The organism is Bacillus sp. MMSF_3328, from assembly GCF_030733525.1.
Classification (GTDB): domain Bacteria; phylum Bacillota; class Bacilli; order Bacillales; family Cytobacillaceae; genus Bacillus_AB; species Bacillus_AB infantis.
The window spans coordinates 115,343-173,013 of the sequence record NZ_JASHIV010000005.1 but is presented as its reverse complement, the minus strand read 5'-3'; the positions used below and the strand labels follow the sequence as shown (position 1 = coordinate 173,013).

58 protein-coding genes (2 of these 58 running past the window's edge) are annotated in these 57,671 nt (G+C 47.3%); all 58 read left to right on the top strand.

Annotated features, from left to right (window positions below; all coding sequences use genetic code 11):
* A protein-coding gene (locus RBB45_RS11535) for a hypothetical protein (protein ID WP_224950203.1) crosses the window boundary here: on the top strand, positions 1–2,088 show its 3' portion. Its footprint begins 279 nt before the window's first position; the window shows 2,088 of its 2,367 coding nt (coding positions 280–2,367); its start codon lies beyond the left edge, outside the window; the stop codon is at positions 2,086–2,088.
* Positions 2,088–3,023 carry an ABC transporter ATP-binding protein gene (locus RBB45_RS11530; RefSeq protein WP_101547477.1) on the top strand — a complete coding sequence of 312 codons (936 nt, stop codon included), beginning with the start codon at positions 2,088–2,090 and terminating at the stop codon, positions 3,021–3,023. The genes RBB45_RS11535 and RBB45_RS11530 overlap by 1 nt, the downstream gene beginning before the upstream one ends.
* On the top strand, positions 3,020–3,859 hold the full coding sequence (locus RBB45_RS11525; RefSeq protein ID WP_009795939.1) for an ABC transporter permease: 840 nt from the start codon (positions 3,020–3,022) through the stop codon (positions 3,857–3,859). The genes RBB45_RS11530 and RBB45_RS11525 overlap by 4 nt, the downstream gene beginning before the upstream one ends.
* Positions 3,860–3,872: 13 nt before the next feature.
* Positions 3,873–5,408 carry a hypothetical protein gene (locus RBB45_RS11520; RefSeq protein ID WP_224950205.1) on the top strand — a complete coding sequence of 512 codons (1,536 nt, stop codon included), beginning with the start codon at positions 3,873–3,875 and terminating at the stop codon, positions 5,406–5,408.
* 5 nt (positions 5,409–5,413) lie between these two features.
* A complete protein-coding gene (locus RBB45_RS11515) occupies positions 5,414–6,430 on the top strand; it encodes an AAA family ATPase (protein WP_009795937.1) in 1,017 nt (338 codons plus the stop codon).
* Positions 6,423–7,289 (top strand): DUF58 domain-containing protein, encoded by an 867-nt coding sequence (locus RBB45_RS11510; protein ID WP_022543709.1) that lies wholly within the window; start codon positions 6,423–6,425, stop codon positions 7,287–7,289. Before RBB45_RS11515 ends, RBB45_RS11510 begins: the two co-directional genes overlap by 8 nt.
* An 11-nt stretch (positions 7,290–7,300) precedes the next feature.
* The gene (locus RBB45_RS11505) at positions 7,301–9,067 is read left to right on the top strand and encodes a vWA domain-containing protein (RefSeq protein WP_101547479.1); all 1,767 of its coding nucleotides are present in this window, start codon (positions 7,301–7,303) and stop codon (positions 9,065–9,067) included.
* Positions 9,051–11,813: a VWA domain-containing protein gene (locus RBB45_RS11500; protein ID WP_224950206.1), complete on the top strand. Its 2,763-nt coding sequence runs from the start codon at positions 9,051–9,053 to the stop codon at positions 11,811–11,813. The genes RBB45_RS11505 and RBB45_RS11500 overlap by 17 nt, the downstream gene beginning before the upstream one ends.
* 108 nt (positions 11,814–11,921) lie before the next feature.
* The gene (locus tag RBB45_RS11495; RefSeq protein ID WP_009795933.1) at positions 11,922–12,254 is read left to right on the top strand and encodes a putative DNA-binding protein; all 333 of its coding nucleotides are present in this window, start codon (positions 11,922–11,924) and stop codon (positions 12,252–12,254) included.
* A gap of 12 nt (positions 12,255–12,266) precedes the next feature.
* The gene (ffh, locus tag RBB45_RS11490) at positions 12,267–13,616 is read left to right on the top strand and encodes a signal recognition particle protein (RefSeq protein WP_009795932.1); all 1,350 of its coding nucleotides are present in this window, start codon (positions 12,267–12,269) and stop codon (positions 13,614–13,616) included.
* A 169-nt stretch (positions 13,617–13,785) separates the two neighbouring features.
* Complete coding sequence (gene rpsP / locus RBB45_RS11485; protein ID WP_009795931.1) at positions 13,786–14,058, top strand: 30S ribosomal protein S16; 273 nt, start codon at positions 13,786–13,788, stop codon at positions 14,056–14,058.
* Between the two features lie 11 nt (positions 14,059–14,069).
* Complete coding sequence (locus RBB45_RS11480; protein WP_009795930.1) at positions 14,070–14,300, top strand: KH domain-containing protein; 231 nt, start codon at positions 14,070–14,072, stop codon at positions 14,298–14,300.
* Positions 14,301–14,416: 116 nt separating this feature from the next.
* On the top strand, positions 14,417–14,803 hold the full coding sequence (locus tag RBB45_RS11475; protein ID WP_009795929.1) for a YlqD family protein: 387 nt from the start codon (positions 14,417–14,419) through the stop codon (positions 14,801–14,803).
* Positions 14,804–14,818: 15 nt separating this feature from the next.
* Positions 14,819–15,337, top strand: a complete 519-nt coding sequence (gene rimM / locus RBB45_RS11470; protein ID WP_022543710.1) for a ribosome maturation factor RimM — start codon at positions 14,819–14,821, stop codon at positions 15,335–15,337.
* Complete coding sequence (gene trmD, locus RBB45_RS11465) at positions 15,334–16,083, top strand: tRNA (guanosine(37)-N1)-methyltransferase TrmD (protein WP_094767475.1); 750 nt, start codon at positions 15,334–15,336, stop codon at positions 16,081–16,083. Before rimM ends, trmD begins: the two co-directional genes overlap by 4 nt.
* 129 nt (positions 16,084–16,212) lie before the next feature.
* Positions 16,213–16,557 carry a 50S ribosomal protein L19 gene (rplS, locus tag RBB45_RS11460; RefSeq protein ID WP_009795926.1) on the top strand — a complete coding sequence of 115 codons (345 nt, stop codon included), beginning with the start codon at positions 16,213–16,215 and terminating at the stop codon, positions 16,555–16,557.
* Between the two features lie 377 nt (positions 16,558–16,934).
* Entirely contained in the window at positions 16,935–17,486 is a 552-nt protein-coding gene (lepB, locus tag RBB45_RS11455) for a signal peptidase I (protein WP_009795924.1), read from the top strand.
* Between the two features lie 30 nt (positions 17,487–17,516).
* The gene (gene ylqF / locus RBB45_RS11450; RefSeq protein ID WP_224950209.1) at positions 17,517–18,389 is read left to right on the top strand and encodes a ribosome biogenesis GTPase YlqF; all 873 of its coding nucleotides are present in this window, start codon (positions 17,517–17,519) and stop codon (positions 18,387–18,389) included.
* A 162-nt stretch (positions 18,390–18,551) separates the two neighbouring features.
* Positions 18,552–19,319 (top strand): ribonuclease HII, encoded by a 768-nt coding sequence (locus RBB45_RS11445; RefSeq protein ID WP_101547482.1) that lies wholly within the window; start codon positions 18,552–18,554, stop codon positions 19,317–19,319.
* A gap of 12 nt (positions 19,320–19,331) precedes the next feature.
* Entirely contained in the window at positions 19,332–21,209 is a 1,878-nt protein-coding gene (locus RBB45_RS11440; RefSeq protein ID WP_306009594.1) for a hypothetical protein, read from the top strand.
* Positions 21,206–21,505, top strand: coding sequence for an EscU/YscU/HrcU family type III secretion system export apparatus switch protein (locus RBB45_RS11435; protein WP_101547484.1), 300 nt, complete (start codon positions 21,206–21,208; stop codon positions 21,503–21,505). Before RBB45_RS11440 ends, RBB45_RS11435 begins: the two co-directional genes overlap by 4 nt.
* A 326-nt stretch (positions 21,506–21,831) precedes the next feature.
* The gene (sucC, locus tag RBB45_RS11430) at positions 21,832–22,992 is read left to right on the top strand and encodes an ADP-forming succinate--CoA ligase subunit beta (protein ID WP_009795918.1); all 1,161 of its coding nucleotides are present in this window, start codon (positions 21,832–21,834) and stop codon (positions 22,990–22,992) included.
* 16 nt (positions 22,993–23,008) lie between these two features.
* Positions 23,009–23,911, top strand: a complete 903-nt coding sequence (gene sucD / locus RBB45_RS11425) for a succinate--CoA ligase subunit alpha (RefSeq protein WP_009795917.1) — start codon at positions 23,009–23,011, stop codon at positions 23,909–23,911.
* A gap of 96 nt (positions 23,912–24,007) precedes the next feature.
* On the top strand, positions 24,008–24,853 hold the full coding sequence (gene dprA, locus RBB45_RS11420; RefSeq protein ID WP_224950215.1) for a DNA-processing protein DprA: 846 nt from the start codon (positions 24,008–24,010) through the stop codon (positions 24,851–24,853).
* Positions 24,854–25,310: 457 nt separating this feature from the next.
* Positions 25,311–27,386 (top strand): type I DNA topoisomerase, encoded by a 2,076-nt coding sequence (topA, locus tag RBB45_RS11415; RefSeq protein ID WP_009795914.1) that lies wholly within the window; start codon positions 25,311–25,313, stop codon positions 27,384–27,386.
* A 231-nt stretch (positions 27,387–27,617) separates the two neighbouring features.
* Positions 27,618–28,925, top strand: coding sequence for an FADH(2)-oxidizing methylenetetrahydrofolate--tRNA-(uracil(54)-C(5))-methyltransferase TrmFO (gene trmFO / locus RBB45_RS11410; RefSeq protein ID WP_009795913.1), 1,308 nt, complete (start codon positions 27,618–27,620; stop codon positions 28,923–28,925).
* 62 nt (positions 28,926–28,987) lie between these two features.
* A complete protein-coding gene (gene xerC, locus RBB45_RS11405; protein ID WP_101547486.1) occupies positions 28,988–29,890 on the top strand; it encodes a tyrosine recombinase XerC in 903 nt (300 codons plus the stop codon).
* A gap of 22 nt (positions 29,891–29,912) precedes the next feature.
* Positions 29,913–30,455 (top strand): ATP-dependent protease subunit HslV, encoded by a 543-nt coding sequence (gene hslV, locus RBB45_RS11400; protein ID WP_009795911.1) that lies wholly within the window; start codon positions 29,913–29,915, stop codon positions 30,453–30,455.
* Positions 30,456–30,566: 111 nt separating this feature from the next.
* Entirely contained in the window at positions 30,567–31,970 is a 1,404-nt protein-coding gene (gene hslU, locus RBB45_RS11395; protein ID WP_224950217.1) for an ATP-dependent protease ATPase subunit HslU, read from the top strand.
* A gap of 116 nt (positions 31,971–32,086) precedes the next feature.
* Positions 32,087–32,866, top strand: coding sequence for a GTP-sensing pleiotropic transcriptional regulator CodY (codY, locus tag RBB45_RS11390; protein ID WP_009795909.1), 780 nt, complete (start codon positions 32,087–32,089; stop codon positions 32,864–32,866).
* Positions 32,867–33,349: 483 nt separating this feature from the next.
* A complete protein-coding gene (gene flgB, locus RBB45_RS11385; protein ID WP_022543712.1) occupies positions 33,350–33,748 on the top strand; it encodes a flagellar basal body rod protein FlgB in 399 nt (132 codons plus the stop codon).
* A gap of 2 nt (positions 33,749–33,750) precedes the next feature.
* Positions 33,751–34,200 (top strand): flagellar basal body rod protein FlgC, encoded by a 450-nt coding sequence (flgC, locus tag RBB45_RS11380; RefSeq protein WP_009795906.1) that lies wholly within the window; start codon positions 33,751–33,753, stop codon positions 34,198–34,200.
* 49 nt (positions 34,201–34,249) lie between these two features.
* Entirely contained in the window at positions 34,250–34,522 is a 273-nt protein-coding gene (gene fliE, locus RBB45_RS11375; RefSeq protein WP_473829076.1) for a flagellar hook-basal body complex protein FliE, read from the top strand.
* Positions 34,523–34,599: 77 nt separating this feature from the next.
* A complete protein-coding gene (gene fliF, locus RBB45_RS11370; RefSeq protein ID WP_129611780.1) occupies positions 34,600–36,186 on the top strand; it encodes a flagellar basal-body MS-ring/collar protein FliF in 1,587 nt (528 codons plus the stop codon).
* A 12-nt stretch (positions 36,187–36,198) separates the two neighbouring features.
* Positions 36,199–37,215 carry a flagellar motor switch protein FliG gene (gene fliG / locus RBB45_RS11365; RefSeq protein WP_009795903.1) on the top strand — a complete coding sequence of 339 codons (1,017 nt, stop codon included), beginning with the start codon at positions 36,199–36,201 and terminating at the stop codon, positions 37,213–37,215.
* Complete coding sequence (fliH, locus tag RBB45_RS11360) at positions 37,199–37,969, top strand: flagellar assembly protein FliH (protein WP_009795902.1); 771 nt, start codon at positions 37,199–37,201, stop codon at positions 37,967–37,969. The genes fliG and fliH overlap by 17 nt, the downstream gene beginning before the upstream one ends.
* Positions 37,966–39,282, top strand: coding sequence for a flagellar protein export ATPase FliI (fliI, locus tag RBB45_RS11355; RefSeq protein WP_148950254.1), 1,317 nt, complete (start codon positions 37,966–37,968; stop codon positions 39,280–39,282). Before fliH ends, fliI begins: the two co-directional genes overlap by 4 nt.
* A gap of 3 nt (positions 39,283–39,285) precedes the next feature.
* Complete coding sequence (gene fliJ / locus RBB45_RS11350) at positions 39,286–39,741, top strand: flagellar export protein FliJ (RefSeq protein ID WP_009795900.1); 456 nt, start codon at positions 39,286–39,288, stop codon at positions 39,739–39,741.
* The gene (locus RBB45_RS11345; RefSeq protein WP_224950219.1) at positions 39,738–40,343 is read left to right on the top strand and encodes a MotE family protein; all 606 of its coding nucleotides are present in this window, start codon (positions 39,738–39,740) and stop codon (positions 40,341–40,343) included. The genes fliJ and RBB45_RS11345 overlap by 4 nt, the downstream gene beginning before the upstream one ends.
* Positions 40,344–40,373: 30 nt before the next feature.
* Complete coding sequence (locus RBB45_RS11340) at positions 40,374–41,636, top strand: flagellar hook-length control protein FliK (RefSeq protein ID WP_224950221.1); 1,263 nt, start codon at positions 40,374–40,376, stop codon at positions 41,634–41,636.
* Between the two features lie 8 nt (positions 41,637–41,644).
* Positions 41,645–42,280 (top strand): flagellar hook assembly protein FlgD, encoded by a 636-nt coding sequence (flgD, locus tag RBB45_RS11335; RefSeq protein WP_224950223.1) that lies wholly within the window; start codon positions 41,645–41,647, stop codon positions 42,278–42,280.
* Between the two features lie 16 nt (positions 42,281–42,296).
* A complete protein-coding gene (locus tag RBB45_RS11330; RefSeq protein ID WP_009795896.1) occupies positions 42,297–42,683 on the top strand; it encodes a TIGR02530 family flagellar biosynthesis protein in 387 nt (128 codons plus the stop codon).
* A gap of 81 nt (positions 42,684–42,764) precedes the next feature.
* Positions 42,765–43,565: a flagellar basal body rod protein FlgG gene (gene flgG / locus RBB45_RS11325; RefSeq protein WP_224950264.1), complete on the top strand. Its 801-nt coding sequence runs from the start codon at positions 42,765–42,767 to the stop codon at positions 43,563–43,565.
* Positions 43,566–43,613: 48 nt separating this feature from the next.
* Positions 43,614–43,835 carry a flagellar FlbD family protein gene (locus tag RBB45_RS11320; RefSeq protein WP_009795894.1) on the top strand — a complete coding sequence of 74 codons (222 nt, stop codon included), beginning with the start codon at positions 43,614–43,616 and terminating at the stop codon, positions 43,833–43,835.
* On the top strand, positions 43,825–44,253 hold the full coding sequence (fliL, locus tag RBB45_RS11315) for a flagellar basal body-associated protein FliL (protein ID WP_009795893.1): 429 nt from the start codon (positions 43,825–43,827) through the stop codon (positions 44,251–44,253). The genes RBB45_RS11320 and fliL overlap by 11 nt, the downstream gene beginning before the upstream one ends.
* A gap of 44 nt (positions 44,254–44,297) precedes the next feature.
* Entirely contained in the window at positions 44,298–45,296 is a 999-nt protein-coding gene (fliM, locus tag RBB45_RS11310) for a flagellar motor switch protein FliM (RefSeq protein WP_009795892.1), read from the top strand.
* Positions 45,286–46,512: a flagellar motor switch phosphatase FliY gene (fliY, locus tag RBB45_RS11305; RefSeq protein ID WP_148950256.1), complete on the top strand. Its 1,227-nt coding sequence runs from the start codon at positions 45,286–45,288 to the stop codon at positions 46,510–46,512. The genes fliM and fliY overlap by 11 nt, the downstream gene beginning before the upstream one ends.
* Before the next feature lie 21 nt (positions 46,513–46,533).
* Positions 46,534–46,896 carry a response regulator gene (locus RBB45_RS11300; RefSeq protein ID WP_009795890.1) on the top strand — a complete coding sequence of 121 codons (363 nt, stop codon included), beginning with the start codon at positions 46,534–46,536 and terminating at the stop codon, positions 46,894–46,896.
* 28 nt (positions 46,897–46,924) lie between these two features.
* Complete coding sequence (locus RBB45_RS11295; protein ID WP_129611774.1) at positions 46,925–47,614, top strand: flagellar biosynthetic protein FliO; 690 nt, start codon at positions 46,925–46,927, stop codon at positions 47,612–47,614.
* On the top strand, positions 47,611–48,276 hold the full coding sequence (gene fliP / locus RBB45_RS11290) for a flagellar type III secretion system pore protein FliP (RefSeq protein WP_009795888.1): 666 nt from the start codon (positions 47,611–47,613) through the stop codon (positions 48,274–48,276). Before RBB45_RS11295 ends, fliP begins: the two co-directional genes overlap by 4 nt.
* A gap of 12 nt (positions 48,277–48,288) precedes the next feature.
* Entirely contained in the window at positions 48,289–48,558 is a 270-nt protein-coding gene (gene fliQ / locus RBB45_RS11285) for a flagellar biosynthesis protein FliQ (RefSeq protein WP_009795887.1), read from the top strand.
* A 4-nt stretch (positions 48,559–48,562) separates the two neighbouring features.
* A complete protein-coding gene (gene fliR / locus RBB45_RS11280) occupies positions 48,563–49,345 on the top strand; it encodes a flagellar biosynthetic protein FliR (protein ID WP_009795886.1) in 783 nt (260 codons plus the stop codon).
* A complete protein-coding gene (flhB, locus tag RBB45_RS11275; RefSeq protein WP_009795885.1) occupies positions 49,342–50,424 on the top strand; it encodes a flagellar biosynthesis protein FlhB in 1,083 nt (360 codons plus the stop codon). The genes fliR and flhB overlap by 4 nt, the downstream gene beginning before the upstream one ends.
* Before the next feature lie 242 nt (positions 50,425–50,666).
* Entirely contained in the window at positions 50,667–52,703 is a 2,037-nt protein-coding gene (gene flhA, locus RBB45_RS11270) for a flagellar biosynthesis protein FlhA (protein WP_009795884.1), read from the top strand.
* Entirely contained in the window at positions 52,700–53,845 is a 1,146-nt protein-coding gene (flhF, locus tag RBB45_RS11265) for a flagellar biosynthesis GTPase FlhF (protein WP_009795883.1), read from the top strand. Before flhA ends, flhF begins: the two co-directional genes overlap by 4 nt.
* Positions 53,838–54,710: a MinD/ParA family protein gene (locus tag RBB45_RS11260; RefSeq protein ID WP_009795882.1), complete on the top strand. Its 873-nt coding sequence runs from the start codon at positions 53,838–53,840 to the stop codon at positions 54,708–54,710. Before flhF ends, RBB45_RS11260 begins: the two co-directional genes overlap by 8 nt.
* Positions 54,711–55,802 (top strand): protein-glutamate methylesterase/protein-glutamine glutaminase, encoded by a 1,092-nt coding sequence (locus RBB45_RS11255; RefSeq protein WP_009795881.1) that lies wholly within the window; start codon positions 54,711–54,713, stop codon positions 55,800–55,802.
* Positions 55,803–55,822: 20 nt separating this feature from the next.
* A protein-coding gene (locus tag RBB45_RS11250) for a chemotaxis protein CheA (protein WP_306009593.1) crosses the window boundary here: on the top strand, positions 55,823–57,671 show its 5' portion. It continues 176 nt past the right edge of the window; only the first 1,849 of its 2,025 coding nucleotides appear in the window; it begins with the start codon at positions 55,823–55,825; its stop codon lies off the right edge, out of view.

Below are 57,671 nucleotides of genomic sequence, written 5' to 3'. Positions count from 1 at the left end.
ACCTTTCACATAACAATACCGGGCAATTCGGAGGACCACCCATCATCATATCAGAACCTCCCTGCCATCCACCTTTATAAAGGGAGCTGGAAGGACGGGAATAAAGTCAAGTTCTCCGGCGACACGAAGCTGAAGGCGAAATACATAGAAGGCGGAGAAATGACAATGGGCATCCTGAGCGAGGACTATGACCGGCTCAAGGAGCTGAGGATCCTTCCCTCTGCAGCGGTAGAGACACTTGAGCTGAAAAAAGAACAGCTGCCTGAAGAAGGGCTCGGGCTTGAAATGCTCGACTATCTCCTGCTCGACGAATTTGCTGTTTCCGACCTGACAGAGGCCCAGCAAAATGCCATTAAGGATTGGGTTGGGAATGGTGGAATACTGATTGCCGGTGCAGCTCCTGATGCAGGCCAATCCCTGGGTGCCCTCTATACTCTTCTGCCGATGAAGCCGGATAAAGAAGGGAAGTCTTCTGCCTCCTTTCTTGCGGATAAAGGAGAGAATGAGCCTCCTTTCAAGGAGCTGCCTATGTTTTACGGCCCTGTCGAAAATCAGGCGGAAATCCTCTCGCTTAGTGGGAATGTCCCTGCAGCAGTGAAAGCTGACTATGGAAGCGGCACAATCCTGCAGACTGCCTTTTCACTCGGCGATGAGCCGCTGTCTTCCTGGACTGGCTACAGCAGGTGGTTTGGCGGGATTCTGCAGTCAGTCCCTGCACCATCTGCCGCAGGAAGCCAGTATGGACCGGATATTTATGATCCGCTGACCTATGAATTTGCTGAAGCGAATGAATATTTCCCTGCTTCCAGCTTTTCAATTGGTCAGCTCTTGCTGCTGCTCATCGGCTATATAATCGTCATTGTCCCGATCCTTTATTTTATTTTGAAGAAGCGGGACAAACGCGAACATGCCTGGTGGATCATCCCTTCTTTGGCTGTGCTGATGTCAGTGGCCATTTTTGGCATCGGGGCAAAAGACAGGCTTGGACAGCCTCAGGTCAATCAACTGGGCGTCTATAAAGCAGTGAACAGCCAGCTTATCGGTATTCAGGCGGCAACCCTGCTTTCAAACACAAGCGGTGAATATGCATTTTCTGTTCCCCGCGGGGAATTCAATGCGATTCCCAGCACTTTGAACAGAGCGGGGACAGATCATTCCGGCGGCGGTGTCATTGAACAGAGCCGCAAGGAAACGAGGATTGTTTTTAATGCAGTAGAGTATTGGTCATCCAGGACCATATTCGGCAAATCGCAAAAAGAAAAGGAAGGCGGCCTGGAGGCTGATCTGACGCTTAAGGACAAACGGCTGTCAGGCACTGTGACAAATAGCTTTCCATATGATTTTGAGGAGCTGTATATATGGACCGGCTCGAATAAGATCAATGTCGGCAGCCTGAAAAAAGGTGAAACACTGAAAGTCGACGAAAAAGTGAAGAATGACTTTCTCACCGCCCCGTATATGTCGGGCGCCGGCTATGGCTATCCGGGGCCGAACCAGGATCTGGATCTCATGAAGAAAGAAAGGCTTGAATATGCTGCATCTGCCTTCCTTTTCTCAGGGAGCGGGACTGCTGAAGGCCCGATGCTGGCCGGACTTACGAAGGACAGTGTCATTGAGGCGGATCTTCTGTCCAAAAAAGAAAAAGTTTCGGGCCTGAATCTCATCTTTGAACCATTTGAAGCGAAGGTTGATTTTACAGGCGAGTTTTCCCTGTCCAATGAGGTGCTTGATACCGAGCTTGAGGCGGTGCAGGGCATGGTTTACGAAAAGAACGTCAATGGCAGCAAAGATCAAATGATGGCTGATGATGGGGAATATCAGTTCATTGCATCTCTGCCTGCACAAGTGAAAGGAAAATCCCTGGCATTCAGTGAGCTGTCCGTATCGACGAAGGCCAAATTTGCTGAATATGCAGTCCTGAACCATGAATCTGGCGAAATGGAGCCGTTCGAATCAAAGCTCACTATCCAGGAAGATATCGGACGCTATATTGGCAAAGATGGAAAAGTGGTTGTCCGCATTATCAAGACATCGAAGGACCCTCAAATCACGATGCCGAAAATAACGATTAAAGGGGAGGCATCCTAATGATAGAGATTATTGATTTAACAAAGAGATATGGTAAATTTACAGCCCTGAACAGCTTGAACCTCCAAATAGAAAAAGGTTCGGTCTTCGGGTTTGTCGGCCAGAACGGCGCAGGCAAATCGACCACCTTCTCTATTCTGGCGACACTGTTGGCGCCTACATCTGGAACCGCCTATGTAAATGGCTATAATGTCGCTGACGAGCCGAAGATGGTTCGCCGGCAAATCGGCTATATGCCAGATTTTTTTGGTGTTTATGATCAGCTGAAGGCAGAAGAGTATCTCCATTTTTACGGTGCCAGCTATGGGATCGATTTTAAGGAAAGGGAAAAGCTTATTCCCCAGCTCCTGGACCTGGTCAACCTTGAGCACAAACGCGATTCTTACGTTGACCTGCTCTCAAGGGGAATGAAACAGAGGCTCTGTCTGGCAAGGAGCCTCATCCATGACCCGGAAGTCCTTATCCTCGATGAACCTGCATCAGGGCTCGACCCGCGGGCGCGCGTGGAAATGAGGGAGATATTGAAGGAGCTGAAGGACATGGGCAAGACCATTCTTATTTCTTCACATATCCTCCCGGAGCTTGCAGAAATGTGCGACACGATCGGGATCATCGATCAAGGGATGCTGGTAGCAGAAGGGTCAGTCACAGAAATACAGGCAAAACTGCGCGGAGAGAAACTGATCATGGTCAAAGTCCTTAAGGATGTGCACAAAGCCTTTACATTCTTTGAGGACACTCCCGGTGTGAGCGGGCTAAGACCCGGGGAAGGTGAAAATTTACTCCAGTTTGTCTACAAAGGGGATGATGCCGGCCAGATTGCTCTGCTGAAAAACGCGATAGAAGCCGGTCTTTCAATTGCAAGCTTTGCAGAAGCGGAAACCGACCTTGAAGATGTATTCATGGAAATTACGAAAGGAGTGGAACTTTCATGAAAAATTTTGCCGTAAATCCCGTCCTGAATAAAGAAATAAAACTGCGGTTCCGCTCGTTCAAGAGCTTTCTCGGCGTATTATTTTATCTCCTGGCATTAGGAGTTATTATATTGGGTTTCATTTTTATTAATATGATGTCGAACAGCCAGGGGTATTTCAAGCCTGACCAGAGCAGGGAGATGTTCATTGTCCTGTCCTTTCTGCAGCTTGCCCTGATATTGTTCATTACACCCGGGCTGACAGCAGGGGTCATCAGCAGTGAAAGAGAGAGGCAGACCCTTAATATCATGCTGACGACGACACAGAGCTCCGCGAGCATCATCATCAGCAAGCTCGTATCTGCTATTTCCTTCCTGCTCCTGCTTATCATAGCCAGCCTTCCGCTTTACAGCATCGTATTCCTGTTTGGAGGGGTATCTCCTGGACAGGTGGCCCTGACACTCGGATTCTACATCTTTACGATCATGGTTTACGGCAGCCTTGGGGTATTGTTTTCAACGCTGATCCGGAAAACAGTCGTTTCTATGGTTACAACCTATGGGGCCACACTTTTTCTGGTCGGTGGAACGGCATTTCTGACGATGATTCTGATGCAGTTAGGGAATATGAATCCAAATGTGCAGACAGACAGCCCGTTTGCTTATTTTACCGCCATGCTGAATCCTGCCATGGTCCTTCTCGGCATTTTTACACCTGACTTTCTGAGGGAGCTTGCTAATGAGACAGGAATCGAATTTCCGCTCTGGATCGCCCACCTGATCGCAAGCTCGGTGATTTTTGTGCTGGCGCTGCTGATCAGCATAAGAAAGCTCAGGCCAAATATGAAAAAGGGATAGGAGTTGTCAGCGTATGGCCAAACAAAACAGGGAGCAGTTCTTAAATCTGCTGAAGCCTGTCCGGCGCCAGCTTCTCTTTGCAGCTGCAATGAAGGAGCTTCAGCTTCTCCTTTTTTACGGAGGTGCCTCCATACTTATCGTCCTGCTTTTGGCCCGGACGGTGGTCATCACGGATCTGCCGGTATATCTTTTTGCAGCTGCTCTTGCGTCTCTATCTTTTTCTTTCTGGAGGTTCTGGATCCGGAAGCCGGGCTTTCGGGAGGCAGCTGCCGTTTACAACCGCTTTGTACCTGATGACAGGGTGCTTACGGCATACTCACTATTGAACAGCGAAGGGCTAATGGAGCTGCTGCAGCTTGAAGAGGCCTTAGCTTATATGAAGAGGGACCAGGCATCTGTCCTGAAACGCAAAAAGCAGTTCTTCTACCCTAAATGGTTCCTCGGAGCGCTGGCTGTTCTTCTCGCAGTTTCAGCCGCCGCTTTTCTTCCCAGCACGAAAATGGAAAGAGCAAGCCAGCTTGACGAAGAAAAAGAAATTGTAGAATCCGCTGAAAAACAGCTCAATGAAAAAGCAGAGAAAGAGAAGAATCCGGAAACAAGGAAGCTGATAGAGGAAACGGCAGAAGAAATCAGCAAGCTTGACTCTGCCGCAGAGGCTTTGAAAGAGCTTGAAAAAAAGAATAAGTCGCTGGAGCTGCAGAAAATGAAGGAGCAGGAAAGGCAAAGGAAGCTAGAAAGAACTAAAAGCCGGCTTGATAATGCCGGCTTAAGCTCCCTTGCGGCTGCACTGGATAACAAAGACCTGAACAAAGCGATGGATGAGCTGAAGGAACTGCAGAAAAATCTGGAGGAACTTTCAGATAAGCAAAAAGAAGCTCTCCAGGAGCTGGCTCAAAAGGACGGGCCTTTGACAGATGAAGAGCTCGATAAGCTGGCACAGCAGCTGGAGCAAGCCTTAAACTCCTCCGATGCATTGTCCAGGCTCGCTGCCGCACAGCAGGCTGTCGGCCAGGCAGGGACAAAACTCCACAGCCAAATGTCTGCTAATGGAATGAATCCGGGACAGCTGGCTCTCTCAGGATCCACCGGACAGCCCGCCCCCGGGCAGAGTCCTGGCCAGAGCACAGGCACGGGCGCCCAGCAGCCTGGCAAAGGAAACGCCGGGAATGGATCCGGAAGCGGCTCAGGCACCGGCTCAGGTTCAGGTTCAGGTTCAGGCTCAGGCTCAAGCGGATCGGGTTCATCCTCAGGCGGAATGGGATCAGGTGCCGGACTTGGCCAAGGCTCGAGGGAGCTCCTGACTGTGCCGGAAAGGATTACGGGCCAGGTGAATACGGAAACTGATTCAGGCCAATTAGGCGATGGAGGGCCGGCCGGACAAAGCGAGGGAGCCGGGCCCATCCTGCGGGGGAGCGCCAGGCCGTACAGCGAAGTCTATGAATCTTATGAAAGATCTTACCGGGAAAGCTCTGAGCGCTACAAGCTGCCTGATGAACTGGCAGAAATCGTAAAGAACTATTTTACAAATATAGATCCTGATGGAGAGTGAGAAATATGGCGTCAATTGAAGAGAAAGCAAACCAATTTAAAGAAGCAGCCGCTATCCTGGATAAAGTGAAGGAAGAAATCAGGTCATTTATCGTCGGGCAGGAGGACGTGATCGATCAGGTGCTGTGGAGCATCATCGCCGGCGGCCATGTACTGCTTGAAGGCCTCCCCGGCATGGGGAAGACCATGCTGGTCAAGACAATATCGGAAAGCATGGATCTGAAGTTTTCGCGGATCCAGTTCACTCCTGACCTCATGCCATCCGATATAACAGGAACCATGCTTCTGCAGCCTGACGGGAGCGGGAAGCAAGCTTTTGTTTTTCATGAAGGGCCTTTATTTGGAAACATCATTCTCGCAGATGAAATCAACCGTGCGACGCCGAAAACACAAAGTTCGCTGCTGGAAGCGATGGGGGAAAAAACAGTCACAATCATGGGTGAGACAAAAATGATGGACCGCCCATTCTTTGTTCTGGCTACCCAGAACCCGATTGATATGGAAGGGACCTATCCGCTTCCTGAAGCACAGCTGGACAGGTTCATATGCAAAATTCAGGTCTCATACCCGACGAAGGAAGAATTGAAAGAGATCGTATTAAGGACGACAGGGACCCGGACTGCCTCCGTTCAAAAAGCAGCTGCAAAAAAAGATGTATTGGAGATCCAGGCTTTGGCGAAGGAGATTCTGGTCAGTGAAGAAATGATTGATGCAGCTGTATCGATCATTTCAGCCACACATCCAGAGTCGCCGGATGCAACGGGGATGGTCAGGCAGTACATCCAGTTCGGGAGCGGCCCAAGGGGACTGCAGAGCCTGATCATGATGGCGAAAGCAAGGGCAATGTCACAGGGGAGATACCATGTTTCCATGGGAGATTTAAGGAAGGCAGCGCTCCCGGTGCTCCGCCACCGCCTCATCGTAAACTTTGAAGCTGACAGCAGCGGCATTTCGGCAGATGAAATCATCCGGGATCTGGTCGAATCCAGAAATCCTGCCAGGGATGGCCGTCAGCATGCATAAAGGAGGCGGACTTCTTTCAAGGCTGCAGAAAAAGCGCCTGCAGGTCAAAACGAAGAAGCGCGGCGCCCATAAAGGGACAAGGCAGTCCAGCGGCTTTGGTTCTTCTCTTGAATTTTCCGATTTCAGGCTCTATCAGCCGGGAGACGATGTCAGGCAAATCGACTGGAATGTTTTCGGTCGCACCCAAAAGCATTATATAAAGCGGTTCCTCGATGAACAGGAGATTTCAGCTGCTGTTTATCTGGACACATCCTCTTCCATGCAAAGCATTGACCAAAAATGGAAGCTGGCTAAAGAATTGGCCGCCTCACTCTGCTATATCGCCCTTTCAGGTGGAGACAGGCTCTATTTCGCCTCTTTGCCCTCTGGAAGTAAAGCCTCTCTCAGAAGAAAAGGAGCCAATTACAGCAAGCAGGTATATGCAGAAATCCTCCAGCTGGAAGGTGCCGGAATCAATGAGGGTTATTCAGACCATTTAAGCCGTGCCCTGCAAAAAAACCAGCAGCTGTCCATCCTCATTACCGACACTATGGAGCCGCTCAGCGTTCTTGAGTCTGCAATGAAAAGGATAGGGGCCATGAAGCAGGATTTCTGGCTGCTGCAGATTCTGGCTAAGGAGGAAGCCGAGCCGAATTACAGTGGAGATATCAGGCTGATTGACAGCGAATGCAGTACTTCTGTTAATGTCAGTATGAATCCCGTGATTGTTGATGGATATAAGAAGAGGCTGGAAGAGCATGGCAGGCAGCTTGAGGCGGCCTGCAGGAAATATGGGGGGCAGTTTGTACCGATTACAGCTGACACAGACATCCAGACCATTTTATTGCGCATCCTGCCTGGTAAAGGCATGTTGAATTGAGGTGAAACACGATGCTCTTTTTTGGCCCGATCTATTTTTTATTAGGCTTTTTTATCATCGCCTTTATATTATTCTACTTTTTCCGGAAGCAGTTTGATGAGAAAATCATTCCTTCCAATATGCTTTGGGTGGAGGCAGTGAATGAGTGGCAGGCATCGCCCTGGCTGAAGAAGCTTCAGCAGAATCTATTATTCTGGCTGCAGCTTCTCGCCCTGCTGCTGCTGCTGTTCGCGCTGGTCCGGCCTTACTGGTTAGGAGAAGAATTAAAGGGGAGCCGCTTGATATTTGTTGTCGATCCCTCTGCATCCATGCTTGCTGAAAGAGATGGTGAACCGGTCTTTGAGAAGGCAAGGGAGAAGATGCTTTCGCTTGCCGGCAGCATGGCCGGCCAGGAGGTTACTCTGATAAGAGCCGGGGAGAATCCGGAGATCCTCCTGTCGGGGGAAAAGGAGAAAGCTGCTGTTAAAAAGTCAATCAATGCTCTTGAAATTACTTATGAGCATGAAAACATGACTAAAGCGCTGCAGCTGGCCAATTCTTTGGCAGATGCAGAGAATTCAGCTATATACATATTTTCTGATGGATTTGAAAAAGAAGCAGCCGCGGCCCTGGATGAAGGAAATTATACAGAAGTCCATAATTTCGGAAAAGAAGGGCAGAATCTTGCGCTTTTATCTTTTGGTGTTGTCCGGGAAGGCGAGGGGATTGCCGGAGGGGCTTCCGTTGAGAACCAGTCAGCGGAGGAGGCCGCTTTTTCCTTCCGGATACTATATGAGGGCCAGGTGCTCTTTGAACAGGAAGTGGAGATTGAAGGAAACGGGCAAACTGTAGTCCAGATTCCCGGACTCCCCGAGCATCCGTATTATAAGGCAGAAATAAAGGCGGATGATGCTTATCAAGCCGACAATGAGCTGACAGCGATCTATAATGAGCCGAGCCAAAAGGTGATTGCCGTTGGCAGCATCAGTCCATTTGTGCTGAAAGGCTTTGAAACATGGGGTGCTGAACTGGTTCAGGCCGATCCTTCAACAGCTGCAGCCGGGGAAGAAGGCATATACCTTGCAGATGCCGGCAGCCTTGAAGCCGCAGAGGGAAGGCCTGTAATCATCTTCAATGCGGAAACGGGAAGGGAAAAGCTGGAAGAACTACCGGAGGCCGCGGATGATCCGATTCTTGAACATGTGGGGGCCGAGAGTATTTTCATTGATTCCTCGTACGAGCCGCTTAAAGGTGATTGGGAAACCCTCCTGCAGTCAGGCGGGCGCCCTCTGATCCAGAAGGGAACACAGAATGGGACTCCGGCTTTGCTGATCAATTTCGCTTTGGAAGATTCTGATTGGCCATTGCAGCCCGGTTTTCCGGTCTTCTTGTATAATGCCTATCAATGGCTGGCTGCCCAGTCAGATTTTCTTGGCTATTTTTCACCAGGGGAAGAGAAGTGGCTCAATGCAGGGGCTGGCTCTGGTTCACTGGATATTTACAATGATGTAAACGAAAATCTATATTCACTGGATCTGGCAAAGGAAAACTTTGCTGCTCCCTATAAGCCGGGAGTCTACCAGGCTGCCGCAGGGGAAGAACATTATTTTTTCTCTGTCCTGCTTGATGACAGGGAAAAAGCTGCCAGGCATGCCTCTTCCTTTACAATGAATGATAAAAGTGCTTCAAATGGCTATGAGGAAAAAGAGCAGGACGGACTTTGGTTTTGGCTCGCATTATTCGCTTTCATCCTGATAGCAGCAGAATGGGAGGTGTTCAGGCGTGGGAATAGAATTTAAACATCCTTTTATGCTTTTGCTCATCATTCCTTCCCTGCTCCTGGTATTCTTGTACATCAAGACAGCAAAGGGCAGGGGAAATAGGAAGGGAGCAGCTGTGATGAGGGCCATCGTGTTCATTCTGCTTGCCTTTGCGCTGGCTGTCCCTTCAATCAGACTGCCTGCTCCGGGAAAAACGGTGGTTTTCATCGCCGACCGCTCTGCCAGTGTGCAGGGCAGGGAAGGAGAGCTGCTGGATTTCATCGATGCCGGAATTCAGTCCAAAGGAAAGGAAGATTCATATGCCGTGATCTCGGCTGGAGAAACAGCTGCTGCTGAAAGCTCTCTGGCCAGTATGAAGGGGGAGTTCCGGGAGTTCAGTACTGACACCGGGAAGGGTGAAACGAATCTCGAGGCAGGCATTCAGCTGGCTTCGACTCTCATGCCGGAGGAAAACCCTGGGCGGATTGTCCTTTTATCAGACGGAAGGGAAACGGCCGGAAGCAGCCGTGAAGCGGCAAAGCTTTTGAAGAACCGGGGGATAGAGCTTGATTATGTCCTGCTGGACAGCAGCAGGAAAGAGGACATGTCCATTTCCAGCCTGGAAGTCCCTCCGGCCTTATATGAAGGTGAAGAAGCATCCATTACAATGGCGATAGACAGCAATTCTTCAAAAGAAGCTGATTTAAGGCTTTCTGTAAACAGCCGGGAAGTCCTGAAAGAGAGTATCACGGTTAAAGAAGGAAAAAATGTCTATACCTTCAAGCACAAAATCGATGAAACAGGCTTATCCGCAATCAAGGCTGAAATTTCCGCTGAAGGGGATGGATTCATAGAAAACAATAGCCTTCAGTCTGCTGTCAATATTAAAGGGACTCCCAAGGTTTTGATCGTAGAGCAGGAAAAAAGCCAGCTTGAAAACATACTGGACGGGTCAGGACTTCTGGCGGATTCCATCGTGCCGGAAAAACTGCCTACCTCACTTTCCGGGTTTCTTCCCTATCAGTCCATCATTTTCAATAATATACCGGCAACGGTGGTTTCCGAGAATCAGATGATGCTTATCGAAAAGGCTGTAAAGGAATTTGGCTCAGGATTCATTATGGCGGGGGGAGAGAACAGTTTTGGTCTTGGCGGCTATTTCAAAACGCCGATTGAAAAGCTGCTGCCTGTCAACATGGATATTAAAGGGAAGAAGGAAATGCCCTCCCTCGGCCTTATGATTGTAATGGACCGTTCTGGAAGCATGGCAGGGAGCAAGCTGGAACTGGCAAAAGAGGCGGCAGCAAGATCAGTTGAACTCTTGCGAGAGAAAGATACTTTGGGATTCATAGCATTTGATGACCGGCCGTGGGTCATCGTGGAAACCGGACCGCTTGAAGATAAAAAGGACGCGGTGGACAAAATTGGCTCAGTCACTCCCGGGGGAGGCACGGAGATCTTTACTTCCCTCGAAAAAGCATACGAAGAGCTGGAGAACCTTAAGCTCCAGCGGAAGCATATCATCCTCCTGACAGACGGGCAGTCTGCCAGGAGCACTGATTATGAAAGCATGATAGAGACGGGGAAAGAAAACAATATTACTCTATCGACTGTGGCGCTTGGAAGCGATGCCGACCGGAATCTGCTGGAAGAGCTGGCTGGGCTTGGTACCGGGCGCTTCTACGATGTCACGGATTCATCGGTGATTCCGAGCATTTTATCAAGGGAAACTGTTATGGCGACGAGAACATATATCGAAGACAATCCTTTTTATCCATCTTTGCGGCCGTATCCGGAATGGGGCGATTTTTTTGCAGGCGGCGTTCCGCAGATGAATGCCTATATTGCTTCTGAAGCCAAACAGGGTGCAGAGGTCCCCCTTCTCAGTGAGAAAGAGGATCCGATCCTGGCTCAATGGCAGTATGGCATCGGCCATACGATCGCCTTTACTTCGGATATAAGCGGAAAATGGTCGGGGGACTGGGCCCGCTGGGAAAAATGGCCGCAGTTCATCAATAAACTCGCCAGCATTTCACTTCCAAAATATGAGAGCGAAGCTTACAGCCTTTCAGTCCGAAGAGAAAACGAAGAAACTGCCGTTTTGCTTGAAGGAAACAGCAAGGCTGCCCTCCCTGCAGAAATAGCAGTTATTTCAGATAGCGGGGAAAAAATTGATGCAAGCACTAAACTGGCAGCTCCCGGCAAGTACGAAATTAAAATGCCTTCAGAGCCTGGCATGTTTTATGTCAATATCAGCCAGCAAAGCCTGTCGGGAGAAACAAGGACCTATAAAACCGGCTTTACTCTCCCGTATTCAGAAGAATATTTGATGCAAAAAGAAAATGAAGGACTCCTTAAGGAAATCTCTGCCTTGACGGGAGGAGAGCGGCTCGAAGCAGGCAAGGAGGCATTCCGCCCGCTGAAGGCAGGAAGTTTTGAAAAGGCATCAATCAGTGAATGGCTGCTTCTTGCTGCATTCCTCCTCTTCTTTGCGGAGATAGCGGCCAGGAGGTTCGGGCTCAGGCTGATTCCGGACAGACGAAGGACCAGGAAGGCTGCAGCGGCCGGTGGAAGCCGGCCATTAGAGAAAACAGCTGCCAAAGTTCGGGCGGCCGACCGGCAGAAAGGCGTCCGGGTTCCGGAGTCCCGCGCTCAGGTAGCAGAGCCCGCCGCGCGGCAGGGTGAGGTCCGGAAACCAAAAGGACGCTCCGGAGCAAGCATCAGTCCGGATGAGCGGGAAGAGAGAATGAAACGCCTGCTGGAAGCCAAAAAGAGGAAACGCTGACAAAGGCCGAAGAAGCGGCGCCGGGCCCGGATTTCCTTGACACAGTTTGGGGTTCTGTGTAAACTGTTTTATTGTAAAGGCTTTTCACTTAACAAGGGGGAATGAGCTATGCTGGAGAAGACGACGAGGATGAACTATCTGTATGACTTTTATCAGTCGTTGTTGACGCCGAAGCAGCGGAGCTATATGTCCCTGTATTATCTGGATGATTATTCGCTCGGTGAGATTGCCGAGGAATATGACGTCAGCCGGCAGGCAGTGTACGATAACATCAAGCGTACCGAAGCAATGCTGGAGGAATATGAAGAAAAGCTGCTGTTATTTCATAAATTTCAACAGCGCAGCAAACTTATTCGCGAAATGAGAACTTTTCTTGAAGAAGGCAGTCCTTCCCATCAATTTCTGATGGAAGCAGTGGCTGAGCTAGAGAAATTAGATTAGGAGGCGGCATATATGGCATTTGAAGGATTAGCCGACCGACTGCAAAATACGATACAGAAGATCCGCGGCAAAGGGAAAGTATCCGAGGCGGACGTCAAAGAGATGATGCGCGAAGTGCGCCTGGCCCTTTTGGAAGCAGACGTCAACTTTAAGGTTGTCAAAGAGTTTGTGAAAAAGGTCAGCGAGCGTTCAATCGGCCAGGAAGTGCTGAAGAGCCTGACGCCGGGCCAGCAGGTTATAAAGGTTGTTAAAGAGGAGCTTACCGAACTGATGGGCGGGGAGCAGAGCAAAGTGGCGGTATCCAATCGCCCGCCGACCGTGATCATGATGGTCGGGCTCCAGGGTGCCGGTAAAACGACCACCACAGGGAAGCTTGCGAACCTGCTCCGTAAAAAGCATAACCGCAATCCGCTGCTGGTGGCTGCGGACATCTACCGTCCGGCTGCCATCAAACAGCTTGAAACGCTCGGCAAACAGATCAATATGCCTGTATTCTCTCTCGGCGACCAGGTCTCGCCTGTTGAGATAGCCAGGCAGGCCATCGCCAAGGCGAAGGAAGACCACCATGATTATGTGCTGATCGATACGGCAGGGCGCCTTCATGTGGATGAAGCCCTCATGGATGAGCTCAAACAGATCAAGGAGCTTTCCAAGCCGGATGAGATCTTCCTTGTCGTAGATGCAATGACAGGGCAGGATGCAGTGAATGTCGCCCAGAGCTTCAACGAGCAGCTGGGGCTGACAGGCGTTGTCCTGACAAAGCTTGACGGCGATACACGGGGGGGAGCTGCGCTTTCCATCCGTTCTGTTACCAGCACGCCGATCAAATTCGTCGGACTCGGGGAAAAGATGGATGCAATTGAAGCCTTCCATCCGGAAAGAATGGCGTCCCGGATACTCGGCATGGGAGATGTCCTCACCCTGATCGAGAAGGCTCAATCCAATGTTGATGAAGAAAAGGCAAAAGAGCTCGAAAAGAAAATGCGGACTGCTTCCTTTACCTTTGATGACTTCCTTGACCAGCTTGGCCAGGTCCGCAATATGGGGCCGCTGGATGAAATTCTGAAAATGATGCCCGGCGCCAACAAAATCAAGGGGCTTAATAATATGCAGATCGATGAAAAGCAGATCGCGCATGTCGAGGCCATCATCAAATCGATGACAAAGGAAGAGAAAACGCATCCGGAAATCATCAACGCGAACCGCCGGAAGAGGATTGCGAAGGGCAGCGGCAGGACCGTACCCGAAGTGAACCGTCTTCTCAAGCAGTTCGAGGATATGAAAAAAATGATGAAGCAGATGACAGGAATGCAGCAAAAGGGGAAAAAGAAAGGCTTCAAGCTGCCTTTCAATCCGTTTTGATTTTTGTCCCTCTGCACCTGGAAAGCATGTCCCGGCATGCTCAAAAGCACGGCTGAAAAGCCGCGGGAATCAAGTTTTTATAACATGTAAAGAAAAAACACTTTACAAACCATTTATCTATTGATATTATACTATCTTGTGTGAAACTATTCGGAGGTGCTTATTTAACATGGCAGTAAAAATTCGCTTAAAACGTATGGGAGCTAAAAAATCCCCTTTCTATCGTATTGTAGTAGCAGATTCTCGTTCTCCTCGTGACGGACGTTTCATTGAAACAGTTGGAACTTACAATCCAGTTGCACAGCCTGCTAAGGTTGAAATCAACGAAGAGCTTGCTCTTAAATGGATGAACGATGGCGCTAAGCCTTCTGACACAGTACGCAACCTGTTCTCTAAAGAAGGCATTATGGAGAAATTCCATAACGCTAAGAACGGCAAGTAATTCTGCGCGTGATGAAAGAGCTTATCGAAACGATCGTTAAGCCCCTGGTTGATTTTCCCGATGATGTCCGGGTGGATGTCCGGGAAGATGACCACCGCGTTACCTATCAGCTTTCTGTCAACAAGAGTGACATGGGGAAAGTGATCGGGAAGCAAGGGCGCGTCGCTAAATCGATACGGACTGTTGTGTATGCAGCAGGATCATCACAGCAAAAAAGAATTTTCTTGGAAATAACTGAATGAACCTTCCCGAGGCATGGCCGGAGGAATTAGAAAAGGAGGGGGATCCCCTCCTTTTTTTACCATTCAGAAGCTTTTAGAAGTTGGTTCGGTACCAGGACGCTGAAGGAGGCTTAAGGGTGAAAATACTTCAAACCGCCACAGTTAAACAGATCTTAACCGAAAAAAGCAAAAGGAAGCTTCTTGAAACCTATATGGAAAGAAAAACACAGCTTTTGAAAGAATGTGAACAGCTTCGCTTTGAAGCGAGAAAGATAGAGAAATCGAAAAAGTTCCAGCAGGCAGGCCTGACTGCCAATTTTGAAAAAGAAACAGACAGGCGGAAAGAAAAGATCAAGCTGCTGGAGTTTCAAATAGAACAACTACATATGCTACCATTAGGCAGTGAACTGAAGGAAAAAGAAGTTCAGGCTGTCGTGGAGATCGGCATTGGCGACACCTGGGATGAGGTATCCGCAAACAAAACCATCATCATTGAAGATGGAGTCGTTAAAGAAATTCGCTAGAGGTGATCGGCAAAGATGGAAAAGTGGTTCAATGTAGGGAAGATTGTCAATACACACGGTGTCAGGGGCGAAGTAAGGGTCGTATCCCGCACCGATTTTCCGGAAGAGCGCTATAAGGCAGGCAGCCATTTATTCTTATTCCAGGCAGGTTCGAAGGAACCGGTGAAGCTGACTGTAAAAACACACAGACAGCATAAATCGTTTGATCTGCTTACTTTTGAAGGCCTGGACAGCCTGAATGAGGCGGAAAAGCTTAAAGGCGCAATATTGAAGGTCTCTGAAGACCAGCTGGGGCAGCTGGAGGAAAATGAGTATTATTTCCATGAAATCCTCGGCTGTACCGTGAAAACAATTGATGAAGAAGAAATAGGGGAAATAACGGAAATCCTGACCCCTGGCGCCAACGATGTGTGGGTGGTCAGCAAAAAGGGGCAGAAAGATATACTGATCCCTTATATTGAAGATGTTGTCAAAAAAGTGGATGTGAAAGAAAAAGTCATCATCATTGAACCGATGGAAGGCTTGCTGTCATGATGAAGATCGATGTACTTACTCTGTTTCCCGAGATGTTCGGCGGTGTTTTCGGCCATAGCATCCTGAAGAAGGCAGAAGAAAATAACGCTGTCAGCTACAATGTAGTCAATTTCAGGGACTATGCCGACAATAAGCATAAAACGGTTGATGATTATCCATACGGCGGGGGAGCCGGCATGGTGCTGAAGCCCCAGCCGATATTTGACGCGGTTGCTGACTTAAAGGTGAAGGCAGGCGGCGGAGAGCCGAGAGTCGTCCTCCTATGCCCCCAGGGAGAGCGCTATACCCAGAAAAAGGCGGAGGAGCTTTCTTCCCTCGATCATTTGATTTTTGTGTGCGGCCATTATGAAGGCTACGATGAACGGATAAGGGAGCATCTTGTGACAGATGAGATCTCTATCGGAGACTTCGTGCTTACCGGAGGGGAGCTTGGGGCCATGGTGCTGATTGACAGCATCGTCCGCCTTCTCCCGGGTGTCCTCGGAAATGAGGAGTCTCATATGAAAGATTCGTTCAGCACCGGATTTCTGGAGCATCCGCATTATACAAGGCCCGCGGACTTCAGGGGGATGAAAGTGCCTGATATCCTGACCTCAGGCAACCACCGCCTTGTTGATGAGTGGAGGATGAAAGAGTCTCTGAAAAGGACCTATCTCCGCCGCCCGGATCTCTTTGAAGGGGCAGAGCTGACAAAAGAGCAGGTCCGCCTTCTCGAAGAAATAAAAAAAGAGCATAATAGCTATTGATGACAGGCATTGTTTATGTTATGATAGTTTTTGTGGCTTGGGCTGAGTGATCGGCCGGGTCTTATAACGATGTTCCGCTGCAATAAAGAAAGTCTGTGCAAGAGCATCTGTTGGAAGGAGTTGAAAACGATGCATAAATTAATCGAAGAAATTACAAAAGAACAGCTTCGCGCTGATGTTCCTGCGTTCCGTCCTGGTGATACTGTACGTGTACACGTTAAAGTTATCGAGGGTACCCGCGAACGTGTTCAGGTGTATGAAGGTGTTGTAATTAAGCGTCGTGGTGGTGGAATCAGCGAAACTTTTACAGTACGTAAAGTTTCTTACGGTGTAGGCGTTGAGCGTACATTCCCTGTACACACACCAAAAATTGCGAAGCTTGAAGTTATGCGCCGCGGTAAAGTACGCCGTGCGAAACTTTACTACCTGCGTAACCTGCGCGGTAAAAAAGCTCGTATCAAAGAAATCCGATAAAAGTAAAGCGGCGGTGCGCTCTGCACCGCCAATTGCGAAGAAGGAGCTTGTATATCAAGCTCCTTTTTCACATAAAAGCGTTAAGTATGACGTGCTAATCAGCCGGATCCGGCCTTGGCCAAACTCGGCGCCAGCCGGGTTTTTTCATTTGGCTTTTTTCACCCGATCTCCTTTTGCAGCTGCACTTGCCTGGCTTCCGGATTTTTTCAGGGCTCTGGAGGTGCAGGGGCTTAAATGGCAGAAAATAGGCCAATACTAGGAATTATACATCCCATCGTGTTTATTGAAGTGAAATAATGTAAATGTAAAGAATGAATCATGCAGATAATCAGTAGGACGCTGGATATATCTTTTAGCAGAGATTGGTGGGAACTAACATGGGAAAGAGCAAAAGTGAATTCTGGGAATGGACAAAGGCGCTGATCATCGCTGTGCTCCTTGCGGCTGTCATCCGCTATTTCTTATTCGCCCCGATTGTGGTGGATGGACTGTCGATGATGCCGACGCTCCACGATACGGACAGGATGATCGTGAATAAGTTCTCGTATAAGATTGGCGACCCAAAGAGATTTGACATCATCGTCTTTCATGCCCCGGAAAACAAGGACTACATAAAAAGGGTAATCGGCCTGCCGGGTGACAGGATCGAATACAAAGATGATATCTTATATGTAAATGGCGAAGCGGTCGAGGAGCCGTATCTTGATGAATACAAGAAAGAGGTCATCGACGGGCCGCTGACAGAGCCTTTTACACTTGAAGATAAAATCGGGCAGGAGACCGTGCCGGAGGGCCATCTCTTCGTAATGGGCGATAACCGGCGCTACAGCAAGGACAGCCGCCATATCGGCACCATCCCGATGGAAAAGGTGCTTGGGGATACAAATATCATTTATTGGCCCCTTGAGGACTTCCGCATCGTAAAATAGCAATTATTCTAGTCAGAAAGGGTGGCAGCCTTGACAATACAATGGTTTCCAGGGCATATGGCAAAAGCCCGCAGGCAGGTCACAGAAAAGCTGAAGCTTGTTGATATTATTTTTGAACTTGTCGACGCGCGCCTGCCGCAGTCTTCAAGAAATCCAATGATCGACGAGATCATCCAGCATAAACCGAGGCTTGTGCTGCTCAATAAGGCCGATATGGCTGATAAAGAAGCCACAAAGGCCTGGATCCGCTATTTTAGCGATAGAGGGATCAAAGCGCTTGCCATTAATTCACAGGCAGGGTTCGGCATGAAGGATATCTCCTCTGCAGCACAGGAAATATTGAAGGAAAAGTTTGACCGTATGAGAGCCAAAGGTGTAAAGCCAAGGGCGATCAGGGGAATGATCGTAGGAATCCCGAATGTCGGCAAGTCAACGCTCATCAACCGCCTTGCAAAGAAAAATATTGCCAAAACAGGCAATATGCCCGGGGTGACGAAAGCACAGCAGTGGATAAAGGCCGGCAAGGAAATGGAACTCCTGGATACACCGGGGATTTTATGGCCGAAATTTGAAGACCAGGAAGTGGGCCTCAAGCTGGCTCTTTCCGGAGCGATAAAGGATACCATTTTAAATCTTCATGACATCGCCATTTATGCACTGAAGTTTCTTGAAAAACACTATCCTGGAAGGCTGCTGGAAAGATACAGCCTTGAAGAATTCCCTGAGGAAGCAGTAGAAGCCTTCGATAAAATCGGAAGGCTGAGAGGCTGCTTAATGGGCGGGGGCGAAGTCGATTATGATAAAGTCGCAGAGCTGATCATCCGGGAAATCCGGACAGAAAAGCTTGGCCCTTTATCATTTGAACATCCGTCAGATTTTGCAGCAGGCGAACCTGCAGAGTAAATCGGCTTTTTTTGTCCGCAATACCGTTTTAAAATGGTAAAATAAAATAGCAGCAATAAATAAAGGCCTCTGCATGGGGCCTTTATTTTTTGATATATATCCGGAAGGGCCCGGCAGGATGACTGGCCCTTCCTTCTACATAATGGCATAAGGGTGGATGGAATGAAACAGCTTACAATCAGTGAAATCAGCGTGAAGCTGAAGGATCTGAAAGACGACAACGACCCATTTTTTGGGGAGCTCAAATCTGATGGACGCAAAGGGGTGCAGCAGCTGCTTGCGAGATGGGACAGGCAAAGGGCCGAGGAGGCCAGGCTTTACGGCCGGTACCAGGAAATGACTGTATTTGAGCGGAGGCTGAAGAAAAGCGGCTGGACAATGATTGCAGGCACGGATGAAGCCGGCAGGGGGCCGCTGGCCGGCCCTGTCATCGCAGCAGCAGTCATACTGCCGGAGGGATTTTATCTTCCTGGCCTTGATGACTCCAAGAAGCTGTCTGAAGCAAAAAGGGACGAGTTTTACAAAGAAATCATGTCCGGCGCCTCTGCTGTCGGAATCGGCCGCATCAGCGCAGGGGAAATCGACCGGATTAATATCCTTCAAGCTTCAAAGAAAGCAATGCTCCTGGCCTTGGCAGATATGGGCAGTACGCCGGATTATTTACTGACAGATGCGGTTGATCTGGATGTTCCCTATCAGGCAGAGGCAGTCATAAAAGGCGACAGCAAAAGTGTGACGATTGCTGCTGCCTCTGTGATAGCCAAGGTAACGAGGGACCGGTATATGAGGGAACTTGACGAGCAGTATCCTCACTACGGCTTCGGCCGGAATATGGGCTACGGCACCCGGCAGCATCTTGAGGCAATTGAAAAGCACGGGATCATCAATGAACATCGAAAAAGCTTTGCCCCGATCAAGGGCATGTATTAGAGGTGAAGAGGAATGGATCCGCTGAATATTGTCGGTTCAATACTGCAGAACAGAAACAGCGGCGGTCCTAAGCCGCTTGCCTTGAACCCCGGGCAAATCGTAAGCGCAAAGGTCATTAAGCTTCATCCCAATCAGACCGCAGAGGTCTTGATTGGAGGGCAGAAGGTGATAGCGCAGCTTGAAACAGCATTGTCGGTAAATGAGCGGTACTGGCTGCAGGTCCTGCCGGGAGATGGGGCCCCGCGGCTGAGGCTTCTTCCTGGTGCTGAAGCACAAAAGGGAATGAACGCCGAAGAAGTATTGCTTAATAAGCTGGCACTTGCAGCCGCCAAGACGAATATTGATATGGTTTCTTTTTTGGTAAAAGAGCAGCTGCCGATTACAAAAGAGGGCTTGTCCGCGATTGCAGAATGGCTCGGCGGCAGCCGGCCTTCACAGAATCAGCTTGAAGCAATCAAGCAGGCCCTGGTAAGGCAGCTGCCGGTTTCAGGCAGGGTTTTGGATTCTTTGATGGCTGCACAGGGAGGAAAGCCCATCCAAGCCCTTCTCACAGAGCTTGTGGACCTGCTGGATCAGTCTGGTGTGGGCACTTCGGGGAAAGCGCTTCTTCATATGGCGGCAGATCTTGGGGCTTCATTAAAGATGAAGCAGGGGGAAGAATCACTCTCGTTCTTAGTGAAAGAATGGCTGGGAAGCCAGGACGGGAAGCGTGCCGAAGGGGCCAGGCACCTGCTGGAAGCAGCCGGCGCCCTGCCAAAAGGGCTGAAGGAGGCCGACCTTCTTCAGCGGATTCTTGTTTCCAGTGGACAGGCTGGGAGGCCTGCAGGATCCCTGGAAGACCTCTTAAAGGCTTTTGCCGGCAGATTGCAGGGGAATATGCATAGATCCTCTAACGAGTCAGGAGAAGGGATGGAGGGGGCAAAAACTGCACAGAACGCCTCTATGTCGAATTCGGATGCAGATATCGATCCTGCAGGCCGCCCAGCTTCGGCTGCCCTGCAGCCGGAACGAACTGCAGAAGCATGGAAGGGCCAGCTTTTTTCAGCGCTTGCCGGCAGAGATATGAAGCCGGCAGAAGCCATTCAGCTTCTGCGGATTTTGCATCCGCAAATGCCTGAGTTTGAAAAGGTGTCCGAAAGCATCAAGCTATTAAGTGAAAGCGATCCAGAAGGGCAGGGAGAAAAAAGCATGGACGCCAGGCAGGTACTGCTTGGCGAAATCTCGGCAAAATCAGCCGCGGCTGCCGCAGCCGGGGACGGGCTGCTGCAGTCCAGGCTAACGCACATACTGAAAAGCCTGGGCTATTCCCACGATCATGCAGTGCTCAGCTTCCTCTCGGGCGGGGATGACAGCGGCTTGAAGAATGAATCACTTAAAATGATGCTATTGCAGTTTCTGAAGGAAGGTCCTCCCATTCAGCACAAAGAGGCTGCGGAGCAATTGCTGAATAAATTGACGGGACACCAGCTATTGGCTCAAGAAACAGGACCGCTGCAGCAGTATATATTCCAGCTGCCTGTCCCGCTGTGGAACAGGACAGCGGAAATGACCATGCAATGGAGCGGAAGGAAGCTGGCCGATGGGAGAATCGATCCTGCCTATTGCCGCGTCATCTTCTACCTGGACTTGGACCATTTAAAGGAAACGATAGTCGATGTCCAGGTCCAGAACAGAATCGTGCAGATCAAGGTCTTTAACGGGGACAGACGCATCAGGGAATGGGCGGCCCCTTTTACAGACGGATTGAAAAAAGGGCTGGAAGGGCTGGATTACAGGCTTTCTTCCATTGTCTTCGAGAAAGGCAGCGGTTTCCAGCCGCAAACAAAAGGGATGGCGTACCGGCCATTGTCCGACTCAGGGAAATACAGCGGAGTTGATATAAAAATATGAAACAGCAGGAACCGAAGATCAGGAAGGAAGCCGTCGCCCTATCCTATAGGGACGGACATGAAGCACCTAAGGTTAAGGCCAAAGGAAAGGGACTGACAGCCGAGAATATCCTCGAAAAAGCGAAAGAGCATAATATTCCCATTCAGGAAGACGCGTCACTGGTTGAATTGCTCGGAAAGCTGAACATAGATGAAAATATCCCGGAGGAGCTGTATCAGGCAGTGGCAGAAATTTTCGCCTTTGTTTATAAAGCCGACCGCCGGGCAGGAGAGCACAGCAGGGGACAGGGATTATAGCCTGTCCTTATTCGTATTCGGCAGCAGAGCTCTTTTGAGGAAAGAGCGCTTTCCAAAGTCATATTTTCTCACTTGGAAAGCCGCGGCCAGGACCTGCTCCCGAACGGTAACTGATCATCCTTTCTTAAATATATTTCTATGCTGAAAAAACAATTTTTGAAAATAAAAAATGAAAACGCTTTACTTTACAGGGTTTTTTATAGATTTAAATTTTAAAATTTTTAAAGAAATATAATATTTTAATCATAATTGTAGACAAGGGTGTGCTCATTTTATAAAATGAAAGCGCAGTCTATTTTTTGAAGAGTTTGATAGGAGGATGGGAAATGAATATTCATGAGTACCAGGGAAAAGAAGTCCTCAGAAAATACGGGGTAACGGTTCCGAATGGAAAGGTCGCTTTTACAGTTGAAGAAGCAGTAGAAGCAGCTAAAGAACTTGGCACAGAGGTAGTTGTAGTTAAAGCGCAGATCCATGCCGGCGGACGCGGAAAAGCGGGCGGCGTCAAGGTTGCGAAAAACCTCGATGAAGTACGTACATATGCATCTGAAATCCTGGGGAAAACACTGGTCACGCACCAGACAGGCCCTGAAGGGAAAGAAGTGAAGCGCCTCCTGATTGAAGAAGGCTGTGATATCCAGAAAGAATATTATGTCGGCCTTGTGCTTGACCGTGCAACTTCCCGTGTCGTGCTGATGGCGTCTGAAGAAGGCGGCACAGAAATCGAAGAAGTTGCTGAAAAAACACCAGAAAAGATTTTCAAGGAAGAAATCGATCCGGTCATTGGCCTGACAGCTTTCCAGGCGCGCCGCATCGCTTTCAATATCAATATCCCGGGCAAGCTTGTCAACCAGGCAGCAAAGTTCATGCTCGCGCTTTATAATGCCTATATTGAGAAGGACTGCTCTATTGCAGAAATCAATCCGCTTGTTGTCACTGGCGACGGCAAGGTAATGGCACTTGATGCAAAGCTTAATTTTGATTCAAATGCCCTGTACCGCCAAAAAGATATTCTTGAGTACCGTGATTTGGAAGAAGAAGATCCAAAAGAAATCGAAGCTTCAAAATATGACCTAAGCTACATCTCCCTTGACGGAAACATCGGATGCATGGTCAACGGTGCCGGCCTGGCAATGGCGACAATGGATATTGTCAAGCATTACGGCGGCGACCCTGCCAACTTCCTTGATGTTGGGGGCGGTGCAACAGCAGAGAAAGTAACGGAAGCATTCAAAATTATCCTTTCTGATCCGAATGTAAAAGGAATCTTTGTCAATATCTTTGGCGGAATCATGAAATGCGACGTCATTGCAGAAGGCGTTGTAGAGGCTGCAAAGCAGGTTGGCCTGAAAGTGCCGCTTGTTGTACGCCTTGAAGGCACGAACGTAGACCTTGGCAAAAAGATTCTCGCAGAATCCGATATTGATATTATCGCAGCGGATTCCATGAGTGACGGGGCAGAAAAAATCGTTTCACTAGTAGGTTAAGAAAGGGGAATTTGACGTGAGTGTATTCATTAATAAAGATACAAAAGTAATAGTTCAAGGGATAACAGGTTCAACTGCCCTTTTCCATACAAAGCAGATGCTGGAATACGGCACACAAATCGTCGGGGGCACAACTCCAGGCAAGGGCGGCATGGAAGTGGAAGGAGTACCTGTATTCAATACAGTTCAGGAAGCTGTCAAAGAAACAGGCGCAACCGCTTCTGTCATTTATGTTCCTGCTGCTTTTGCTGCAGATGCCATCCTTGAGGCGGTAGATGCAGAGCTTGACCTGGCCATCTGTATTACAGAGCATATCCCTGTTCTTGATATGGTTAAAGTGAAACGTTATATGGAAGGCAAGAAGACCCGCCTGGTAGGTCCTAACTGCCCTGGCGTCATCACGCCTGATGAGTGCAAAATCGGGATCATGCCAGGATATATCCATACAAAAGGGCATGTCGGCGTAGTGTCCCGCTCCGGTACATTGACGTATGAAGCTGTCCACCAGCTCACACAGGCTGGAATCGGCCAGTCCACTGCAGTTGGAATCGGCGGAGACCCTGTCAACGGAACAAACTTCATCGATGTATTAAAAGCTTTCAATGAAGATCCGGAAACCAAAGCGGTCATCATGATCGGTGAAATCGGCGGAACGGCTGAAGAAGAAGCAGCAGAGTGGGTAAAAGCTAACATGACAAAGCCTGTTGTCGGCTTTATCGGCGGCCGTACTGCACCTCCAGGGAAGCGCATGGGCCATGCCGGCGCCATCATCTCAGGCGGTAAAGGTACTGCTGACGAAAAAATCCGTGTGATGAATGAATGCGGAATCCAGGTTGCTGATACTCCATCCGTAATGGGTGAAACTTTGATTAAGGTCCTGAAAGAAAAAGGCCTTTTCGACGAATGCAAAACGCACTAAACCTATAAATCAGACTTTCCGGTCCCCTTGCCTCAAGGGGACTATTTCTCCTTCTTTTAACTCCCTCTCTAAAAAATCCTATCAGGAGGTCCGCAAATGGACGAATTCAAGCTGAAATTTATCTCCCTCCATCACAAAAGCTCCTGGAGCAGCATTTATCATTTCCTAAAGAAAGATCCCCACATGAAAACCTCCCTGTCAGCAGCTTTCTCTGAACCCGATCGTAAACTCTTTTTCCCGACTAACAGCAGCCTGGAGACAACGATAGAGAAAATCAGACAATACGAGAAAAACGGCATTCACTGCATTACAATCTTTGACCCTGAATATCCACCGCTTCTTAAGGAAATTTATCAGCCTCCCTGGGTGCTATACGCAAAAGGAGACATCAGCTTTTTGCATCTGGATCCCAAGCTTGCGGTTGTAGGCTCCAGGCAGATAACAGGATACGGCAGGAGCGCAATAAAAAAAGTATTTCCGGGCTTGGTGGGAAAGGGAGTGACCATCGTAAGCGGCCTTGCAGCCGGAGTGGATGCCGAGGCGCATGAAACAGCCATTTCGCTCGGCGGCCGGACGATCGGTGTCATTGCTGGAGGCCTTAATCATATTTACCCAAAATCCAATGAACGGCTGGCAAGAAGAATGATGGAAAATCATCTTGTCATTTCTGAATATCCGCCTGATGCACGGCCTGACAGATGGCAGTTCCCAATGAGGAACAGAATCATCAGCGGGCTTTCCCAGGGGACCTTTATAATAGAAGCAAAAAGCAAGAGCGGATCGCTGATTACGGCAAATTATGCGGTCAATGAAGGCAGGGATGTGTTTGCCCTGCCAGGCAGCATATTCAGCCCGGCTTCCGCAGGCACGAATGAATTGATCCAGCAGGGCGCAAAGCTGATTGCAGATGCCAGTGAGATACTTGAAGAACTTAATTTTTAAGGAAATCCCGTTAGGCAGAACAAAGATTTTCTTAAAAAAGGCATAAAAGTATGCATTTGAATTGTATAATTCATCACAGTGCATTTTTGCTGAAAATAGTCTGAAATTAGAAAATTTATGTCAAAAAGGTTGAAATTATTTAAAATCTGTTATACATTGTGCAACAGACGCAATGTAAAGGCTGCAAAACAGGCTGTAACCGTTTGCTTGTCGAGCCGGCCATGTTTTGCCATCCATACATGATGCTATCAGAGATTTGACAACCCATAGCAGCATGGACAATAATAATGGAATATTTCACCCCCTGCCGGATTGCAGGATGAAAAATATTTAAAAATGGATTCTGCAGCTGCCGTGCTTCTGCAGACTATCAAACAAAAAATAAAATAAAATCAGCGCCGCCCGCCCGCAAATGACAGCAGGCGGCCAATCTTATCCCTCTTAAGGAGGATGTTTAATGGCAGATTATTTAGTGATCGTTGAGTCGCCTGCCAAGGCGAAGACGATTGAAAGATACTTGGGAAAAAAATATAAAGTAAGAGCATCGATGGGGCATATAAGAGATCTCCCTAAAAGCCAGATGGGCGTTGATGTGGAAAACCGCTTTGAACCAAAATACATCACGATACGCGGCAAGGGCCCTGTGTTGAAAGAACTTAAAACAGCTGCAAAGAAAGCCAAGAAAATCTATCTCGCAGCTGACCCCGATCGCGAAGGGGAAGCCATTGCCTGGCATTTGGCGCACAGCCTGGACATGGATGTCCATTCTGACTGCCGTGTGGTTTTCAATGAAATCACAAAGGATGCCATCAAAGAATCATTTAAAACTCCGCGGCCGATTAATATGGATCTTGTGGATGCCCAGCAGGCGCGCAGGATCCTGGACAGGCTCGTCGGCTATAATATAAGCCCTTTATTATGGAAGAAAGTAAAAAAAGGATTGAGCGCCGGAAGGGTGCAGTCAGTGGCAGTCCGGCTGATCATCGACCGGGAAAAGGAAATCAAGGAATTTATCCCTGAAGAATACTGGTCAATTGATGGTGAATTCCTGAAAGGAAAGTCCGTGTTCGAAGCGTCCTTCTACAGTGCGCAGGGACAGAAGACGGACTTAAAATCAGAACAGGATGTAAAAGAGATCCTCGGAATGATGAAGGGGAACAAGTTCACTGTTGCTTCCGTCTCGAAGAAGGAACGGAAACGGAATCCAGCTGCTCCCTTCACAACATCTTCCCTTCAGCAGGAGGCAGCCAGGAAATTAAACTTCAGGGCTAAGAAAACAATGATGCTTGCCCAGCAGCTGTATGAGGGAATTGATCTTGGTTCAGAAGGGACGGTCGGTCTCATCACCTATATGAGAACAGACTCGACCCGGATCTCTGAAATCGCACAGACCGAGGCGGCAGGCTATATCACAGAGTCTTATGGCAAGGACTATCTCCCTGGGGAGAAAAAGAAAGAAACCAAGAAATCCAATGCACAGGATGCGCACGAAGCCATCAGGCCGACAAGCACCCTGCGGGAGCCGGCAAGTCTTAAAGAGTTTTTATCAAGAGACCAGCTCCGTCTGTATAAACTGATATGGGAACGTTTTGTGGCAAGCCAGATGGCATCCGCAATTATGGATACAATGAGTGTGGATCTGAAGAACGGGGAAGTTGTCTTCCGGGCCACCGGCTCAAAAGTGAAGTTCCCCGGCTTTATGAAGGTTTATGTCGAAGGCAGCGACGATCAGGCTGAAGAAAAAGATAATATGCTCCCCGACCTGAAGGAAGGCGATGAGGTCCTGAAAAAGGACATTGAGCCGAAGCAGCATTTCACCCAGCCGCCGCCACGCTATACAGAGGCAAGGCTGGTAAAGACACTGGAAGAGCTCGGGATCGGAAGGCCGTCAACCTTTGCCCCGACACTGGATACAATTCAGAAACGCGGCTATGTAGCGCTTGATAATAAGCGCTTCATCCCTACAGAACTTGGAGAAATAGTCCTGGAACTGATTCTCGAATTTTTCCCGGAAATATTGGATGTCGAGTTTACGGCCAAGATGGAGCAGGATCTTGATGATGTAGAAGACGGCAAAGAAAATTGGAAGAATATCATCGAAGAATTCTACAAAGATTTCGAGAAGCATCTGGACAAAGCCGAAAAAGAAATGCAGGAAGTAGAAATAAAGGATGAGCCCGCAGGAGAAGATTGTGAAAAATGCGGACATGAAATGGTTTATAAAATGGGGCGCTACGGCAAGTTTATGGCCTGCTCGAATTTCCCTGAATGCAGGAACACAAAAGCGATTGTGAAAGAAATCGGTGTGAAATGCCCGAACTGCAAAGAGGGGAATATAATAGAAAGAAAAAGTAAAAAACGCCGCATCTTCTACGGCTGCGACCGGTTCCCGGAATGCGAATTCATCTCATGGGATAAACCGCTTGCCAGACAGTGTCCGAAATGCGATAATGTCCTGGTTGAGAAAAAGCTTAAAAAGGGCGTCCAGGTTCAATGCATTGAATGTGACTATAAAGAAGAAAAGCAAGGCTAAGGGTGGGCTTTATGCTCACTCTTTTCTGTTTCGCGGGAAAATATGGCAGTGCAATGCTTGAAACTTTTTTATTTTTCATACGTATTGTACAATGCAGATTGGATATGAATGAATGCCGTCCATTTTGGGAACAAAATTAAAGATTGGACAGGCCCTTTAAAAGAGATAAGAAGTCCGGCTGGATCAATAAACCAGTTTAACTATTCATAAGTATACCTGGAGGTTCGTAAAATGAAAGAAGCAGCAATCAATGTTATCGGGGCGGGGCTTGCCGGAAGTGAAGCAGCCTGGCAGATCGCGAAAAGAGGAATAAAGGTAAATCTGTATGAAATGAGGCCTGTAAAACAGACCCCGGCCCATCATACAGATAAATTTGCCGAGCTGGTCTGCAGCAATTCTCTCCGGGCCAACAACCTGACAAACGCGGTTGGCGTACTGAAAGAGGAAATGAGGATGCTTGACTCTGTTATCATCAATTCGGCTGATGCATGTGCCGTACCGGCAGGAGGAGCACTGGCAGTAGACCGGCATGAATTCGCCGGAAAGGTAACAGAGCAGGTCAGGAACCATCCGAATGTAACCGTGATGAATGAAGAAGTGACTGAAATTCCAGAGGGGATCACTGTCATTGCAACCGGTCCCCTAACGAGTGAGTCACTGTCCAAGCAGCTGAAGGAGCTGACAGGCGAGGATCATTTATATTTTTATGATGCAGCAGCGCCTATCATTGAAAAAGACAGCATCAACATGGAAAAGGCTTACCTTAAATCAAGATATGATAAAGGGGAAGCAGCATATATCAACTGTCCGATGACAGAAGAAGAATTTGAAACATTCTATAACGCCCTGATCAGTGCCGAGACGGTCCCATTGAAAGAATTCGAAAAAGAGATTTTCTTTGAAGGATGCATGCCGATCGAGGTGATGGCAAACAGGGGAAAGAAAACCATGCTGTTTGGGCCGATGAAGCCGGTAGGCCTGGAAGACCCGCGGACAGGCAAGCGCCCGTATGCAGTTGTCCAGCTGAGGCAGGATGATGCGGCAGGAACTCTTTATAATATAGTAGGTTTTCAAACGCATCTGAAATGGGGCCCGCAAAAGGAAGTACTGAGGCTGATTCCGGGATTGGAAGAAGCAGAGATTGTACGCTATGGCGTCATGCACCGCAATACTTTCATCAACTCGCCGAAAGTGCTCGAGGCAACCTATCAATTCAGAAACCGTGACGGCCTGTTCTTTGCCGGGCAGATGACAGGTGTGGAAGGATATGTGGAATCGGCAGCTAGCGGCCTGATCGCAGGCATCAACGCAGCCAGGCTGGCAGAGGGCAAAGAACTTCTGGAATTCCCTCATGAAACGGCCATCGGCAGCATGGCAAGATATATCACGACAACAAACTCTAAAAACTTCCAGCCGATGAATGCCAATTTCGGACTGTTCCCTGAACTGCCGGTTAAGATCAAAGGCAAACAGGAGCGCAATGAACAGCATGCTAACAGAGCGTTGGAAACAATTCAGAACTTTGTGAAAAATATGTAAATTTTATTGCATGGGCTACTAAATTGTGATACTATTTAGTAGCTCTTGTGAGGTGAATCATTTTGAGCCCAAATGTGAACGATTCGTTACAATCATTTATTGAATATTTACAAATAGAAAGAAATTATTCACAATATACTATTGAACACTACCAGCATGATATTAAAGAGTTTTTCTTGTTCATGTCTGAACAAGCCATTCAATCAGTTAATGATGTTGAATATTTTGATGTCAGGCTTTATTTGACCAAGTTATACGAGCAAAAGCTTTCCAGGAAATCGGCAGCCCGCAAAATATCCAGCCTCAGAAGCTTTTATAAGTTTCTGGCAAGAGAGAAACTGGCAAATGACAACCCTTTTTCTGCCGTTTCGCTCCCGAAACTGGAAAAAAGGCTGCCTGAATTTTTTTATGAAGAAGAACTGAACTGCCTTTTTGAAAGCTGTGAAACAGATAGCCCCCTTGGAAAAAGGAATAAGGCTCTTCTTGAACTTCTGTATGCCACAGGCATGCGGGTCAGTGAATGCAGCCAGATCAGCCTGAAGGACATCGATATGGCTTTATCGACTGTGCTGGTGCATGGGAAAGGGCAGAAGGACAGGTATATCCCTTTCGGAAGCTTCGCACAGGATGCTTTGGAGCTATACATAACTGAAGGCAGAAAAGAACTGTTAACAGGCAGGGAAAGCCATGACAGACTATTTGTCAATTTCCGGGGCGGCCCCCTGACACCGCGGGGCATCCGGGAAATATTAAATAAAATGATCCAGAAATCTTCTTTGGAAGGCACTATTCACCCGCATATGCTTCGGCACTCCTTTGCTACGCATCTTTTATCAAATGGTGCTGATATGAGGACTGTACAGGAGCTCCTGGGGCATGCCTTCCTTTCATCCACCCAGGTATATACACATGTTACAAATGAATATTTGCGCAAGACCTATTTGAACACCCACCCGCGGGCATAAGCTCCAAAAGGAGGAATAATCAATGTCTCAATTTCATGCTACAACTATTTTTGCCGTACAGCATAACGGGAAGTGCGCCATGGCAGGGGATGGCCAGGTCACATTCGGAAATGCTGTCGTCATGAAGCATACAGCAAGAAAAGTCAGGAAATTGTTCAACGGAAAAGTGATTGCAGGCTTCGCAGGATCGGTGGCGGATGCATTCACCCTGTTCGAATTGTTTGAAAGCAGGCTTGAGGAGTATAATGGAAACCTGCAAAGGGCGGCCGTTGAGCTTGCGAAAGAGTGGAGAAGCGATAAGGTCCTGAGAAAGCTCGAAGCCATGCTTATTGTCATGAACGAATCAGATCTTCTTCTCATTTCCGGGACCGGGGAAGTGATTGAACCTGATGACGGGATATTGGCAATCGGTTCAGGCGGCAACTATGCGCTGGCTGCTGGAAGGTCCCTGAAAAAATATGCAGGGGAACACCTGACAGCAAAGGAAATCGCCAGGTCTTCGCTTGAGGTGGCAGCTGAAATCTGTGTATATACGAACGAAAATATAATAGTGGAAGAGCTGTAGAAGGCTGCTCCCCTGCAGCGGATATTCCGTTTGCGGGGCAGGCGCCTGAAATTTGAGGCTGACGCCACAGGCTTGATCGTCTTGGCCGGCTAATACAAAGGAGTGCTGAATATGAGCTTAAGTACAAATTTAACACCCAGACAAATTGTTGAACGGCTTGACCAATATATCATTGGACAGAAAGATGCAAAGAAAGCAGTGGCAGTTGCTTTAAGGAACCGCTACCGCCGCGGCCTGCTCGAGGAAGCTATCCGCGATGAAATCAGCCCGAAGAATATCCTGATGATCGGACCAACCGGTGTAGGGAAGACGGAAATTGCCCGCAGGATGGCTAAGCTTGTCGGCGCTCCATTTGTAAAGGTCGAAGCCACGAAATTTACAGAAGTCGGATATGTTGGCCGTGATGTAGAGTCAATGGTGCGTGATCTGGTGGAGACATCGGTCCGCCTTGTAAAGGAAGAAAAAATGCAAAGCGTGAAAGAAAGGGCAGAAGAGAATGCGAACCGCCGCATTGTAGATATGCTCGTCCCTTCAGGCAAAAAAGCAGCTTCCTACAAAAATCCGCTGGAAATGCTGTTTGGCGGCGGAGGCGGCCAGGATCAGGAAAATGAACCAGCGGAGGATTACAGCCTTACAGAAAAACGGAAGATCGCCAGGGAAAAGCTTGCTATGGGCGAGCTTGAAAATGAATTGATCACCGTCGAGGTCGAAGAGCAGCAGCCGTCCATGTTTGATATGCTTCAAGGCTCCGGAATGGAGCAGATGGGCATGAATATGCAGGATGCGCTGAGCGGACTTATGCCAAAGAAAAGGAAGAAGCGCAAGCTGACTGTCCGGGAAGCGCGCAAAGTCCTTTCGAATGAAGAAGCACAAAAGCTGATCGATATGGATGAAGTGACCCAGGAAGCTGTCTTCAGGGCAGAGCAGAGCGGCATCATTTTCATTGACGAAATTGATAAGATCGCCAGCAAATCAAGCGGAGGATCAAATGCCGATGTATCAAGGGAAGGCGTACAGCGTGATATCCTTCCTATTGTTGAAGGCTCAACGGTCGTTACGAAATACGGCTCTGTCAAAACAGATCATGTCCTTTTCATGGCAGCAGGGGCATTCCATATCGCCAAGCCGTCTGACTTGATACCGGAACTTCAGGGGAGATTCCCGATCAGGGTAGAGCTGACAAAGCTGACAGTCGAAGATTTTTATAAAATTTTGGTTGAACCTGATAATGCACTGACAAAACAATATACTGCATTATTGGAAACAGAAGGTATACAAATTGAATTTTCTGACGATGCTATTCGTAGAATCGCTGAAGTGGCATACGAGGTTAATCAGAATACAGACAATATCGGCGCAAGAAGACTTCATACAATCCTTGAGAAACTGCTTGAGGATCTGTCTTTCGAAGCACCGGAAATTTCAATGGGCAAGGTGACCATCACCCCTCAGTATGTTGAGGAGAAACTTGGTGCCATCTCCCGCAATAAAGACCTGAGCCAGTTTATCTTATAGTTTTAACAAAAAGGTGTTAGGGTACAACAAACACATACGTACCAATGCCACTAAGGGATGAACACAGGTAATATCATTTAATAAGCAGTGTGTCACAGCCAATAGGAGGAAGAACAATGGATTTATTAACGAAAACAAGAAAAATTAATGCAATGCTGCAGAAAGCTGCCGGAAAACCGGTAAACTTCAAAGAAATGGCCGAGACGCTTAGTGAAGTGATCGAAGCGAATATCTTTGTGGTAAGCCGCCGCGGAAAGCTGCTTGGCTTTGCAGTAAACCAGCAGATCGAAAATGAGCGCATGAAAAAAATGCTTGAAGACCGTCAATTCCCTGAAGAATACACCAAGAGCCTGTTCAATATCCAGGAGACGTCTTCAAATCTTGATGTAGAAAGCGATTATACTGCTTTCCCTGTTGAAAACAAGGAGCTGTTTAAGAACGGACTGACAACGATCGTACCAATCATCGGGGGCGGAGAGCGCCTAGGTACGCTGATCCTCGCAAGGCTTCAGGAGCAGTTCCATGACGATGATCTGATTCTTGGCGAATACGGTGCAACAGTTGTCGGTATGGAAATCCTGCGTGAAAAAGCGGAGGAGATCGAGGAAGAGGCACGCAGCAAGGCTGTTGTACAAATGGCTATCAGCTCCCTTTCATACAGCGAGCTGGAAGCGATCGAGCATATCTTTGAAGAGCTTAACGGCAAAGAAGGCCTGCTTGTTGCTTCAAAAATTGCCGACAGAGTCGGAATTACGCGTTCTGTCATCGTAAACGCATTGAGAAAGCTGGAGAGCGCAGGAGTCATTGAATCGCGTTCACTCGGCATGAAGGGAACATATATTAAAGTCCTGAACGATAAGTTCCTCGTCGAACTGGAAAAACTGAAAACAAGCTGATATATCACAAAAAACCTGTTTCTGAAGAAACAGGTTTTTTTATTTTGGTTTTAAATGATGAATTATTACGGACATTACAGGGATTTTACATAATTCGTCGTAAAAGCTTGGTAAATCATAGAAATAATATTATATCTTAATAATGATAAAAGTCGTATTTTTGCTAACATGAGAAAGATGTCAATAATGGATATAGGAAAAAGGAACTAATTGATTCGCAGCTTGAATTTTATTAATAAACCCGCATTCAGTAAGGAAAGAAAGCATGAAGCGACAAAGCTTTCTGCATAAAAAAGGATTTTGTTCGTTCCAAAGAATGAAACATCAAAATAGGACTTATGAATTATTAAATTTAACTTTAACTTCATAGACATATTATTTCAAATTCATTACAATAGTGATTAAGATTGAAAATTCGCCTATAATCATCAAATTTCAACAAGAATTAACATTTTTTCTACTTTATACTGGCAGGTGCTGAAATTGAATATTTTTTCTAATACGATATCGACACTTGAAAATTCTTTAAATCAAGCGTCCTTGAAACAGAAGGTTGTAGCGCAGAATATTGCGAATGCAGACACCCCGAATTATAAAGCAAAGGATGTAAGCTTTAAATCTGTTCTTCAGTCAGAAATGGCCATAGGCGGGATAGAGGCGAAACGGACGGATGTCCGCCATTACAGCTTTGCTGCTGAGGGCAGCGGGCAGTCCGGAGTCATTATCAATAAAAATACGGACTTTAATCATAATGGCAATAATGTGGATATGGATAAAGAAATGTCAGAGCTGGCAGAGAACCAAATCTACTATAATGCCCTGGTTGAAAGGATCAGCGGGAAATTCACCAGTCTTCAGAATGTGATAAGAGGTGGAAGATAATCATGAGCATGTTTCATAGCATGAACACAACATCCTCTGCCCTGACAGCGCAAAGGCTGAGGATGGATGTCATTTCGTCAAATATGGCAAACGTTGATTCAACAAGGGGCAAGCTTGTCAATGGCGAGTGGCAGCCTTATACAAGGAAAGAAGTTGTGATGCAGCCGCAGGAAAAAAACTTTTCTTCATTCCTGAATACAGCTATGAATGCAGGAAGTGCAGGCAGCGGCGTGCGTGTATCGGAAATCAGGGAAGATCAGACACCGTTCAAGCTTGTTTATGACCCGAGTCATCCTGATGCAAATGAAGCAGGATACGTACAGATGCCGAATGTGGATCCCCTCAGGGAAATGGTAGACCTGATAAGCGCAACACGTTCTTACGAGGCAAACGTCACAGTCTTCAATGCTTCTAAAAGCATGATGATGAAAGCCTTGGAGATAGGAAAGTAAAGGAGACTCTATGATGAATAATATTTCTTTTTCGCCTGTTTCAAGCATCATGCAGCCGGCAAAGATCACAGGAACGGCTGCCGGAAGCGCGGCAGAAGGACATAAAAGCTTTGCTTCCATGCTTAAGCAATCGATTGATAATGTAAACAGCTCCCAGCTGCAATCTGATGTTATGACAGAAAAGCTTGCCCGGGGCGAAGATATCGGCCTCCACGAAGTGATGATTGCGTCACAAAAAGCCAGCATTACCATGCAGGCAGCGCTTGAAGTCAGGAATAAAGTGATAGAGGCATATCAGGAAACCATGAGAATGCAGGTTTAATAGATTGCTGATTTAAGATTATGATGTTTAGCGGTTATTAGCTGCGGCTTGCTAGACAGGATAACCGGGGGATTGTGATGAAAGAAAAGCTTCAAAAATTTTTCAACCCATTAAAAGAATTTTGGCAGAGCCGGACTAAGAAGCAGAAGGGGCTAATGGCTGGCTCTCTTATTTTGCTCATATTGATTGCTTCGGCTGCCGTACTCCTGGCAGGGAGGACAACGATGGTTCCTTTATACAGCAATCTGTCACCTTCTGAAACAGGGGCAATAAAGGAAAGCCTGGACGGAAGAGGAATTGCTTCCGAAATAGCCGATGGAGGCTCAACCATCATGGTCCCGGAGGAAGTAGTGGATACTTTGAAGGTAGAGCTTGCCGCTGAAGGCATCCCGAAATCAGGCAGCATTGATTATTCGTTTTTCAGCCAGAATGCCGGAATAGGAATGACTGAAAATGAATTTAACGTTCTGAAGCTGGATGCTATGCAGACAGAGCTGTCCAATCTGATAAAAGGGATAGAAGGTGTCAATGATGCCAAAGTCATGATCAATCTTCCTGAAAAGGGAATTTTTATAAATGACCAGACAGAAGAAGCATCTGCGAGCATCGTTTTGAACACAAAGCCGGGGTATCAGTTCGAAACGGAGCAGATCAAATCCCTGTATCATCTGATTTCAAAAAGTGTTCCTAATCTGCCTACAGATAATATCGTCGTAACAAACCAATTCTTTGAGTATTTTGATTTGGAAAACAGCAATGATACTTCAGGCAAAACAATCACGGCCCAGCTCGATGTAAAAAAACAGATCGAGAGAGATGTCCAGCGCCAGGTCCAAAGCATGCTCAGTACGCTGATGGGCCCGGAAAAAGTAGTGGTTTCCGTTTCTGCTGATATAGACTTTACCCAGGAAAACAGGGAAGAAAACCTGGTTACGCCTGTAGATGAAGAAAATATGGAAGGCATTGCGATCAGCGCCAAGAAAATCACTGAAACCTTTACTGGAAGCGCGGAAGAAGCGGGCGGTATTGCAGGCACCGGTGATAACGAGATTACTAATTATCCTGGAGCAGCTGAAGGCTCAAATGGCGATTACGAGCGGATAGAAGAAACGATCAATAATGAAGTCAATAAAATCCGGAAAGAAATTGTAGAAAGCCCTTATAAGGTAAGAGATCTCGGCATTCAGGTAATGGTAGAACCGCCGACAGCTGACGATCCGACTTCCCTTCCGCAGGAGCGGGTCGATGATATTACTCAGATTCTCAGCACCATTGTCAGGACCACAATCGATAAGAAAGCTGCCGGTGCAGATCTTACAGATGAAGATATTGCTGACAAAGTGGTTGTATCTGTTCAGCAGTTCCAGGGCAAAACCGAATTCCCTGAAGAAAGTGCTGCTGTTATTCCTTGGTGGGTATACGCCATTGGCGGTGTTCTGGTTGCGATCATCCTTCTGCTGGTGTTCCTGTTTATCAGGGCGAGGAGAAAGAGCCAGGAAGAGCAGGCAGAACTGGAAGAACAGGTTGAACCTGTCACCATCAAAGATGTGAACGAAGAACAGGAAACAGAAAGCAGCCTGAGAAGGAAGCAGCTTGAAAAGATGGCAAAAGAAAAACCGGAGGACTTTGCGAAGCTTCTGCGGTCATGGATTGCAGAAGACTAGGAGGGTTTTTAATTGGCAAAAAAAGAATTGAAAGAATTAACGGGCAAGCAAAAAGCAGCCATACTGCTGATCTCACTTGGACCTGATGTTGCCGCTTCGGTGTACAAGCATTTAAGTGAAGAAGAAGTAGAAAAGCTGACGCTTGAGATCTCAGGGGTCAGAAAGGTCGAGTCCCATTCCAAGGAGGAAATTCTTGAAGAATTCCATAATATTGCCCTCGCGCAGGATTATATCTCCCAGGGAGGCATCGGCTACGCAAAAACGGTCCTGGAAAAAGCGTTAGGAGAGGAGCAGGCAGCCCTGATCATTAACAGGCTGACTTCATCCCTTCAGGTACGGCCATTTGATTTTGCCAGGAAGGCAGATCCGGCGCAAATACTTAATTTCATCCAAAATGAGCATCCCCAGACAATATCGCTGATTCTTTCCTATCTGGATCCTCCTCAGGCAGGGCAGATATTGTCTGAGCTGCCGCAGGAGATGCAGGCGGATATTGCCAGAAGAATAGCGGTTATGGACAGTACATCGCCTGAGATCATCAATGAAGTTGAGCAGATTCTCGAACGGAAGCTTTCTGCAACAGTCACTCAGGATTATACGCAAACTGGCGGTATTGAAGCGGTTGTCGATGTTCTTAACGGAGTCGACAGAACAACAGAACGGACAATCCTGGACGCCCTTGAGATCCAGGATCCTGAACTCGCAGAGGAAATCAAGAAGAGGATGTTTGTGTTCGAGGATATTGTCACCCTTGACAGCCGTGCAATCCAGCGGGTGATCAGGGACTGTGAAAGCGAAGACCTGATGCTTTCATTGAAGGTCTCCAGTGATGATGTCAAAGACATTGTCTTCAAAAACATGTCTACCCGGATGGTTGAAACCTTCAAGGAGGAAATGGAATATATGGGCCCTGTCAGGCTGAGGGATGTAGAAGAAGCCCAGTCAAGGATCGTAGCCATTATCCGCCGCCTTGAAGAAGCCGGGGAAATCGTCGTAGCGCGCGGCGGAGGGGATGATATTATTGTCTAGGCTTATCAAGTCGCATTGGGCCCAGCCTTCAGAGCAGCAGAAAAAAGTCATATCCATTAAGCTGCTGAATCAGGATTTGCCAGCCGCCGAGCTGCAGGAAGAAGCGCCATTTAATCAGCAGCTTCTTATAGATGAGGCCCGCAGAGAAGCAGAGTCCATCATTCAGCAGGCGAATGAAGAAGCCCGGCAGCTCCTGGAGCATATAGAACAGGAGCGGGTCCGATTCGAGCAGGAGAAAGAAGAGGCAAGAGAGTCAGCGAGGCATGACGGATTCCAGGAAGGCCTGGCAGAAGGAAGGCAATCGGGCCTTATGGAGTTCAGTGAAACGATAGGGTTTGCAAAAGAAATTGTTGAATCATCCAAAGCTGACTACCAGAATACGATTGAGTCTTCGGAAGGGACGATCCTTGATATTGGCATCAAAGTGGCTGAAAGAATTCTCAGCAGTGTGCTTGAAGAAGACAGCAGCAGATTCCTGCCGGTTGTCAAAAGAGCCCTCAAGGAATCGCGGGAATACCGGGAGGTCCAGCTCCATGTCCATCCCGGCCGCTACAGTTTCCTGCTTGAGCATAAGGATGAGCTGCTGGCCATCTATCCAAGGGAAACTAATCTTTATATCTATCCTGACGAAGAGCTGGAAGAGTGCAGTTGCGTCATTGAGTCTCCCGGCGGAAGGATAAATGCCGGTGTTGACAGCCAGCTTGAAGAAATGAAAAGGAAGCTGATTGAACTGCTGGAGAGTGAAAATAATTGAAGGCTGCAGATCTGATTAGTGAGATAGGGCAGATTGATACGTACAAACGCTACGGTAAAGTGAAAAAAGTAGTGGGCCTGATGATTGAGTCACAGGGTCCTGAAAGCTCCATCGGAGATGTATGCATCATCCATGTGGGTTCAGGGAAAAAGCGGAAGATCATGGCTGAGGTTGTAGGCTTTAAAGAGGAAAATGTCATTTTGATGCCATATACAGCTATCAGTGAGATAGCCCCGGGGAGCCTGGTGGAAGCCACTTTAAAGCCTCTGGAAATCAAAATCGGAACGTCCCTTATTGGCGAGGTAATAGATGCGCTCGGGCACCCGCTTGACGGAAAAGCATTGCCCAAGGGGCTGGCTTCTGTACCGACTGAGCAGGACCCCCCAAACCCGATGAACCGCCCGCCGATTTCCTCACCGGTGGAGGTCGGGGTAAGGGCGATCGACAGTCTCCTGACAGTCGGCTACGGCCAGCGGGTTGGCATATTTGCAGGCAGCGGCGTCGGAAAGAGTACGCTGCTGGGAATGGTCGCCAGAAATACAAAGGCTGACCTGAATGTGATAGCACTCATCGGAGAGCGAGGCAGGGAAGTCAGGGAATTCATCGAGAATGATCTTGGCGAAGAGGGCCTCAAGAGGTCGATCGTCATTGCCGCCACTTCTGACCAGCCTGCACTGATGAGGATAAAGGGTGCATATACAGCCACCGCAATCGCTGAATATTTTCGTGATAAAGGCTTGAATGTTGTATTGATGATGGACTCGGTGACAAGGGTTGCCATGGCGCAAAGGGAAGTAGGCCTTGCGATAGGGGAGCCGCCGACCACGAAAGGCTATACACCGTCTGTATTCGCGGTGCTGCCAAAGCTGCTTGAACGTACAGGGACGAACCATAAGGGATCGATTACAGCTTTTTACACAGTGCTGGTGGACGGCGACGATATGAATGAGCCGATAGCTGATACTGTCAGGGGAATACTTGATGGGCACTTCGTCCTTGACCGGGCCCTGGCCAATAAAGGGCAGTACCCGGCTATCAATGTATTAAAAAGCGTCAGCAGGGTGATGAACAATATCGTACCGCATGAGCATAAAAAAAGCGCAGAATTGCTGCGCGAAAGGCTGAGCACTTATATAAACTCCGAAGATCTTATCAATATTGGAGCATATAAAAAAGGGACATCAAGGGAGATTGACCAGGCTGTCCGCCTCTATCCGGAAATCATCTCATTTTTAAAACAGGGAACAGAAGAAAAAGTAACGATGCAGGACAGCATACAGCACCTGCTCCGTTTAATGGAAACAGGTGAATAATTCATGCAATATCAATACAGATTTGAAAAGGTAATGTCGATACGGGAAAGGGAAAAGGACGAAGCCCTGGACAGCTATAACCAATCTGTCCGAAGGTTTGAAGAAGCGGCAGGAAAGCTTTATGAGCTCCTTAAGAAGAAGGAAGATCTGGAGGAGTTCCAGTTCTCCAAGCTTGCCAGCGGATTGCCGGTCCAGGAAATCAGGCATTATCAGCATTTTATCCACAGCCTTGAAAAAACGATCGAACACTACCAGCAGGTTGTATTCAATGCGAGAAATCAGATGAATTATTATCAGGATAAATTAACGGAAAAAAATATAGAAGTAAAAAAATACGAAAAGATGAAAGAGAAAGATATTGTCCGTTTTGCGGAATCTATGAAGCTGGAAGAAAACAGGCAAATGGATGATATCTCGATTCAGCTGTATGCCAATCGGGGAAGCCAGGTGGGCCAATGAATAAAACGGCAGAAGAGACAGAAAAAAAATACAGCAAGTTTCAAATGTTTTTTATATTGGTTGTGATTCCTCTCCTTTTTGCGATTGCAGTTACATTGATTGTATTAACTGTCAATGGGACCAACCTCTTTGAAGCAGGCAGGGAACTGGGCAGCAAAATCCCTGTTATCTCGGAGATGATCGATAAGGAACAGTCAGCTGCTGATAAAGAAGCTGATCAGAGGATCGTCGAGCTTGGAGCAGCTATTGAAGACAGGGAAGCACAGATTGAGCGGCTGGAGTCCCAGCTGGAATCGAAAGACAGCGAGATTGAGGAAAATGAGCTGGAAAAACAGCAGCTGCAGAATCAGATAGACGAACTCCTGGCTATACAAGAGGAAAACAAGCGTGCGTTCAAGGATATTGTAAAAACCTATGAAACGATGTCAGCCAAAAATGCTGCGCCCATCCTTGCACAGATGAATGATGATGAGGCTCTTCAGATCCTCTCGAATGTAAAGCCTGACACGCTGGCAGGCATCATGGAAAAAATGCTGCCGGAAGATGCTGCAAAGTTCACAGAGCTTTTGACAAATGAAAGCAGCCGGTCAGCTTCAGAATGACTCAGCGTGATATGAAAGGGGGTGAAAAGAATGCAGCTAACAGGTTTGGGGGCAATCGTTAGTGCAGGTCCGGCCGCTGCAAATGCGGGAAAAACTGAGGCGGGCCAGGGATTCACGGCTATGATGTCAATGCTTTTGGCAGGCCAGGGAGAAATTCAGCAGGACCCAAGCGGGAAAACTCCTGAAGTAGATCAGGAGGCTCTCATGTCACTGGCTGAATTCATGTCTGCTGATTCCCTGCTTGATCTGGAGGGCGGACATCAGCTGCTCGACCAGCTTTTGAGCGGTGAAGATACCGGTCTGCTTGAACAGATTCAGAGCTATCTTGGATTGTCTGACGAAAGGATATCTTCCATAGTAACTGACCTAAACAAGTACTTGTCAGATTTAACAGGGAAACAGGCAGATGAACATATAAATATTGAACAGTTGCCATACTTGGAAAACATCATGCACATACTTGCTCAATTGACCGCTCTTCCAGAAAATAAAGTCGCCGGTTTACTTTCAAAAGAACTTATCGATGCAGCCAAAATTGTAAAGTTATACGACCTTCTTCAAAAAAATGCCGACTTTGCTGGAGAACAGCCGCTCGCCAAAGGAGCAAGGCAATTGCTTGAAAAACTTGACGCTTTTATCATGTCAGCGGCAAGCAAAGAAAAGCTCCACTATTTGCAGAAAACTTATACCCAGCTTTCAAATGATTTAAACCTGGGCCGGCAAAAAAGCAATGAAGGCAAATATCAATTGCCAGACGGCGGAAAAACCATTTCCAGGCTGGATGCTGGTGCATCTTCGTTCACTCTGATGCCGCAGATGACAAAAGTTGAGCATCTGACACTGATGCAGTCTAACCAGGGGAAGATGGTCTCAACTGAGCAGCTTATCGAACAATTTGAATCTATCCTGGCAAAAAGCCAGCTCACAAAAACAGGCGGGGTGCAGCGGATGTTTTTACGGCTCAATCCCGAAAATTTGGGATCGCTGAGGATCGAATTGATCCAAAAGGATTCCCAGCTTACAGCCAGGATTCTGACATCAACAGGTGCAGCTAAGGAAATGCTTGATTCCCAGGTGAATGGACTTAAACAGGCACTCCACTCTCAAAATATCCAGGTAGAACGGATTGAAATTTCACAGCAGCTGAGCCAGCAGGAGAGAATGCCGCAGCGTGATGCCCAGCAGCAGCAGCAGGGGCAAAATCAGCCTGACAGGCAAAAACAGCAGGCTGGAAGAGATGAAGAATCGGCCGGTGAATCTTTTGAAGAAATTCTATTAAATACAGAAGCATAGGTGGTAGCATGGCAAATACAATTGATTCGTCTTTGATGCTTTCAAGCTATAAAAAGGAAGAACGGAAAACCGGGTCAGATATTTTGGGCAAAGATGATTTCTTAAAGATATTGATGGTTCAGCTGCAAAACCAGGATCCTTCAAACCCCTTGCAGGATAAAGATTTTATTGCCCAGATGGCAACATTCTCATCTCTGGAGCAGATGACAAACATGAACACAAGCATACAAAAGCTCGTCCAAATGCAGGAACAGGATTCTTTGATTGCCTATAGTGAATTTGCCGGCAAGGAAATCAAATGGCATAAAGTCGCAGAATCAGAGGATCCGAATGCACAGCCTTCGATCGAGGAAGGAGCAGGAAGAGTTGCCTCCATCCAGTTCAAGAATGGCAATGCTGTTTTTATCCTGGAAGATGGGACAGAGCTGGGACCAGCCAATATTTCCGAAGTCAAGGGAGGATCCCAGGATAACAGCCTCATGCAGGCGAGCATGCTGATTGGAAGAATGATAACCTTTCTTGGGGAAAATGGGGCTGAGCAAAAGGATTTTGTTAAATCTGTCAGCCTTAAAGGCGGAACTACGCTCTTCCAGCTGGGCAATGGTACAGCTGTGAATTCATCGCAAATTACCGAAATCGAATAGGATAGGAAGTGATTGGATGGGCAAGCAAGTGTATCTTCCAATTCAATCGCAATTAAATCCGGCAGTTCCAAGAAAGCCGCAGGCACACAGAAATACACATCTTGCTTCTTTTTCAGATCATCTGCAGAATGCCATTAATATTCCGGCAAAGCTGAATATCAGCAGGCATGCCAGTGAAAGGCTGCAGCAGAGGGATATACATATCACTGCTGACCGCTGGGATCAGGTTGAAACAAAGGTGGCAGAAGCAAAGGGAATGGGAATCGCAGAGTCACTTGTCCTGCTGCCGGAAGCCGCATTAATAGTAAGCGTCCGGAATAACACGGTGATCACGGCGATGGAACGGAAGGAAGCAAACAGCCAGATTTTTACGAATATTGACGGAACGATACTGATGGATTAACACTAAATGGGCCGGACCTCATTGAGGAAGCCACGTCTGCCGACTGACTGAAGCAGACTTAACATGAAAGGAGCAGATAAAATGCTGCGTTCAATGTACTCAGGAATTAGCGGAATGAAAAACTTCCAGACAAAGTTAGATGTAATCGGCAATAATATTGCCAATGTGAATACCTTTGGATTTAAAAAAGGCCGGGTTACTTTTAAGGATATGGTGAGCCAGACGGTTTCGGGGGCGACCGGGGCAGGTAACGGAGTAGGTGGAATCAATCCAAAGCAAGTGGGATTGGGATCTCAAATGTCTGCTATTGATACTATTGATACTCAAGGTAGTTTGCAGACTACAGGAAGAATTTTGGATATAGGTATACAAGGTGATGGTTACTTTAAGGTTCAAAAAGGTACTAATACCTTTTACACAAGAGCCGGAAATTTTTATTTTGATAACACCGGCAATCTTGTAACAGCCTCAGGAGAAAAAATTCTTGATAGCACCACACCAGGAAATGCGATTACGATTGCTAATATCAGTCAAATTGAAAATCTTAGCATAGGAGCAGACGGCAGCATCTCTTATGTTCAAGGCGGAACGGCATCAACTGGTCCAACCATAGGACTTGCAAGGTTTTCAAATAATGGAGGGCTTGAAAAAGTAGGAAATAACCTTTATAAGTCTACTGCCAACTCAGGACCAGCACAAAATGTTTTACCTGGTACTTCTGGAGCGGGATCACTCGTATCAGGTTCCCTCGAAATGTCCAATGTAGACCTTTCTGAGGAATTCACTGAAATGATTGTGGCTCAGCGTGGATTCCAGGCGAATACCCGCATCATCACAACTTCCGACGAGATCCTGCAGGAACTGGTAAACTTAAAACGTTAAGCTGAGGAGGGACAGGGCTGGAGGCTTCCTTCGGTCCTGGCGCTTACAATGATTACTGTTACAAGGCTGAATGGAAAGACATTTACAATTAATGCTGTTTATATTGAAACGGTCGAATCTTTTCCCGACACGACCATTACACTGGCCAATGGAAGAAAGTATGTGGTGAAGGATGATGAGGACTCGGTGAAAAGGAAGATTATCGGGTTCTATCAGTCTATCGGATTGCTTGGGCACAAACAGCTGGAGGGAATGGAAAATGAAGAATAATAAACTCTTAATGATCATGCTGTTTTTGCTCATAGCTATCACTCTGGTTGGTGCGGTGGCATTGGTCGTTGTTATGAAATATACAGACGGTGCAGAGGAGAAAGAGCCTTCAATTGAAGAAGTGCTGGAAGCATCTGTGGACATTAACCAGATCACAACGAATTTGGCCAGCGATGATTTTATCCGCATCTCCTTCAAGGTTGAGACTGACAGCAAAAAAGCGAAGGAAGAGCTTGAGAAGAGAGATTTCCAGGTCAAGAATATTATCATCCAGGAGCTTTCAGAAAAGAAGGCGGAAGACCTGCAGGGCAAAGAAGGCAAAATCAGCCTGCAGGAGGACCTTAAATCAAAAATCAACAGCCTGATGCAAAACGGAAAAGTAGAGAGTGTCTATATCACTGAGTCTCTCCTCCAATAATCCGGATTTTCCTCGGCAGATTACGAAGATGGAGGTGAGGGTTCATGTCTGGTGAGGTTTTATCGCAAAATGAAATCGATGCACTGCTTTCCGCTATATCAACAGGGGAAATGGATGCAGATGAATTAAAGAAAGAACAGTCTGAGAAGAAAGTGAAAGTATATGATTTTAAGAGGGCACTCCGGTTTTCAAAAGACCAGGTTCGGAGCCTGACCAGGATTCACGAAAATTTTGCCCGTCTATTGACGACCTTCTTCTCAGCGCAATTAAGGACCTATGTCCAGATCTCGGTGGCTTCTGCCGACCAGATACCATATGAGGAATTTATCAGATCGATTCCGAAAATGACGATATTGAATGTATTCGAGGTACCCCCGCTCGATGGAAGGATCCTGATGGAGGTCAATCCTAATATTGCCTATGCGATGATGGACCGGATGATGGGCGGCAGGGGTTCGAGCATCAATAAAGTCGATACATTGACAGAAATCGAGACAAAGATCATGTCCAATACTTTTGAACGGGCATTTGAGCATTTGAGGGAGGCATGGAGCACGATTACCGAAATCGATCCTTTCCTTGCCGAATTCGAGATCAATCCGCAGTTTCTGCAGATGGTCTCCCCAAATGAAACGGTTGTCGTCATATCGCTGAACACCATGATCGGCGAAACAAGCGGGATGATTAATATCTGCATACCCCATGTTGTGCTTGAACCGATCATTCCCAAGCTTTCTGTCCATTACTGGATGCAGACAGAGAAAAAGGAAAGGGAGCCAGAGGAGCTCGGCAGGCTTGAGGACAGCATACAGAAGGCACAGGTGCCGGTTTCAGCAGAACTGGGTTCTGCCGATATTTCCATCCAGGACTTCCTTATGCTTGATCTCGGGGATGTCATTGAGCTGAACCAGGCGATTGACCGTCCGCTGACGATCAAAATCGGGGATATCCCTAAATTTACAGGACAGCCCGGTAAGGCGAATAAAAAGCTGGCTATTCAAATACTTGATACATTGAAGGGGGGAGACAGCGATGATGAGTGACGATATGCTCTCGCAAGATGAAATAGATGCCCTTTTAAGAGGAACCGACGACACAGAGGAAGACGATATTTTTTCAGTTCAAGATTACCTATCCATGATGGAACAGGATGCGCTTGGTGAAATCGGGAATATCTCTTTTGGCAGTTCTGCTACTGCTTTATCTACACTTTTGAATCAAAAGGTTGAAATAACAACCCCGACTGTTTCTGTCATATTAAAAAGAAAGCTTCAAGAGGAGTTTCCGCACCCGTATGTGGCCATCCAGGTCAGCTATACAGAAGGATTCTCAGGAAGCAATCTGCTTGTCATTAAACAATCAGATGCTGCAATCATTGCAGATCTCATGCTGGGCGGAGACGGATTGAACCCCGCAGATCTGCTTGGCGAAATCCAGCTGAGCGCCGTGCAGGAAGCAATGAACCAGATGATGGGTTCCGCTGCAACTTCCATGTCCACCATTTTCAGCAAACGGGTTGATATTTCGCCACCATCCATTGATTTTCTGGATGTGCAGCAAGGGGAAGGGACAGATAGGATTCCGGATGACGATATGCTTGTAAAGGTATCTTTCAGGCTGAAAATTGGGGATCTGATTGATTCAAGCATCATGCAGGTGGTCCCGCTGGAATTTGCTAAAAGGCTGGTTGAAGAGCTTATGAATCCGGGGGCGCAGGCTGAAAACCCGGCTGCAGATTTGAGCAAGCCTGACCCTGTGCAGGCACAGGAGCCAGCATTCCATCAACCGCCGGCAGAACCAGTGCCGGATATGGCAGCAGCCCCTCCCGGCTATGGACAGGGAACTGTGCAATACTCCGGCATGGAAACACAGACGCAGCGTCCGGCTGCCCAGGCGGCTCCCCAGCATCTTGGGGCCCATTATCCAGGCGGACAGCCGCCGCAGGTTCAGCCTGCTGTATTTTCAAACTTTGAGCCTCAGCAGCTTCAGGAGTCTGAAACAAAGAATCTGAATATGCTCCTGGATATTCCTTTGCAGGTGACAGTAGAGCTGGGCAGGACAAAGCGTTCAGTTAAAGATATACTGGAGCTTTCCGCGGGATCTATCATCGAACTGGACAAGCTTGCAGGAGAACCGGTAGATATTCTTGTCAACAGCCGCCTGATTGCAAAAGGCGAAGTGGTTGTTATTGAAGAGAACTTTGGTGTCAGGGTCACAGATATCATCAGCCAGAGCGACAGGATCAAAAATTTAAGATAACTAATATGGGGGTTAAGTATTATGGCACAGAAGATTTTGATAGTGGACGATGCGGCATTCATGCGAATGATGATTAAGGACATCCTGTCCAAGAATGGCTACGACGTTGTCGGCGAGGCAGCGGATGGGGCCCAGGCTGTAGAAAAATACAAAGAAACACAGCCTGACCTGGTGACAATGGACATAACGATGCCGGAGATGGATGGCATCACTGCACTGAAAGAAATCAAAAAGCTTAATCCTTCTGCAAAGGTCATCATGTGTTCGGCCATGGGTCAGCAGGCGATGGTCATCGATGCCATCCAGGCCGGCGCAAAGGATTTTATCGTTAAGCCTTTCCAGGCTGACAGGGTCTTGGAAGCTATCTCAAAAACCTTAGGCTAAAAGCAATTTTAAAAATAGAGGGTGCATCATGTTGCAAATAGTTAAACAATTGCTCATAACCCTGCTTCTTGCTGCAGCTGCTTTGCCGGGCCTTCAATCTGTGGCCCATGCAGAGCAGCTGAATAACAGCGTCAAAGACTGCTTTGAGCAGAAAGCGGGAGATTGCGCAGAGCCTGCAAAGGGAGCCGGCTCGGCTGCAAAGGAAGAAGGATCTGGCGGAGTTGGCATTAACAGCTGGGATATAGCCAAGATGATTTTTGCCACAGCATTTGTCATTGGCCTGCTGTACTTTCTGCTTAAATTCATCAACAAAAAAAGCCGGACCTATAAATCTTCCCAGCTTGTCGAAAATCTCGGCGGCGCCTCGCTCGGAGCCAGCAAAAGCATTCAGATCATCAAAGTAGGCAGGCAGCTTCTTGTAGTGGGTGTGGGTGATAATATACAGCTGTTGAAAGAAATAGATGATGAAGAAGAATATCATCAGATCATCAATGATTATAACAACAAAATGGAACAGCTTGTTCAGCCAAGCGATATTGTGACAAAAGTGATTCAAAGAGCAAAGGCAGCCAGAACGGCAAATGCGGCAAAATCAAAATCCGCTGAAGGCAGCAATGGCGATTTTCAGTCTGTTTTAAAAGGACAGCTGGAAGAGCTGAGCAGAGAGCGCAGGAAAATTCACCAGGAAATGGAGCAGAAGGGGCCAAAAGATCAATGAATGAATTTATGGAATTTTTCAATGCGAGCTCCCCTGATAATGTATCCACTTCAGTAAAAATGCTCCTGCTGCTGACGGTTTTATCGCTGGCGCCGAGCATATTGATTTTAATGACATGTTTCACCAGGATCATCATTGTTCTTTCTTTTGTCAGAACGGCGCTTGCTACCCAGCAAATGCCACCCAACCAGGTGCTTGTAGGCCTCTCGCTTTTTTTGACATTCTTCATCATGGCACCCACCTTCCAGGAGGTTAATGAACAGGCGCTGACCCCGCTTTTTAATGATGAAATCAATCTTGAACAGGCGTATGAAAAAGCTTCTGTCCCTTTCAAGGACTTTATGAGCGCCCATACAAGGCAGAAGGATTTAGCTTTGTTCCTGGAATATTCCGGTGCCGAAACGCCGGAATCCATACAGGATATTCCGCTGACAGCGCTGGTTCCGGCATTTGCCATCAGTGAGATAAAAACTGCTTTCCAGATTGGATTTATGATTTTTATCCCTTTCCTAGTGATTGATATGATAGTGGCCAGTGTGCTTATGTCCATGGGGATGATGATGCTTCCGCCGGTCATGATATCACTTCCGTTTAAAATTTTGCTGTTCGTTCTTGTGGATGGATGGTATCTCGTGGTCAAATCTTTACTACAAAGTTTTTAAGCAGGTGAATGAATGAGTCCCGAAACAGTTATATCGATCGCAGAGCAAGGGATTATGAGTGTTTTATATATCAGCGGGCCGCTTTTGGTGCTTGCGCTTGTCGTGGGGCTGATTGTCAGCATCTTTCAGGCGACCACCCAGATCCAGGAACAGACCTTGGCATTTGTGCCAAAGATCGTTGCTGTCCTTCTCGGTGTTGTTTTTTTCGGCCCTTGGATGCTCAGCCATATGCTTTCTTATACAAATGAAATATTTTCAAATCTGACTAGATTTGTAGGATGATGACATGCTAGATTTACTTCCGGCGTTTCCTGCTTTTTTACTGATATTTGTAAGAGTGACTTCTTTCTTTCTTCTGATGCCGCTTTTTTCTTACCGGTCAATCCCTAATACCCATAAAATTGGCTTGGGCTTTTTTCTGGCCTGGATCATCTTTTATGCGGCGGATGCCCCGGCATTTGAAATTAATGGTGCCTATTATTTGCTGATTATGAAAGAAGCACTGGTTGGGCTTGTCATAGGCTTTATATCATATTTAATCCTTTCGGCCATTCAAATAGCAGGCGGTTTGATCGACTTTCAGATGGGTTTCGCCATCGCCAATGTAATTGATCCGCAAACAGGTGCGCAAAGCCCGCTCATGGGCCAGTATTTATACACGATATCTCTGTTTTTCCTCCTGATGGTCAATGGGCATCATCTGCTCATTGATGGTATTTTCTACAGCTATCAGGCTATACCGCTCGACCAGCCGTGGATCCCGTTCGGGGATGAAGGTATGGCTGAATATATGCTGCGGGCCTTTAATTCGATGTTCATATCGGCATTCCAGATGTCTGTGCCGGTGGTCGGGTGTCTGTTCCTTGTGGATGTGGCGCTCGGAATTGTAGCAAGGACCGTTCCCCAGCTGAATGTGTTTGTAGTCGGAATTCCGCTGAAAATCGGCGTCAGCTTCATTGTTCTTGTTGCTGTTATGAGTGTCCTGCTCTATGTAGTCTCGCAGCTTTTCGGCGCGATGGCCAGTACAATGAAAGGCCTGATGGATCTGATAGGGGGAGCGTCTGGATGAATAGGATCAGGCTTGATTTACAGTTTTTCAGCGGGGAGAAGACAGAAAAGGCCACCCCCAAGAAGCGTCAGGACTCCCGTAAAAAAGGGCAGGTTGCCAAAAGCCAGGATGTCAATACAGCCTTGGTTCTGCTGGCTGTATTCCTGTTTCTCCTTTTTGCAGGCGGATATTTAAAAAATATCATCATGTATTTGCTGACGCACTCTTTTCAGGAATTTATGCTCATGGAACTGACCGAGAGCAATGTACAGGCCATTTTCCTTGCAGTCATGAAGGAATTGGCTTTGTTTCTGGGACCGGTCATGCTGATTGCCATGATTGCCGGGGCAGCAGCCAATTATATGCAGGTTGGATTTTTATTTTCAACCGAAGCCATTCAGTTTAAGCTGGAAAAAATCGATCCTATCAAAGGATTTAAAAGAATTTTTTCAATGAGGGCCATTGTGGAGCTGCTGAAGTCGGTCTTAAAGATCGGATTTGTCGGTGCGGTCACATTTGTGGTTTTATGGATGCGGATTGACGAAATCCTGATGCTTTCACAAAAATCCCCGGGGGCGGCACTGATCATTTTGGCCAGTCTTACCGTGCAGATGGGCTTATTTGCATCAGCTGCGCTTCTCTTTTTATCTGTCCTGGATTATCTCTATCAGAAGTATGATTTCGAGAAAAACATCCGGATGTCCAAGCAGGACATAAAAGATGAATATAAAAACATTGAAGGCGATCCTTTGATCAAGTCAAAGATCAAGCAGAAGCAAAGAGAAATGGCGATGAGCCGCATGATGCAGGAAGTGCCGAACGCCGATGTCGTCATCACCAATCCTACCCACTTTGCCATTGCCCTGAAGTATGACGAAGAAAAGCAGGATGCACCGTATGTGGTGGCAAAAGGCGCAGATTATGTTGCACAGAAAATCAAATATATAGCCAAAGAAAATGAGGTAATTACGGTGGAGAACAGGCCGCTGGCGAGGGCTCTGTACAGCCAGACCGAAATCGGCAGCACCATACCTGAGGAGTTTTTTAAAACGGTTGCGGAAATCCTTGCGTATGTATACCGCACCAAGAACAAAATGTAAGCAGCAGCGAAGAGGCCTGAACAGTCCGGCCATGATGACGCTTCTGAATAGAGCGGAGTCCTTCGTCTGCGTTCCATCGAACCAAGTGCCTTACGCATTTCTAAATTGTCCAGCTCCAGGCACTAGCCCCTCGAGGTCTTAAGCCACATAAGGACGGGAGGAAGAACGCCTCCCATCCTTATGCGTCTTAAGCTTGTCGTGGCTGAACAAGTGCCTTACGCATTTCTGTTAGGAGAGAGATTATGTCTGGTAGAGATTTATCGGTTGTTGTCAGTGTCATCCTGATTGTCGCCATGCTTATCATACCATTTCCATCGTGGCTGTTAAGCATCCTGATCATCATGAATATATCACTGGCGCTTCTCGTTTTGCTGATATCCATGAATATGAATGAACCGCTGCAGTTTTCCATTTTTCCATCGCTCCTGCTGCTGCTGACATTATTCAGGCTTGGACTGAATGTATCCACGACCCGATCTATTTTATCAAAAGGTGAAGCAGGCGGTGTCGTTGAGACGTTCGGGACATTCGTTGTCGGCGGGAATGTAATAGTAGGGATGGTTGTTTTCCTTATCCTGATTATTATCCAATTTATCGTTATAACAAAAGGTTCTGAGCGTGTTTCAGAGGTTGCAGCAAGATTTACGCTCGATGCAATGCCAGGAAAGCAGATGAGCATCGATGCTGATCTGAATGCGGGGATGATTTCTGAGCATGAAGCAAGGGAAAGACGGGAAAAGGTCAGCCGGGAAGCTGATTTCTACGGCTCGATGGATGGTGCGAGCAAATTTGTAAAAGGGGACAGCATAGCCGGGATCATCATTGTCCTGATCAACCTTATATTCGGGATTGTCATTGGCATGATGCAGCAGGGACTCGGCTTCGCTGATGCGGCCAGCCGCTATTCGCTGCTGACAGTGGGTGACGGGATCGTCAGCCAGATCCCTGCATTGCTTATTTCAACCGCGACAGGAATTGTCGTGACCCGGGCAGCATCCGAAGGGAATCTGGGCAAGGATATTACTTCACAGATACTCGCATACCCAAAGATGCTGTATGTAACCGGAGCGACAATATTCCTGCTTGGACTGTTTACGCCTATCAGCAATATCCTTACTTTCCCGATTGCCGGATTGTTTGCTTTTGGCGGATTTATGTTATCAAGGGTGAAGGAGCCTGATAAAGAGCAGCTTCAGGAGATAGAGGAAGAGCTGGAAACAGATGAAATGAAGAGTCCTGAAAGTGTGGTCAGCCTTCTGAATGTGGACCCCATTGAATTCGAGTTTGGCTATGGGCTTATCCCGCTTGCAGACGCCAATCAGGGCGGAGACCTTCTTGACAGGATCGTGATGATCCGGAGGCAGCTTGCAATTGAACTGGGGCTGGTCATTCCTGTGGTGAGAATCAGGGATAATATCCAGCTGCAGCCGAATGAATACAGGCTGAAGATTAAAGGAAATGAAATGGCCCGCGGTGAGCTGCTGCTTGACCACTATCTGGCCATGAGCCCCGGGATTGAAGATGACAGCATCGACGGGATTGATACGGTTGAGCCTTCCTTTGGGCTTCCAGCCAAATGGATAACAGAGGAAACGAAAGAGCAGGCAGAAATTTTTGGCTACACGGTAGTGGACCCCCCTTCGGTCGTCTCTACCCATATTACTGAAATCATCAAAGCGAACGCCTATGATCTGCTCGGAAGGCAGGAGACAAAGCAGCTGATTGACCATCTGAAGGAAAGCTACCCGATCCTTGCAGACGAAGTCACGCCAAATCCATTGTCAGTTGGCGAAGTTCAAAAGGTATTGGCCAAGCTGCTTAAGGAGAATGTTTCTATCCGCAACCTGCCGATCATTTTTGAAACGCTGGCTGATTTTGGAAAAGTGACATCTGATACAGATCTGCTCACTGAATATGTAAGGCAGGCGCTGGCCCGCCAGATCACCAACCAGTATTCCGCACAGGGCGATTCCCTGAAAGTTGTGACATTGTCAGGGAAAATTGAAAAGCTGATAGCAGAAGGCATCCAGCAGACTGAGCATGGGAATTATCTTTCAATGGATCCGGCTGTTTCACAAAGCATCCTGGAATCGATCGCTTCCCAGGTGGAGCAGCTTTCCATCATGGACCAGTCGCCTATCGTTCTTTGCTCGCCAGCCGTTAGGATGTATGTGAGACAATTGACAGAACGGTATTTCCCGCTCGTGCCGATCCTTTCCTATAATGAATTGGAAGCAAATGTAGAAGTACAAAGTGTAGGGGTGGTGAACATCGATTGAAAGTAAAAAAATTCACGGCACCTTCAATGCCTGAAGCAATGAAAATCATCCGCGAAGAGCTTGGCAGCGATGCAGTCATCCTGAATTCCAAAATGGTGCAGACAAACGGATTCCTAGGGTTTTTCAAGAAAAGGAATATTGAAGTCATTGCAGCAATAGATCCTGAGCCCAGCCAGCCTAAGGAAGTATTAAAAGAAAAAATGATCGAGCCTCCGCCTGTAAAGGCAGCTGAATTTTTTCCAAAAGCAGGGGGACCTTCTTCGGAAGAACTGGCAGCGGAAATCCGGGAGCTTAAGCGTTTAATGCAGCAGTCTTCTTCTGGAGGAAGCTTAAGAGCCCAATCTTCCCTGCCGCTTCCGCTCAAGAAAGTGCAGGAAGAGCTGGCAGGACAGGAAGTGGAACCTTCAATCATTGAAGAGCTTATGGAAAAGCTTTTGGTAAAATGGTATAAATCTGACTTAGAACCTGATTTTAACAAGATTAATAGCTGGCTGAGGGAACTTTTGACGGCAAAGCTCGAAACAGCCCAATATGGCGGAATTGCGTTTGATCACAAAATCATTAACTTTGTCGGACCTACAGGCGTTGGCAAAACAACTACTCTGGCTAAAATAGCTGCTGAATGTGTGATAAAGCAAAAGAAAAAAACGGCCTTCATCACTACAGACACGTATAGAATCGCTGCCATCGACCAGCTGAAAACATATGCAGATATACTCGATGTGCCTATGGAAGTATGCTATACAGAGGAAGATTTCAAGGCTGCAGTGGACACTTTCAAGGACTTTGAGGTCATTTTGATTGATACAGCGGGACGCAATTTCCGCAACCCGAAATATGTCCAGGAGCTTAAAAGCCTGCTTGAGGCAGAAAGCAGCCAGACCTATCTGGTCCTATCGTTAACATCCAAGCAAAGGGATATGGAAGAAACAATCAAACAATTTTCAGTAGTGGACATTAACAGGTTCATATTCACAAAAGCAGATGAAACGTCGACCTTTGGACCGCTGCTCAACATAATTGATAAAACAGGAAAAGGGGCAGCCTATCTGACTACCGGCCAAAATGTCCCGGATGATCTTGTGCCCGCCGGCCCGAAAACAATAGCCGGGGCGATAATGGGAGAATCAAAGTATGAATGACCAGGCAGAACAGCTTAGAAGGAAACTGAGGAACGGGGAAGATAAGGCTTCAGCAAAGACTATCGCTGTAATAAGCGGGAAAGGAGGAGTAGGGAAATCGAATTTTTCCCTGAACTTCTCCCTTTCACTCCAGGAAAAAGGGCATGATGTTCTGCTGCTGGATCTTGATATCGGAATGGGGAATATAGATGTCCTGCTTGGCCTTGCTTCTCCTTATTCGGCTGCAGACTATTTTGCAGGCAATGCTTCACTCGAGAAAATCATTTCAGTGGGACCGCATGGACTCCATTACATAGCAGGGGGAACAGGCCTTTCTCAGCTGGCCGAGATCTCAGCACCGGTGCTTGACCAATTTTTCTTGGATTTCTCGGAGCTGTTTTCTAAATATGAATATATCATTCTGGATATGGGTGCGGGAATCAGCAGCCAATCTCTTCATTTTATTTTATCCGTGAATGAACTGATAGCAGTGACAACCCCTGAGCCGACTTCTTTGACCGATGCTTATGCTGCTTTGAAGTTCATCCATCTCAGGGACAATAAGATGCCGATTAGTATAGTCGTCAATAAAGCAGAAACAGAGAAGGAAGCAGCCTCGGCGTTTAACAGGATATCACAAGTAATGGAAAGCTTCCTGGGAAAAAGGGTCACAAGGCTTGGCGCTGTTCCTGATGACCGCAGCGTTCAGCAGGCCGTCAGGAAGCAGACCCCTTATCTGCTTTATAAAAGAAGCTCGGCAGCTTCAAGGGCCACTCTTGACATTGCTGATTTTTTCCTGCAGCAGAACGGGAAGCAGCAGGCTGATGGGAAGGTTCCCTTTATGTCGCGGCTTAAGCAATTGCTTTTTGAAAAGGGGCGGAGCTAAATGGGCAAGATCAATGTACTCGTAGTGGATGACTCTGCTTTTATGAGAAAGCTTATCTCTGACTTCCTCTCTGAGAATGAACAAATCAATATATGCGGAACCGCTAAAGATGGGGAAGATGCTTTAAGGAAGATTGAGGAATTGAAGCCGGATGTCGTTACCATGGATGTGGAAATGCCGAAGCTTAATGGACTTGATGCATTAAAGAGAATCATGGAAGTTCATCCCCTTCCTGTCGTCATGCTGGCCAGTGCCACCAAAGAAGGCGCAGAAAAGACAATGAACAGCATCCAGCTCGGAGCTGCCGATTTTATCTCAAAGCCTTCAGGTTCTATTTCACTGGACTTGTTCAAAATTAAACAGGAGCTTGCAGAGAAGGTCATTGCTGCAAGCAGGATATCAGCTGCCAAACTGGCAGACAAGCCTTTATATGGAAAAAATACTATTAAGCTATACGAAAATTATAGTAAAATAGAACCAGAGACTTTCGGACCGCCCCTCAAGCCAGGCAGCCTGCCCGCAGCAGACAAGCTTGTGTGCATCGGTACCTCAACCGGCGGGCCGAGAGCGCTTCAAAAGGTGTTTTCCAAGCTTCCAGGGACCCTGGATGCACCAGTGCTTGTTGTCCAGCATATGCCTCCAGGCTTTACCAAGTCATTGGCTGACAGGCTGGATCTCTTGTCGGAGCTGTGTGTAAAAGAAGCCGAGCACGGCGAATTGCTGAAAAAAGGGACAGCTTACATAGCGCCCGGGGGCCTTCACCTGACAGTACAGCAGACGAAAGCCGGCTTGATGGCGGTCTTAAGTGAAGCTGCGCCGGTCAATGGGCACAGGCCATCAGTAGATATACTGTTTGAGTCGGCAAGCATGATTGAAAATTGCCATAAAATCGCTGTAATCCTGACTGGCATGGGTTCAGACGGGACAAAAGGCTTATCAGCAATCAAGAGCAAAGGAAATGCTTCTGCTATTGCAGAATCAAAAGATTCAGCGATTGTATTCGGAATGCCGAGGACGGCAATAGAAACCGGGCTTGTCGATAAAGTTGCGAATATAGAAGAAATTGCTGAAAAAATAAAGAGCTATGTTTAATTCAGAGGGGTGAAAGCGCCATGGAAATGAGCCAATATTTAGAAGTATTTATTGAAGAAAGCAGGGAGCATCTGCAAGCGATTAATGAACATCTGCTTGAACTTGAAAAGAATCCTGCCGATTTGAAAATAATTAATGAAATATTCAGATCTGCCCATACGTTAAAAGGAATGTCTGCCACAATGGGTTACGAAGACCTGGCCCGCCTGACCCACCAGATGGAGAATGTTCTTGACGCTATTAGAAATCAAAAGATAGGCGTTACGCCTGAACTCCTGGATACCGTTTTCCTGGCAGTCGATGATTTGGAAGCCATGGTATTATCCATTTCAGAAGGAGGGGATGGAAAGCGCGATGTCAGTACGGCGGTAAAGCAGCTGGAGCTGATTGAAAATGGCCAAACCCCTGTAATGGAATCGCGTCAGGAAGCGGCGGCTGCGGCTGCTGCAGAAGCAGAAGTTCCTGCAGAGCTGAGAAGTGATTATGATGAATTTGAACGGACTGTGCTCAGCCAGTCAAAGGAACAGGGCTTTGACGTTTTCGAGATATCCATCTCTTTAAGGGAAGATTGCCTCCTGAAGGCTGCGAGAGTATTTATGGTGTTCGAAGTATTGGAGAAGTCCGGTGAAATCATTAAGTCCAATCCTCCTGTGGACGTGCTGGAGGAAGAGCAATTTGATTCAGCCTTTACGGTCACGCTGGTTACAAAGGAACCAAAAGAAGAGATTCAGGCGAAGATCATGAAAGTATCAGAAATTGAAAAGGCAGAAATCATAAACATTGATCTGATGCCTGCCAATCCGGCTGAAGAAGAACCGACGCCTGCAGCCGGCATCATCCAGCCTGTGGAAGAACCAAAAGAAGAAAGCAGGAATGGTGCACCGGCCAAACAGGCAAGCAGCAAAACAATCCGGGTGAATATAGAGCGTCTGGATATATTGATGAATCTGTTTGAAGAGCTTGTCATTGACAGGGGAAGACTTGAGCAGATTTCGAAAGAGCTCAACAACCAGGAGCTCCACGAAACCGTTGAAAGAATGTCCCGCATCTCAGGAGACCTTCAGAATATTATTCTCAATATGAGGATGGTGCCTGTTGAAACGGTATTTAACCGCTTCCCTAGGATGGTCCGCCAGCTGGCCAGGGACCTGAATAAGAAAATCAATCTTGAAATTGTAGGTGCAGAAACAGAACTGGACAGAACGGTTATAGATGAAATTGGCGATCCTTTAGTACACTTGATCCGCAATGCACTGGATCACGGAGTTGAAACTCCGGAAGTACGGAAGGCGAACGGGAAAAATGAAGAAGGGACAGTCGTTCTGAAAGCGTACCACAGCGGCAACCACGTCTTCATCGAACTGATCGATGACGGAGCTGGGATAAACCGTGACAAAGTCCTGCAAAAAGCTGTCAAAAACGGCATTATAACGGAGCAGGCAGGCGCTTCATTAACTGACAAACAGGTGTACGAGCTCATTTTTGCATCCGGTTTTTCCACTGCAGACAAAATCTCGGATGTTTCCGGCAGGGGCGTAGGCCTGGATGTAGTGAAAAGCACCATTGAATCATTAGGCGGAACAGTCACGATTGATTCCCAGGAAGGAAAAGGCTCAACCTTCTCCATCCAGCTTCCGCTGACACTTTCCATCATTTCTGTCATGCTGATTGAAGTACAGAAGGAAAAGTATGCGATTCCTCTTTCGTCTATTATTGAAACGGCAATCATTAAAAAAGAGGATATCATGAATGCCCACAACCAGAAGGTCATAGATTTCCGCGGCAAGGTCGTTCCGCTTCTGTTCCTGAAGGATGTGTTCGCTGTTCCTGTGCATTTGGAGGAAGATGGTTATTATTCGGTGGTCATCG

Coding starts and splice junctions, on each gene's coding strand:
- ffh (WP_009795932.1), top strand. CDS start 12,267: ATGGCATTTGAAGGATTAGCCGACCGACTGCAAAATACGATACAGAAG.
- RBB45_RS11480 (WP_009795930.1), top strand. CDS start 14,070: ATGAAAGAGCTTATCGAAACGATCGTTAAGCCCCTGGTTGATTTTCCC.
- RBB45_RS11510 (WP_022543709.1), top strand. CDS start 6,423: ATGCATAAAGGAGGCGGACTTCTTTCAAGGCTGCAGAAAAAGCGCCTG.
- fliL (WP_009795893.1), top strand. CDS start 43,825: ATGAAGAATAATAAACTCTTAATGATCATGCTGTTTTTGCTCATAGCT.
- fliM (WP_009795892.1), top strand. CDS start 44,298: ATGTCTGGTGAGGTTTTATCGCAAAATGAAATCGATGCACTGCTTTCC.
- RBB45_RS11445 (WP_101547482.1), top strand. CDS start 18,552: ATGAAACAGCTTACAATCAGTGAAATCAGCGTGAAGCTGAAGGATCTG.
- fliJ (WP_009795900.1), top strand. CDS start 39,286: ATGCAATATCAATACAGATTTGAAAAGGTAATGTCGATACGGGAAAGG.
- fliR (WP_009795886.1), top strand. CDS start 48,563: ATGCTAGATTTACTTCCGGCGTTTCCTGCTTTTTTACTGATATTTGTA.
- fliQ (WP_009795887.1), top strand. CDS start 48,289: ATGAGTCCCGAAACAGTTATATCGATCGCAGAGCAAGGGATTATGAGT.
- hslV (WP_009795911.1), top strand. CDS start 29,913: ATGTCTCAATTTCATGCTACAACTATTTTTGCCGTACAGCATAACGGG.
- RBB45_RS11515 (WP_009795937.1), top strand. CDS start 5,414: ATGGCGTCAATTGAAGAGAAAGCAAACCAATTTAAAGAAGCAGCCGCT.
- RBB45_RS11320 (WP_009795894.1), top strand. CDS start 43,614: ATGATTACTGTTACAAGGCTGAATGGAAAGACATTTACAATTAATGCT.
- RBB45_RS11525 (WP_009795939.1), top strand. CDS start 3,020: ATGAAAAATTTTGCCGTAAATCCCGTCCTGAATAAAGAAATAAAACTG.
- codY (WP_009795909.1), top strand. CDS start 32,087: ATGGATTTATTAACGAAAACAAGAAAAATTAATGCAATGCTGCAGAAA.
- lepB (WP_009795924.1), top strand. CDS start 16,935: ATGGGAAAGAGCAAAAGTGAATTCTGGGAATGGACAAAGGCGCTGATC.
- fliH (WP_009795902.1), top strand. CDS start 37,199: ATGATATTATTGTCTAGGCTTATCAAGTCGCATTGGGCCCAGCCTTCA.
- flhB (WP_009795885.1), top strand. CDS start 49,342: ATGAATAGGATCAGGCTTGATTTACAGTTTTTCAGCGGGGAGAAGACA.
- RBB45_RS11300 (WP_009795890.1), top strand. CDS start 46,534: ATGGCACAGAAGATTTTGATAGTGGACGATGCGGCATTCATGCGAATG.
- topA (WP_009795914.1), top strand. CDS start 25,311: ATGGCAGATTATTTAGTGATCGTTGAGTCGCCTGCCAAGGCGAAGACG.
- flgG (WP_224950264.1), top strand. CDS start 42,765: ATGCTGCGTTCAATGTACTCAGGAATTAGCGGAATGAAAAACTTCCAG.
- RBB45_RS11530 (WP_101547477.1), top strand. CDS start 2,088: ATGATAGAGATTATTGATTTAACAAAGAGATATGGTAAATTTACAGCC.
- hslU (WP_224950217.1), top strand. CDS start 30,567: ATGAGCTTAAGTACAAATTTAACACCCAGACAAATTGTTGAACGGCTT.
- RBB45_RS11330 (WP_009795896.1), top strand. CDS start 42,297: ATGGGCAAGCAAGTGTATCTTCCAATTCAATCGCAATTAAATCCGGCA.
- RBB45_RS11495 (WP_009795933.1), top strand. CDS start 11,922: ATGCTGGAGAAGACGACGAGGATGAACTATCTGTATGACTTTTATCAG.
- fliF (WP_129611780.1), top strand. CDS start 34,600: ATGAAAGAAAAGCTTCAAAAATTTTTCAACCCATTAAAAGAATTTTGG.
- trmFO (WP_009795913.1), top strand. CDS start 27,618: ATGAAAGAAGCAGCAATCAATGTTATCGGGGCGGGGCTTGCCGGAAGT.
- fliE (WP_473829076.1), top strand. CDS start 34,250: ATGCAGCCGGCAAAGATCACAGGAACGGCTGCCGGAAGCGCGGCAGAA.
- RBB45_RS11440 (WP_306009594.1), top strand. CDS start 19,332: ATGGATCCGCTGAATATTGTCGGTTCAATACTGCAGAACAGAAACAGC.
- RBB45_RS11345 (WP_224950219.1), top strand. CDS start 39,738: ATGAATAAAACGGCAGAAGAGACAGAAAAAAAATACAGCAAGTTTCAA.
- rimM (WP_022543710.1), top strand. CDS start 14,819: ATGGAAAAGTGGTTCAATGTAGGGAAGATTGTCAATACACACGGTGTC.
- flhA (WP_009795884.1), top strand. CDS start 50,667: ATGTCTGGTAGAGATTTATCGGTTGTTGTCAGTGTCATCCTGATTGTC.
- rpsP (WP_009795931.1), top strand. CDS start 13,786: ATGGCAGTAAAAATTCGCTTAAAACGTATGGGAGCTAAAAAATCCCCT.
- dprA (WP_224950215.1), top strand. CDS start 24,008: ATGGACGAATTCAAGCTGAAATTTATCTCCCTCCATCACAAAAGCTCC.
- RBB45_RS11435 (WP_101547484.1), top strand. CDS start 21,206: ATGAAACAGCAGGAACCGAAGATCAGGAAGGAAGCCGTCGCCCTATCC.
- RBB45_RS11340 (WP_224950221.1), top strand. CDS start 40,374: ATGCAGCTAACAGGTTTGGGGGCAATCGTTAGTGCAGGTCCGGCCGCT.
- rplS (WP_009795926.1), top strand. CDS start 16,213: ATGCATAAATTAATCGAAGAAATTACAAAAGAACAGCTTCGCGCTGAT.
- flgD (WP_224950223.1), top strand. CDS start 41,645: ATGGCAAATACAATTGATTCGTCTTTGATGCTTTCAAGCTATAAAAAG.
- fliY (WP_148950256.1), top strand. CDS start 45,286: ATGATGAGTGACGATATGCTCTCGCAAGATGAAATAGATGCCCTTTTA.
- flgC (WP_009795906.1), top strand. CDS start 33,751: ATGAGCATGTTTCATAGCATGAACACAACATCCTCTGCCCTGACAGCG.
- RBB45_RS11520 (WP_224950205.1), top strand. CDS start 3,873: ATGGCCAAACAAAACAGGGAGCAGTTCTTAAATCTGCTGAAGCCTGTC.
- sucC (WP_009795918.1), top strand. CDS start 21,832: ATGAATATTCATGAGTACCAGGGAAAAGAAGTCCTCAGAAAATACGGG.
- RBB45_RS11260 (WP_009795882.1), top strand. CDS start 53,838: ATGAATGACCAGGCAGAACAGCTTAGAAGGAAACTGAGGAACGGGGAA.
- RBB45_RS11295 (WP_129611774.1), top strand. CDS start 46,925: ATGTTGCAAATAGTTAAACAATTGCTCATAACCCTGCTTCTTGCTGCA.
- fliP (WP_009795888.1), top strand. CDS start 47,611: ATGAATGAATTTATGGAATTTTTCAATGCGAGCTCCCCTGATAATGTA.
- RBB45_RS11255 (WP_009795881.1), top strand. CDS start 54,711: ATGGGCAAGATCAATGTACTCGTAGTGGATGACTCTGCTTTTATGAGA.
- trmD (WP_094767475.1), top strand. CDS start 15,334: ATGATGAAGATCGATGTACTTACTCTGTTTCCCGAGATGTTCGGCGGT.
- RBB45_RS11505 (WP_101547479.1), top strand. CDS start 7,301: ATGCTCTTTTTTGGCCCGATCTATTTTTTATTAGGCTTTTTTATCATC.